This is a genomic window from Microcoleus sp. D2_18a_B4 (assembly GCF_036702475.1).
In the GTDB taxonomy this organism is placed as follows: Bacteria; Cyanobacteriota; Cyanobacteriia; order Cyanobacteriales; family Microcoleaceae; genus Microcoleus.
In genome coordinates this window covers 1-57,671 of record NZ_JAUBTL010000049.1, presented here as the reverse complement: position 1 = coordinate 57,671, position 57,671 = coordinate 1, and the positions used below count along the sequence as shown (strand labels likewise).

Below are 57,671 nucleotides of genomic sequence, written 5' to 3'. Positions count from 1 at the left end.
GGTGGCAACTGTGGCGAAGTCGGTTGCTCATTTAACTTGTCACGACAAAATGCGGGGCTCTTATTTGGGGCCGAGGTTTACTGACGCAGAAATTCTCGAATATTTGGATGCTGTCAAAGCCAGCTATCACCGATTGGACGATGCCGAATTAATGCCGCAGTTGGCGGAAATTTTGGAACAGGGAAATGTGGTGGGATGGTTCCAGGGGCGGATGGAATTTGGGCCGCGGGCTCTGGGCGGTCGATCGATCATTGGCGATCCCCGCAGTGCTAAAATGCAGTCCGTGATGAACCTGAAAATTAAATATCGGGAATCTTTTCGACCTTTTGCGCCGTCAATCTTAGCCGAGCGAGTTGCGGATTATTTCGAGATTGACCATTCTAGCCCTTATATGCTATTAGTAGCACCTGTCAAAGCCAGTCTCCGCATTCCCATGACTGCGGAACAAGAGCAGTTGTTTGGCATTGAAAAGCTCAACATTCCGCGTTCCGAGATTCCGGCTGTCACCCACGTCGATTACTCGGCTCGCATCCAAACTGTTCACAAAGAAACCAATCCTCGCTACTATGACTTAATCAGCCATTTTGAAAAGCGATCGGGCTGTTCTATTGTGGTAAATACTTCTTTCAACGTCCGAGGCGAACCCATTGTTTGCACTCCAGAGGATGCTTACCGCTGTTTCATGCGAACCGAAATGGACTATCTGGTTTTGGAAAATTACTTGCTTCCCAAGTCCGAACAAATTCCTTGGAAACAAGATGATGCTTGGAAAAATGAATTTGAATTGGATTAATTATTAGTCAGTTGGTAGTTGGCAGTTGGCATTTGTGAGTTGTTAGTTGGCAATTGTCATTCTTCCTTCTTCCCTCTTCCCTCTTCCTTCTTACCTCTTCCTTCTTCCTTCTTCCCTCTTCCTTCTTACCTCTTCCTTCTTCCTTCTTCCTTCTTCCCTCTTCCCTCTTCCTTCTTCCTTCTTCCTTCTTCCTTCTTCCTTCTTCCCCATGAGCGACGAAATTAAAAAACTCGACAAAAAAGGCTTGCGCGATTTCGGGCTGCTAATTGGCGGTTTGATTGCAGTGCTGTTCGGTTTAGCAGTACCTTTACTGCGGCGGCATTCTCTACCTTGGTGGCCTTGGGCAATCTGCGGAGTGATGGTGCTGCTAGCATTGGTTGCGCCGAAATCGCTGAATCCCGTTTATCACGCGTGGATGCGCTTTGGAATTATTCTTAACAAAATCGAAACGCCGATCGTCCTAGGGATAGTTTTTTACCTGATAGTTTGGCCGATGGGAGTGATCAAAAACATTTTCGGCGAAGATGCCATGCGGCGAAAACTCAATCCTAAAATGGATACTTACCGCGTCCCAAGTAAAGCAAGAACAAAAGTTAGTATGGAGCGTCCTTTCTAAGTGTTTGAAGCAACTTTAGATTTTCTCAAAGATTTGTGGGCGTTTATGAAAGAACGCCAAAAGTATTGGCTGTTGCCGCTCATTGTGACTTTAGTCTTTTTGGGAGCTTTGATTGTATTGAGTCAGGGTTCTGTGATTGCTCCATTTATTTACACGCTGTTTTGAAATAATGAGCAAGTTGAAAAATTTGGGTGTCAATTTGGGTTTGACACTCGGCGGTTTATTGATGGGGGTGGTAATTGGTGAAATTGGATTGCGAGTAGCGAGGATTGAAGGCTATCCCAAAATAGGAAATTTCGCAGAGTCGGCGCCAACTCGTTTTCACACTTCCGATCCGAATTTGGGCTGGAAGCTGAAACCTGGTGTGTCGGGCGAGTGGAATGAGGAAGGTGCGAGTTTTGTGCAGGTGAATAGCGAGGGTTTGCGCGATCGTGAACATACAAAAGCAAAACCTCCAAATACTTTGCGCGTTGCGGTTTTGGGCGATTCTTTCACCGAAGCAATTCAGGTACCTATCGAACAAACTTTCTGGTCAAAATTGGAACGAAAGTTAGGCAACTGCGAAGCTGTTAAGGGACGGAAAAATGTTGAGGTCATGAATTTCGGGGTGCAGGGCTACGGTACTGCTCAAGCATTGATAATGCTGAGAAAAAAAGTGTGGGATTACAATCCTGATATTGTAATTCTTGCTTTTTTTATTGGCAATGATGTGATTAACAATTCGCCGCAATTGGAATATGACCTTTACCGACCATTTTTTGCTTATGATGCTAGCGGCAAGTTAGTGCCGGATATGTCTTTTCGCAATCGGGCGCCGATCGATCGCAACGAAAGAGCAGTTTCCTTCGTAGACCGAATGCCCAGTTTGATCGTCAACAACTCGCGCATTTTGCAGGTTATTAAAAAAGTAGACTTAGAAAGGAAAAAGCGCGAGTTATCTGAGGATTTTACCGCTTTAAGTACCCAAAATCTCAAGGAACCTCAGAATGCAGCTTGGCAAGAGGCTTGGAGGGTGACAGAGGGTTTGATTGTGACGATGCGGAATGAAGTCGTGCAGAAAAAGGCTGATTTCTTGGTTGTGACGATCGGCGATCCGATGCAAGTTAGACCGGATGCCCCGATGCGAAAAGATTTTATGATAAAGAACAACATTCAGGATTTGTTTTATCCCGATAGGCGACTAAAAAAATTGGGCGCGCGCGAGGGTTTTCGGGTACTGAATTTATCCGAACAGATCCAAGGTTACACGGAAAAATATCAAGTCTGCGCCCACGGTTTTGAGAATTCTGTACCCTGTGGGGGTCACTGGAATGAACTCGGACACCGGCTGGCCAGTATCCTGATTAACCGAAATTTGTGCCAACAATTGAAGCAGTCTCAACTCCCCAAAAAACAACCGTAATCAGTCAAATTTCATGAAAGATGCAACTGCGCTCGAAAAAGGCAAAAATATATTAATTATAATCGCGGTTAATTTGGCGATCGCCTTTATTTGTCTGGAAGCTTTATCGCTAGCTTTTTATTTTGTCAACCAAAAGCAGTTTTTTTATACCAGAACTAAAACAAAAGAAAAAGTAGTAGAAGATATTGAAAGGATCGGCATTAGACTTGATGAATCTATCGTAGAAAGACTGCACCCACTGTTTGGCTATGTGCTAAAACAAGGTGCTTTCACCAATGAGAAATTAAAGTTAAAAGTCAACAAACACGGCTTTTTTTCACTCTACGAATATCCCTTTGTTAAAACCAATAAAAATCAAGTTATTATCGGAGTTTTTGGTGGTTCAGTGGCGAATAATTTTGCAGTTTCTGAATATGTAAATCGCAGATTGTCTAACAAATTGAAGACTTATCCAGAATTTGCCAACAAGGAAATTATTGTTTTAAATTTTGGCAATGGCGGCTACAAACAGCCCCAACAATTATTAATTTTAAATTACTTTCTGGCTTTGGGTCAAGAATTAGATTTAGTCATTAATATTGACGGTTTTAACGAAGTAGCACTGTCAAATTTAAACAACAAAGCCCAAGTTGAAATAGGAATGCCCAGCGTTCAGCACATACAGCCTCTGACTGGTTTAGCCAACAACAACTTGTCGCCGGAAGCTATGAGATCGATCGTGCAAATTAACGAAAACAAAAAACAATTGAAAGCAGGTATTGACAAATTGCAAACTTGTCAACTTGCTTTGTGTCACGCTGTTACCTCGCTACAGGTGAAACAATTAGTCAACAATTACCAGCAAGCAGTTGTCAAGTACGATCGACAAGTCAAACAATCCAACCCAGACACGGCAAATAGCGGTATAGTATATATTCCAAAATCTGACTTTGTTTTGCAGGATGCCGCTGCTTTTGAGAACATTGCATCGATGTGGTACGAATCGTCGATCGGGATGAATCAAATTTTATCAAGTAGAAAGATTAAGTATTTTCACTTTGTCCAGCCCAACCAGTATTATCCCACTAAGCGAGCGTTTACCGCCAAGGAAAACGAAATCGCGATCGACCAGAAGAGTCCTTACATTGAAGGGGTGAAAAAAGGTTATCCCGTATTGTTGTCCAAAGTCGATGATTTGCAAAAAGCTGGGGTTAATGTTTTTAACGCAGTGAATATTTTAGACAATACAAAAGAGACGGTTTACAAAGATGCCTGCTGCCACTATAATTCAGTGGGAGAGGAAGTATTGGCAAATTTTGTTTCCAGTTCTATTATTAAAGTAGTCAGGGAGTCGAAATAGAGGTTTATGAAAGATTTAAAATTCCTCAAAAACGGACAAGAAGTTCTCAAGATAACTTTGATTAACTTAGCGCTTTTACTGGTTTTCCTGGAACTCGGTTCCTTGGGATGGTATTTTGTCAAGCACAAGCAATTTTTCTATACTAGAGAAAAGGTGCAAGATAAGTCGGATTTAGGAATTAATTTAGAAGGAGTGCGGCTGAATCAGTCTATTGTTGAAAGGTTTCATCCTTTTTTCGGCTTTATTCAACAACCAGGTCCCGATTTTCGCCCTGGTTTTAAAATTAACAATTACGGATTTATCTCTCCTTACGATTACCCTCTCAAAAAAACTAAAAATAATCAGTTTTTTATCGGAGTTTTTGGCGGTTCTGTGGCTTCCGATTATGCCATATTTCAAGTTCAGAATCAAATTTTACCTAAATACCTCAAACAGTTGCCCGGTTTAAAAGATAAAGAATTTGTAATTTTGTCTTTTGCAACGGGAGGCTACAAACAGCCGCAGCAATTATTAATTTTAAACTACTTTTTGGCTTTAGGTCAAGAATTAGATATGGTCGTCAATATAGATGGTTTTAATGAAGTAGCACTTTCAAATTTAAACAATAAAAATAAAGTCGATTTGGCTATGCCAAGTATTCAGCATATTTTGCCGCTGGCTCACTTCGCGAATAATAGCCTTTCTACTAAGGCTATGGAAGCAACTCTCAGAATTCAAGAAAATAAAACTCGGATTAATCAGGGTTTGTCAAGTTTGCAAAACTGCTCTTTAGCTGCGTGCAATGCTTTCACTTCGGTTTACGTTCAAAATCTAGTTAATAACTATAAAACAGATGTAATTAAGTTTGAAGAAGAACGGACAAAACAACAAAAAGATGACAGGGGGAGCGTTATTTATATCAATACTAATAAGTCGGTTTTACCGGATTCAGTAGCTTTTGAAAAAATGGCATGGAATTGGGCAAAAAGTTCAATTTTTATGCACAAAGTGCTGTCAGCTAGCAAGGTGCCTTATTTTCATGTTCTTCAGCCTAATCAATATTATCAGACGAAAAGGGTGTTTGGTGAAGCCGAAAAGCAGATTGCTTTTAACAAGGAGACTCCTTATGCTAAATCTGTAGAAATTGGATATCCGGCTCTTTTCAAAAAGTTTCCTAATTTGGAAAAAAATAATATCAATCTAGTGAATGCTGTCAATGTTTTTGACAAGACTAAAGATGCGGTTTATGTAGATAGCTGCTGTCATTACAATCAAGCTGGGGCAGTAATTTTTAGTGATTATGTGGGCCGTTCTATTCTGGAAGCTTTGCGGAAAGATGAAAGAAAACAGAAGAAGCGCGTTCGACTAACCATCAACGACTCAAACAAACAATCTCAAAAACCCGCCCCCGCCCCACGGTAAATTTGAATTTACATTTCGATTTACCCTGGAGTGGGGGCGGGTTTATTTATATTTTGAATTATTGCCGAGATTATTGGTCAAACCCGCCCCAGAAGAAGGAAATGTACCTTTTATCAGGGATGATGAGAACAATTGACGCTGGCCAATGGTTTTTAGGTTTTTGGTTCGGTTTTAGGTCGATCGCCCGCTGAGTCGATCGGCATTACCAAGACTTTATCAACTCGGTTCCCGTCCATATCGACTACTTCCACGCGCAAACCGTTCCACTCAAAATGCTCGGCTGCTGTGGGAATTTTCCCCAAATTGGTAATTACAAAGCCGCCCATTGTGTGGTAACTTCCTTTGTGTTCTGCTGACTCTTCGATTCCAAACAGCTCAAAAAAATCTTCAACTGCTAGCATTCCGTCTAACAGCCAAGAACCGTCTTCGCGCTGCACGGCTTCCGGCTCGTCAGCATCTTCAATCGAGGGAAAGTCGCCAACGAGTTCGACTAAAATGTCGTTGACTGTAACCAATCCTTGAATGACGCCGTATTCGTCTACTACCAAGGCAATTTGATTGCTAGATTGTTTGAAAAGTTCTAATACTTTTAAACCCCGCGTGCTTTCCGGTACAAATAACGGTCGTCGTAAAGAAGCGCTTAAATCTAGGGGTTGACCAGTTAAAGTCCGAGACAGCATATCAGTAACGTGTACTAAACCTACAACGTTGTCGAGCCCTCCCTGACACACGGGAAACCGAGAATGACCGCTGCCGAGCATTTTTTGGCGGTTTTCTTCTACTGAGTCGTCGAGGTCAAGCCAGGTAAGATCGGGACGCGGGGTCATTAAGGCGCTGACTCGCCGATCGCCCAAACGAAAGACTCTTTCTACCATGTCTTGTTCGGCTTCTTCAAAGGTTCCGGCTTCGGTTCCTTGCTCGATTAAAACTTTAATTTCCTCTTCTGTAACTTGCGGTTCTGTCGAGGGCGATATCCTCATCAGCCGCATCACTAAGTCAGTGGAATGACTTAACAAATAAACCGCAGGAGCGCCAATTTTTGAGAGCATTCGCATGGGAATTGCTACGCTTGAGGCGATCGGCTCCGGGTTGTTGAGCGCTAGCCGCTTCGGCACGAGTTCGCCGATAATTAAAGTCAGATAAGTGATGGTTAAAACTGCTACTACTGAGGCGATCGTCTTAGAGTAGGGCGCGAGGGCAGGAATCAGCCGCAACAAAGGCTCTACCCTTCTAGAAATCGTCGTTTCTCCGAAAGCGCCCGACAGAATGGCCAGCATCGTAATCCCGATTTGAACTGTCGGCAAGAACTGATTGGGGGCATTAGCCAGATCCAAGGCTACGCGGGCATTGGCGGAACCTTGGTTGGCCATCTGTTGCAGTCTCACCTTCCGTACAGAGATGATGGCCATCTCTGACATCACAAACAAGCCATTGAGGAAAATTAGCAGGAGAACAATCAGAATATCGGTACTTGGGGACATTTCTAAAATTTTCGGTAGTAACGGCGAAGCGCTCTGCCCGGTTAGTCGATTTTAGATTTTAGATTTTAGATTTTAGATTGACGACGCCGCCAGTATCTGGGGGATTTCCCTAATGTCTAAAATTCTTCGATCTTCACAACTTGAGTACGTGGCAGGGTATCCGTCTTTGGGTGCAGTCACAGGAGAGGTCTGGAAGCTGCGAATCTCGATCGCAAAATCGAAATTTTTTCTAAACCTGTCACTAGATTAACGTCCCGCGCTCGATCGCGATCGCAGGATCGACATATTAAAGCAGAAATCTATCTCCAGTTAAGTTCCAAGGCGTCAACAGCCGATCGGCACAATCATCAGAAAAGTTGGGTGGGAAACCCCGTGCTTCTAGCACGGCTTTACAGGGAATATGTTACAATGTCAGGCATGACTCAGCGAGCCTACAAGTACCGATTTTACCCAACCACCGAACAAGAGTCACTCTTGAGGCGGACAGTGGGCTGCGTGCGGTTAGTTTACAACAAGGCTTTAGCTGCTCGCACCGATGCTTGGTATCAAACAAGCGAGCGCGTTGGATACGAACAGACTTCTTCTATGCTAACAAGTTGGAAAAAAGAGCAAGAGCTTGATTTTCTCAACGAGGTTAGTTGTGTACCCCTTCAACAGGGACTCAGACACCTACAAAAGGCATTTACTAACTTTTGGGCCGGTCGTGCCAAGTATCCCAACTTCAAGAAAAAGTGCAATGGTGGTACTGCTGAATTTACTAAATCTGCCTTTCGTTGGAAAGATGGCCAAGTATTTTTGGCTAAATGTACTGAAGCATTGCCCATTAGTTGGAGCAGACAGATTCCTGATGGTGGCAGTCCATCCACTATCACCGTTAAGCTCGATGCTAGAGGGCGATGGTATGTCTCCCTGTTGGTGGATGACCCCACCGTTAAACCCCTGCCCGAAGTCGATAAATCTATCGGCTTGGATCTGGGTGTTACCAGCCTGATTGCTACTAGCGATGGAACTAAAATTGCTAACCTCAAACACTTTAAGCGGTTGCACAATAAATTGAGACGGGTACAAAAAGCTCTGTCTCGGAAACAGAAAAGGAGCAATAACAGACAGAAAGCACGGCTGAAAGTAGCCAAAGTACACGGGCAGATCGCCGACGCCCGTAAAGATTTTTTGCATAAGCTGACAACTCAACTGGTACGTGAAAACCAAACGATCGTAGTTGAGGATTTGGCTATCAAAAATATGGTCAAGAACCACAAGTTGGCTAATGCTATTAGTGATGCCGCTTGGGGTGAATTAGTCCGACAACTGACTTACAAAGCAGCGTGGTACGGTCGAGAGCTGGTAAAAATTGACCGATGGTTTCCTAGCTCTAAAAGCTGTGCCAACTGCGGGCATATAGTAGATAAAATGCTGTTGAATGTGCGGGAGTGGGAATGTCAGGAATGCGGGACTAAACACGACCGAGATATCAACGCGGCAAATAACATTTTGGCGGCAGGACTTGCCGTATCAGTCTGTGGAGCGAACGTAAGACTTGACAACCATAGGGTTGAAGGGCAGTTGCGAAATCCCCGTCTCGGGAAAGAAGCAGAAACCTAAGTCGTGAGTCTTGGGAATCCTCGCCGTTCTACGGCGGGGAGGATGTCAAGGATGTTTGTCGTACAATCTCCTTAACAGGCCAAGGGAAAGAGCCTTCGCCGATCAGGGATTAAAATTAAAAGCGCATGACTTTCTCTTCAATAATTCGTACCCTGGGGCGATCGCCCCTAGCCACAGAACTCCTCAACAAGCTCAAGCGCCATCGCTGCTTGCAACTCAACGGCATCGCCCGGTTGCCCAAAGGTTTAGTAGCTTCCGCCCTCGCACAGCAAGAAGGGCGGAGTTTACTGGTAGTGACGGCCACTCTAGAAGAAGCCGGCCGCTGGGTGGCCGGGCTGGAGGCTATGGGCTGGCAGACTGTGCATTTTTACCCAACTTCGGAGGCTTCACCCTACGAGCTATCTTACTCCGACGAGAACGAAATGACTTGGGGACAAATGCAGGTGCTGGCGGATTTGGTCGAGAAACGAGAAACAAACGCTAATTCTAAGCCGATCGCAATTGTAGCTACCGAAAGAGCTCTCCAGTCTCACTTGCCACCACCTGCTGCTTTTGAACCCTACTGTCTGACGCTGAAGCGAGGTGCGGTTCAAGACTCGAAGATACTTGACCGCCAACTCGTGTCGATGGGGTACGATCGAGTGACTCTGGTAGAAATGGAGGGCCAGTGGAGTCGCCGGGGCGATATTGTCGATGTATTTCCGGTAGCGGCTGAGTTGCCAGTGCGGCTGGAATGGTTTGGGGATGATTTGGAGCAAATTCGGGAGTTTGACCCGTCTTCCCAGCGATCGCTCGATAAGGTCGATCGGTTGGTGTTAACTCCTACTAATTTTAACACAATTATTAAAGCAGTTTTATCTGAAAAAAAGGTTGACGAAATCAACCACATAGGCTCTGTTGACACAGAAAATGAACCCGAAAATGAAGCGGAAAAATTTGTCCGCAGGTTGTTGGGTTTAGCGTTCGAGCAACCTGCATCTTTGTTAGATTATTTGCCAGAAAATACTTTAGTTGTTATTGACGAACCCCAAGGGTGCGAAGCTCACAGCGACCGCTGGTATGAGAATGCACAGGAACAGTGGAATAATTGCAATCGGGAATCTGTTGTTGCGGATGCGGGAACAGAAAAGTTGCCAATTTGTCATTTGAAAGTTCCGAAAATTCACCGCACTTTTGCTGAATCTATGGCAGATGTCGCAGCTTTCGAGAGGCTAGAACTTTCAGAATTGGCCGAAGATTCTACGGCTAAAAAATTTCAAAGCTCTGCAGAGAGTGACCAGCTACCGTCTGCGATTAATTTGGCTTCTCGGCCTGTGCCGGTGATGCCTCACCAATTTGCGAAGCTGTCTCAAATGCTCAGGGAAGAGCGCGATCGGGGTTTTACCATTTTTCTAGTTTCTGCTCAACCGAGTCGTTCTGTTTCTTTGCTCTCGGAACACGACTGTCCGGCTCAGTTTGTGGTGAATCCGCGTGATTATTTGGCGATCGACAAGTTGCAATTGCAGCACATTCCGGTTGCTTTGAAGTACAGCGGGCTAGCAGAATTGGAAGGTTTTATTCTGCCGACTTTTCGGATTGTGTTAATTACCGATCGGGAATTTTACGGTCAGCATTCTTTAGCTACTTTTAGCTACGTCCGCAAGCGCCGCCGCGCTGCTTCTAAGCAAGTAGACCCGAATAAATTAAGCCCAGGTGATTATGTGGTTCACCGCCAGCACGGAGTCGGTAAATTTCTCAAGTTGGAACGCTTGACGATCGATCGGGAAACTCGCGAATATTTGCTGATACAATACGCGGACGGTACTCTGAGGGTGGCTGCTGATCAATTGGGCGCTTTGTCGAGGTTTCGGACTGTAGCCGATAAAGTACCGGATTTAAACAAGCTGACAGGTCAAACTTGGGAAAAAACTAAAACTAAGGTTCGCAAAGCTGTTAAGAAATTGGCAGTGGATTTGCTGAATCTTTATGCTAAAAGAGCTAAACAAACAGGTTACGCTTTTCCTGCCGATATGCCTTGGCAACAAGAATTAGAGGATTCTTTTCCTTACCAGCCAACGCCGGATCAGTTGAAGGCAACTCAGGATGTGAAACGCGACATGGAGGGCGATCGACCGATGGATCGCTTGGTCTGCGGCGATGTCGGTTTTGGTAAGACAGAAGTGGCTCTGAGAGCGATTTTTAAGGCGGTTACGGCGGGCAAGCAGGTGGCTTTGCTCGCTCCGACGACGATTTTGACCCAACAGCACTATCACACGCTCTCGGAGCGTTTTTCCCCTTATCCGATCGAAGTTGGTTTGCTCAATCGCTTTCGCACTGAAACCGAGCGCCGGGAGATTCACAAGCGTTTGGCGACTGGGGAATTAGATGTGATTGTTGGTACTCAAGCTGTTTTGAGCAAAGCCATTAAATTTCGGGATTTGGGCTTGTTGGTGGTGGATGAAGAACAGCGGTTTGGAGTTAAGCAAAAGGAAGCAATTAAATCTCTCAAAACAGAGGTAGATGTTCTGACTCTGACAGCAACGCCGATTCCCCGGACTTTGTATATGTCGCTGTCGGGGATTCGCGAGATGAGTTTGATTTCGACTCCGCCTCCTTCCAGGCGCCCGATTCAGACGCATTTGGCTCCCTATAACCCGGAAGTGGTGCGATCGGCAATTCGTCAAGAATTGGATAGGGGCGGTCAGGTTTTTTACGTGGTGCCACGGATTGAGGGGATTGATGAGTTGGCCGTTCAGTTGCAGGAGATGGTTCCGTCTGCCAGAATTGCGATCGCCCACGGTCAAATGGAGGCTTCGGAACTAGAATCCATCATGCTGACTTTCAGCGCGGCGGAGTTTGATATTTTGGTGTGTACGACGATTATTGAGTCGGGTTTGGATATTCCTCGTGTCAATACCATTTTAATTGAAGACGCGCAGAAGTTTGGTTTGGGTCAGCTTTACCAGTTGCGGGGACGGGTGGGACGCGCGGGGATTCAAGCTCATGCTTGGCTGTTTTATCCGAAGCAGAACCAACTGTCTGATGCTGCAAGGCAGAGGCTGCGGGCAATTCAAGAGTTCGCGCAGTTGGGTTCGGGCTATCAGTTGGCTGTCCGAGATATGGAAATTCGCGGTTCGGGTGATGTTTTGGGTACTGAACAATCTGGTCAAATGGAGGCCATCGGTTTTGATTTGTATGCTGAAATGTTAGAGGAGGCTATTCGCGAAATTAAGGGTCAGGAAATTCCGAAAGTGGAGGACGCGCAAATTGACCTCACTTTGACGGCGTTTATTCCTGCTGATTACATCGCAGATTTGGATCAAAAGATGAGCGCTTACCGGTCTGTGGCTTCTGCTAATAACTCAGAAGAGTTACAGCAGATTCAGGTTGATTGGTGCGATCGCTATGGGCCAATTCCTCTGCCAGCCCAGCAACTTATCCGTGTGGTCGAACTCAAACAAATCGCTAAAAAAATCGGTTTTTCTCGGATTAAGCCGGAGAATAAGCAGAACATAGTTTTGGAAACAGCTATGGAAGAGCCTGCTTGGAATTTACTCAAGGCTAATTTGCCGGAACATTTGCGCTCTCGTTTTGTCTACAGCAAGGGGAAGGTTACTATTCGGGGTATGGCGGTTTTGACGGCCCAAAAGCAATTGGATAATTTGATTGATTGGTTGGGTAAAATGCAGGGCGCTTTGCCAGAAGCAAATGTTTGATTTTAATATATAATCCCCAAATCTAGCGCACCGCCGAAACCACAGAATAATTCCGATGGAACCAGAAAAAATATTACTGCTGTTTTCATGATGGTTTTAGCGACAGAAAGGATTAAAATCGTGAAAAAGTTAGTGAGTATTTTTTTGGCGATCGCGCTAATGCAAGGAGTCCCAATGGCGGTTCAATCTCAACAAATAATTGACCCGATCGATCGGGTTGTGAGTGCTGGATTGATGAATAAAGATGCCAGTGGCAATTTTAATGCTGATGGCCTTGTCAGTCGCGCCGATTTGGCGGTGATTTTAGTGAAAACTTTTGGTTTGGAACGCCGAAAAACCGCTCAGAAACCGGATAGGGAATTGCCAGACGTACCGAAGAGTTACTGGGCTTACAGTGCGATTCAAACTGCTTTGAAAACGGGAACGATGAGTGGATATCGCGACGGAATGTTTTTCCCAAATCAAAGGGTGACTCGCGCTGAAGCTTTGGCGATTTTTGCTCAGGCTTACGGGGTTTTTCAGTTTCCAGATCCCAGCATTTCCGAAATTTTAGCTAAGTATCCAGATGCAGGCGAAATCCCTAATTGGGCTAGAAAGTCTCTGGCTACTGCACTTTATGAAGGGTTTGTTAATGTTGATATCGCAACTAATAAGATTAATCCTTTGAAGCCGATGACTCGCGGGGATATCGCTTACGCTTTGAGCAAGTATTTGGAGCGGCAGGTAAGGCCCAGTTCTTTGCCTGTCCCGGACGAGGAGCCTCCCGATCGCGGCGTGGGAAGGTGAATTATTTTGAATTTTGGATTTTAAATTTTGGATTTTGGATTTAAAAATTATAGCCGTAGGGTGCGTCGCCATCAGCCATCTACTGAGAAACCTAAAAAATCTGATAGCGACGCACCCTACTGTCAACTTGAACCTTCGACCTTGAGATTAAGAGTCACCTGCTCTAACCAACTGAGCTATACTCCCGCATCTAGGCTCATAACATAGCTGATTGATTTTGTCAATACTTTTTCAAATTTAGTGCGATCGCCCTGACTCACCCCAAAAGTCTCTCAACGGAAACGCGAATGTCGGGAAATGCCAGCGGTATCACCCTTCCGGCGTCGATCATGAGCTCTGTCTCAAGCAATCACAACCATTTGAAGGCTGAGAGAAAAATACTTATTCAGAAAAATCGGATGCGGGAGTGTAGGGAAAACTGATACATTGATAGACGTAACTTTAAATAAAAAAGCGGTGGCTGGATATGGTTTTAAGCTTTGGTCATAGATTTCCAACAGCTATCAAGCAGATTAAAAGATGTAACGTTTTGGTGATTGGCAGTACCGGGGCTGGGAAGAGTACACTAATTAGTTCAATGTTGAATTTTCCCATTAGCGACTCTGTTACAAACAGCATTTCAAACCCACCATATCAAAAGCCAGGACTACCAATAGCAATCTATGATACACCGGGACTTGAAAATAATAAAAAACAGCAGGATAGGGTCAAGGAGCAAATTGCTAAGTTCATCAAGCAACAGAAATACAAAGAACCAGAAGACCAAATCCATGCAATTTGGTACTGTGTAAACTCTCAAGTTACAAGAGAAACACTAATCGATCGGCGTTGGATTTCGTCAATTGCGAAAGAACTTCCAGTTATTGCTGTAATTACTCGCGCTTCAGGAGTGGAAAAAAGCTGGTTAGAACCTTTTCTCAGGGGCATTTCGGAAATTAAGAAAGTGAGCCCAGTCATGGCAGTGCGAGAAAAAACACCTCATTACGACATTAAACCTTACGGTTTAGACTCTTTACTATTTGGCACTGAACATTTACTAGAAGAGATTGCTAAAACAGCAATTTTGAATGCGATGAAATCCAAGGCAGATAAATCTTTTGGTTTGTGTATAGATGGATGCGCTAAGGTACTTACCGCTCGATTGTTGCCAGTTCCAATGATGCAAACACCGCTAGTAGCTACTCTACAATCTTGGATGCTTGCAGATATTTCCAAAACCTTTGGTTACAATTTTGATGGGAAACTTCTTTCAGAATTGTGTGCAGTAATTGGTACAACAGGTATTGAGGTTGAACTGGCTCAAATTCTCAACAACTTGCCAGGAGTTAATTATGACAATATCCAAACTGTTCATGACGTTTTATCTCAATTTGGTGTTATGCTTAACGGAATGACAGATGCACTACCCTTCAAAGATCAACTAATCGATTTGTTACCAGGGTTGGACAACTTCAATCCAGTAAGTGGATTCCCCATTTTCAGATGTATTGCTGCTGTTACTACTGCTCTCTGCACAGGTTTTCTAGCTCTTGCCTATATCGAGGCGATGAAAATATATAAGCAAGCTGAGTATGAAGGAGAACCACTGCCAGACATCAAAGAAACCTTGAAAGATCTGGTGCAACAGTGGATGGAAGCTATCAAAATTGGGTTTGGGATAGGCTCAATTCCCGCTTTTGCAAACTAAGCCATCGTCATCACGAGGCAATTACCTCAACAACTAAAGCGATAACAACTAAAGCGATCGCCCTGGAAAGGTTAATAATATAGGCGATCGCTATTTTTTGTTTTAGAAAGGGGGTAATAAAATTTTTTCTGAGCTGCATTGTAAACCACTCATTAAGGAATAGCTGATTTCACCTAAATTATCCTTCCGCCATATACAAATGGGAGTCCAAATCACTCTTGCGTAGTTATTAAACTGATCTCGAAAGTCTTTGGGTGAGACTCCAATCTCTCTAGCTGCTTTGACGATCATTCGGCCAAGCGAAAAAGCAATTTTGCGACTAGCCTCATCTTCGTCCTCTTCATCAGACTCCATAAATGCCTCCATATAAGAATCGAAAATGATCGAGAGTTCATTTTTAATGTTGGGGTCAAACAGAAAGAAATCTGCGGTATGCCAATAAGTCTCTTCACCTTGTACTCTTTTATAGCGTTCGAGATTTTCATGAGTTGGTTCAAGAACAAAATTATTCATTGCCTGCAATACACAAACTCTTATTTAACACTTAGAAGTTTAACTTAACTATCTCAGAATTGCCAATCTAAAAATACTTCTGATCGGCCACCTAACCTGGGATTCCCGACGAGGTTTGAACTCGCAATCTTCTGCTTGAGGGGCAGACGGCTTAAACCAATTTGCCTATGGGACTTTAAAACTCGTAACTCCCGGAAACGGAGACGAGGTTGACGGGTTTCGATCCCGCTACCTTCGCTGTGACAGAGCGACGCTCTCCCAATTGAGCTACAGCCTCACAAATTGCTGTTTGGACGGGGTGGCGCTTGACTTCGCGTACTACAACCCAAGGGGGCGATCGCACTTGCAGTCAAGCCTGTCCAAAAGTATGTGACATGACTAATTACCTATTCGGTAAACCCCTGATCAATCAAGATGTTTGGGAGCTAAACTGGTAGTGTCGCGGGTGGTGAATCCGATGCTGAAGTTGTACTACACTCCAATTTCTCTGAACGATCGCCGCCTGTGGGTGGCGCTGGAAAAGCAGATTGCTTTTGAGCCGATCGCCCTTAACCTAGATGGCGACCAATTTGGGCCGGAATTCTCCGCAATCAACCCTTTCCATCGCATTCCTGTATGAATAGATGAAGATTTGACTTTGGTTGAGTCGCTGGCAATTCTGGTTGATCTGGAGGCGAAATACCCCACACCTGCACTGCTACCAACTGAGGCGAAAGCGTTGGGAATTGTGCGGATGGTGGAAATGGTGGCGTTGATTGAACTGTTGCCGGCGATGTTTCCCTTAACAGGTCAAATTCTGGGTGTAGCCGGAGATACAGCGGAAAAATTTGAGGAGTTACTGGCGGATGATTCCCTTCGGGATAGCTCCGCTCGCGCGGACTGATTTTGCAGAGGAACACAATTCAAAATCCCGGAGCTTTGGTGACTGTAAAAGCAGCCATCAAACCCCCAGGATTTAAGTTTTTCCTCTTAAACGAGGCTCAAATTATCCCCAGTGAGCTTTAACTCAATCAGCAGTAGCCAATTCGGTACTGGCGCCACCGCGCTTCCGTGTCAGAGTATTGAAAAGCATCTGACCAACTGCTTTAATCAAATTGCCTTCTAACTCCATGAACATCTTCATGTTCATGCCAAAAGCTGCATTAGCTTCGTCAACAATTCGCTCTGCTGTTGCTTCGTCAATCGGCAGTTCATTCATTGCCTGACGGTAGTTAGCCTTGAATTCTTTTTCATCAGGAATATCCTGGAATTCATAGAAAGCAGTGCCTTCTCCCTCGGAAAGATTCATCCCGCGCTGGGCAATTCCCTTCAGGATTTGTCCGCCAGATAAATCGCCAAGGTAGCGAGTGTAAGAGTGAGCTACTAACAGTTCCGGTGCGGTCGCCGAAATCTCGCGAATTCGCTCCACATAAGCTTTAGCTGCTGCTGACGGAGCTACTTGTTCGCGCCAATTCGCACCGTAGTAGTAAAATAAATCTTGCTCTAAGCTGTGTTTGCGATTCAACTCAGAAAAGTAAATTTTTGAAACAACCGGATGCTGCTTTTGGCGTTCCATTTCCTCTTCCATTGCCGAGTAGACAAAGTAGAGGTTTCCTACTAACTTCCGGTAAGAAGTTTTTTCTACAACGCCTTTTAAAAAACACTTGACAAAACCGACGTTTTCTGCCATTGTGTGGGACTTTTTGGTTCCCTCACGCAATTTGGTCGCTAAATTGATGCTCATAAAAAAATTCGGTAAGTGGGAAACTCAGCGTCTTTAGACCTGAGATGGAAACGGCTCGGCGGTTGAAACCGCCGTGAATCTTTGCATTACACGAGGATTGCTAGATGGGAGTGTAATGAATGTAATGTAATTTCGATGGGACACTTCAGCTAGGGGAGCGTGCATCGAAATTACCCTCTCAAATTTGGCAACCCGCGATCGCATAATGTTTGCTCTTTCGAGCCTCCCTTTCGGGGTGATGTTAGCTTCGACAAAGTTAACGGCCGGTACTATATCTAGGACACTGATTTAACCCAATAAGTCTGTTTAATCCTAAATTTCTAGAGCAAGGAACTAGCTTCGCATTCCCTGGTAGGTCTTTAACTCTTACCGTTAACGTAGTACCAAGGTACTGAGTCTGGTCAACTGCGGTTTAAGTCTTAGGCTAGAAGCCCAATCTCTTTAGACCTGGGTCGTTGACGCTATACTGTCCAACCTTCTATTTTTGTGAGGGTCGATCAAGTCGCCAAAAATCTAAAATTTACCTAAGTGTTTACCTTAGATCGATTTGATGAGAGATTGTATTAATTTTTATAACAAAAGTTGGCAGTAGTCAGTCGTCAGTAGTCAGTTGGCAGTTGGCAGTTGGCAGTAGTCAGTAGTCATCAGTCATCAGCCACTAACTAATGACTAATGACTAATGACTCATCCTCGCCAGCAAACAACTGTCAACTGTCAACTGTCAACTAACTTAGATGTCCAAGTCGAGGAGGTTGAGTTTGGGGCCGTAGGTTTCAATGAATTCGCGGCGGGGGGCGACACGATCGCCCATTAAGATCGTAAAGATGCGATCTGCCTCAGCAGCGTCTTCAATCTCCACCCGTTTCAGCGTCCGAGTTTCTGGGTTCATCGTCGTATCCCACAACTGTGTCGGCATCATTTCACCCAAACCTTTGAACCGCTGAATGGTGTAGTTAGCATTCGCCGGAAATTCATTGCGGATGAGATTGTTCATTTCGCGATCGCTGTAACAGTAGTAATGATTGCGTCCCCGTTCCACTTTATAGAGAGGAGGACAAGCAATATAAATGTAACCTTGTTCTACAAGTGCCCGCTGATAGCGGTAGAAGAAAGTCAGCAACAGCGTGCGGATGTGGGCACCATCTACGTCAGCGTCAGTCATAATTACGATGTGGTGATACCGCAATTGACCAGGATCGAATTCTTCGCCTTTGATGCCCAAACCCAGGGCTGTAATTAACGATTGAATTTCGTTATTTTTGTAGATTTTGGCGTCGTCGGTTTTCTCAATGTTGAGAATTTTACCGCGCAAAGGCAGGATTGCTTGGAATTGGCGATCGCGCCCTTGTTTTGCACTGTTGTGCACGAAAATTCCCGCCCCTAATGCAAAGTTGTGACTGTTGGGCACTTCGATGTCGTAAACATCGTAGCGTTCCTCTACAGCTTCGATCTTGACAACGCGGTGGTTGTAATTCCGAACCGCTTGGCGAGCATATAGTGCATCACCATTAAAGTAGCGATCGCAAAAACTCTCATACTTCAACAAACACTTATCTTTTTTCGTGCGGCGGTAGCTATTGTAATAATCAACATCAATCCAGCCCATTTTCATCTCAACAGCCTTCAAAGCTTCAAGAGTTTTGCGGTAATAAGTTTCGTTCAAAGCTTCTTTACGTTTCTGGCGAAACTCCGGCGTCCACTGTTCCTTAGTTTTTTCGCGCCGCCACTCCAACAAATTCTCATCTTGCCACTGCTCTTTCGCAAATTGCGAATTAGTCTCCCGCGCTTCAGGATTGTTAGCAAAATGATTGCGAACCCGTTCCGACTGAGCCAAACGGTTTTCTTCGGAACTCCAATACTCTTGCTGGGCTTGGTTCAGCAGTTCATTATTCTGCTGGCGATAAGTTTCATCAGTATCGTAAAACTCCCGCCACTTGCTCATCATGTAAGCTTTATACTCTTCATCTTCCCACTGAGCTTTCGCCTGTTCCGAAAGAATTTGTCGCGTTTCCGGCTGCCGCATCCGCTCTTTCATCATCGCCCGAAATTCATCGGTCATGTGAGCTTGACGGCTTTTTTCAATGACATCGGGTCTGTGCAAGGTTTTCTCAAGGTTCGCGCGGTGAAGAGCCAAGTGATCCTCAGCCGACATTCGCTGAATATTTGTCGGATTGTTGTTGAGTTTGTTAAAGTCAACGTGATGGCGGTGATTGCCGTCAGATGCGAGATAAACGCCGTGTTTCAGGTTGTAGAAATCCGCTAAAAGATGGGTGTAAATCCACTTATCACTGTTGGGATTCCAAACCATTTCGTAACCGTTAAGTCCCTGACCCTGTTTGTTTTTTTCCGACAACTTGCTGTGGAACGGCATTAATGAATCTTCCGGTGTCAGCATGGCGGCTGCTTTGTAAGTGCCATCCCGCAACATGAATGGATGGTCGGGAGTGCAAGTTATTGTCTCCCCATTGTCTAATGTCAGTTTGACAACTTCAGCATTTGCTTTAGTCATCCGAGCATTAGTTATTCGCTCAAACCCGATGTTTCCACTCTCGCGAATGGTGTAGCAAAAGTGTTCTTTGCCTTCTGCTTGTTCGTCAACTATCTGTTTGATAGTTTTTGTCGTACCGTCAGCTAATTTTATTTCTTGAAATGAAAAAAAACAGCCGCCCGCGGAATCGCCTTCGACCAGGTATATCTCAGACAGGGCGGGGTCTCTGGAGCTACAGTCCGCTAATTTTCCAGGCAAAGGAGACGATTCTAAGACTGATTTGCGGCGGACTAAATCGCGGGCACGACGGGCTGCTTCAGCAGCCTTAAATGCCTGAATTGCTTTTTCCAAAATAGCGTCAGCTACTTGGGGGCGAAACTCTAAATATTCTGTCAATACTTCGCCTACCAAGGAATCCACAATTCCCCGAACTTCTGTATTGCCTAGCTTGGTTTTAGTTTGGCCTTCAAATTCCGGATCAGGGACTTTGACAGAAATCACTGCTGTCAAACCTTCGCGAACGTTTTCGCCGGCTAGGTTGGGTTCGTTTTCTTTGATTTTGTTGCGCTTGCGGGCGATCGAATTCATCGTCCGCGTCAAAACAGCCTTCAAACCTTCTAAGTGCGTGCCACCGTCGATCGTCCGAATGTTGTTAGCAAAACCTAGAACATTGTCGCTAAAAGCATCAACACACCACTGCAAGGCCACTTCTATCTGCACGTTGTTGCGTTCGCCTTGCACGTAAATCACTTCTTCGTGCAGAGGCTGCTTTTCGCGGTTCATGTAGGCGATATATTCCTTGATTCCGCCCTCATAACAGTATGTTTCGATGCGAGGTTCGCTACTTTTGAGCAGTTCCAAACGGTGGTCGCTAAACGTAATTCTCACGCCCGCATTCAAGTAACCCAATTCTCGCAAGCGCCCCGCGAGTGTAGTGTAATCAAATTCAATGCCAGTGCTAAATATTTGAGTATCTGGCAAGAAAGAAACTGAAGTGCCGGTGCGAGTGCCTTTGTTGGGCTTGGCAGTAAGTTCAGTAACTGGATTGCCTCTTTCGTAGCGCTGTAAATGTTCTTTTTGGTCGCGCCAAACTGTCACTTCTACCCACTCGGACAGCGCGTTAACAACAGAAATACCTACACCGTGCAATCCTCCAGAAACCTTGTAACCACCACCGCCAAATTTACCGCCGGCGTGAAGTACAGTCATTACTGTTTCTATTCCCGATTTGCCAGTCTTGGCAACGATGCCGGTCGGAATACCCCGGCCGTCGTCTGTCACGGTAACGGAACCGTCGGCGTTGATGTCAATCTCGATGTGAGTGCAGTGGCCAGCCAGCGCCTCATCTATGGAATTGTCCACAACCTCGTAAACTAGATGGTGGAGTCCTCGCGGCCCGGTGGTACCGATGTACATCCCCGGTCGTTTACGGACTGCTTCGAGACCTTCGAGAACTTGAATCTGGTCGGCGCTGTAGCTGCTGGTCATACAAAAATAGCTCCAATAATGAGGCCTAAAGCCCCGAAAGCTTCTAAAATGGGAAAACTCCTAAAATTATAGCACAAAACCGTTAAAGGCTATGCTAGGGCTTTCTGAAGGGAAATTTATCGGGGGGAGGGAGAGGAATAGTTTTGAGATTGCTGGAGGAATGCCCTGGCCGATCGCGGTGAATCAGTGTAGGAGAGAGGGGAAAGCATGGAGAGGAGAGGATTTGAGAGTTTTTATAGGGAAATGTGCGACAGCTTATGCCTAGATTAATTACGATTTGCGGGGCGACGGCGACGGGGAAGTCGGGAGTGGCTTTGGCTTTGGCGGGGCGACTGCAATCCTCGATCCTGAGTGCGGACTCCCGTCAAGTGTACCGCGAATTTGACATCGGAACCGCAAAACCGACGGCGGTCGATCGCACTTGTGTACCGCATCACTTAATTGACATCTGCGATCCGACAGAAACTCTGACACTAGCAGATTACCAGCAACAAGCTCAAAATTTAATTGCTGCTGTTGATTCTCCTCTGTTGTTGGTGGGAGGGACGGGCTTATATATTAAATCGATCGTGCGCGGTTTAAAAATTCCGAGGGTAGCACCGATGCCCGAATTGCGATCGCAACTTGCGGAACTCGGACAATCTCAATGTTACGCGATGTTGCAGCAGGTCGATCGCTCTGCGGCTGAGAAAATTCACCTCAATGACCCAGTAAGAACTTTAAGAGCACTGGAAGTATTTTATGCGACCGGTCGCCCTATTTCCGAACAGCAGGGCGAAAATCCTCCCAATTATCCTATTTTACAAATTGGGTTGGATTGCGCGATCGAAGTTTTGGTCGATCGTATCAAACAGCGCACCGAACAAATGCTAGAACGCGGTTGGATAGCTGAAGTAGAATATTTGTGTAAAAAATACGGCCGCGACTTGCCACTGTTGAACACGTTAGGCTATCAGGAAATGAAACAATATTTGGCCGGCGACATTAAGCTGGAAGAAGCCAAAGAATTAACCATTTTGCACACGCGACAATTTGCGAAGAGACAGCGAACTTGGTTTAGAGCTTATCCTGAAATTGAATGGTTTGATGTTAGCGAACCAGATTTATTGGAGCGAGTTGGGCAGAGAGTGCAGCAATTTCTTAAATGATTTTAGAGCCAAATTAAAGCTTTTTTAAACCGCCGATGAACGCTGATTAACGCTGACGTAAGTTAAATTAATTGGCTAGTTCTTCAACTAAACTAAGTCTGATTTTTGCGTTAACTTTGACTCGGTAAAATCTCTCTAATTCTTTGCCGAAACAAACGAACCGCCGCACGCTGTCCGATGGTTCGGCTTTGTTCGATGAAACCGGGAATTTCGGCAACGGGTAAAAAGGGAAAAGCTAAACTGCGATCGCACATTTCATATTTTCCATCTACAAGTTGATAAACTTGCAGAGATTCTCGGCGATACCTCCACAGTTCGGGAACACCAAGAGCAGCATATATGGAATCTTTATTAACTGAAGAATTCGTGTAATCCGATTCTATTGCTAAATCAGGCGGCAAATCCTCTGGGAGGTTGATATCTCTTTTACCTCTGACGCTGGCTTCATTTTGAATGTAGAAACAAGTATCAGGTTCGACAGCACGAGTTAAATCTTCCCGTTCCAGAGTCAGAGAACCAGCTTTCATCACTTCGATTTCTAGCTCGTCTGCTGTAGCTTCAATAAAGCTTTCTATCAGTCCTTTCGGAACTTCATGTTCGAGATGTGGCATCCTGATTTCTAATAATCCTCTCTCGTAAGCAATTCTCCAAGCTCTATCGTCCCCCACATCGGCCAGCAATGCTTTAAAAGTTGACCAACTGACACCTTTTAAAATAACTCTGTTTTCTGGGGTAGTTTGCTGCTCTACGGGAGTTGATGTTGTTGTTACCATTTAGCAATTCCTTGGTAGCTTCATCAATTTTTATTGTAGTCGATCGACTTCAAATTTAAGGTAAAATTTACAAACATATTAGGGACACGGCAGTGCCGTGTCCTGTATTTCATTTTTAGAGAGCGAACAAAAAAGATTTTTTTTATTAACCGCAGAGAACGCAGAGGGCGCAGAGAAAGAGAAAAGAGAGAAGTTAATAATTTGAGGAACAAGCGGAAAAGCCTGTTCCTTAAATTACATCTCGCGTACTTAATTAACTGTACAAACTCGCCACATATTCGCCGTAACCGTTGTAGGGCAAAGTTGGGCGAGTTTCCCACGACCAACTGTTACCGGGACCGACTATCCGTTCGCTGGCCTGCGACCATCTGGGGTGTGGTTTGTCGGGTTCGACATTTGCTTCAAAAGCGTATTCGTTGGCGCCGATTGTATTCCAAAAAGTGGCGGGCTGTTGTTCGACAAATTCAATTTTGACGATCGACTTTGCGCCCTTAAAACCGTACTTCCAAGGAATCACTTGGCGCAGCGGCGCACCATTTTGTTTTGGTAGCCTTCTGCCATACAAGCCTGTGGCAAAAAATGCTAAATCGTTTGCCATTTCTTCAATTCGCAGACCTTCGGTATAAGGCCAAGGATAAAATTGCGACATCAAACCGGGGCCGGGAGTTATTTCCCGATCGTAAAATGAGGTGAAGCGAACGAATTTAGCCTTCGATTGCGGTTCGACATCAGCCATCAGTAATTTCATGGGAAATCCGACCCAAGGAACTACCATCGCCCAGGCTTCTACACAGCGAAATCGATAAACTCGTTCTTCGATAGGAAATTTTTTGTAGAGGTCGTCAATATCATAAGTGCGGGGATTTTTTACTAAACCGCCTACTTCTACTTTCCAGTTTTCTGTTGGCAAAGCTTGAGCGGCTTGCCAAATAGATTTTGTGCCGCCGTATTCGTAAAAATTGTTGTATTTTGTAGCTAAGGCTTCGTCGGTAATCGCTCGATCGACTTTCGCAAAGTCGGGATTCCGGCTCAATTCCGAATATGCTTGGGTTGAGCTTTGATCCAGAGCAGTTTTTGAGCTAGCATTGCTTTGGCAGCCGGTCAGCGGCAGCAGCGAAGCTGTCACGCCGGCGCCGATTAAATTTGTCATGAACCGGCGGCGGTTGAGAAAGGCTGTTTCTGGGGTAATTTGGGGTTCGAGAATTTCCCAAGGTTTGGGAACGCGAATTAACGGCATAAGTAATAGTTAAAAGTTAGTAGTTAGTTGGGAAAAATTGCCTAAGTTTTAATCGGTTAGTCGATTTGACATGGGAAATTTGAACTTTTAGATTCACTCCATAGAACAAAGAATCGCGGATATTTGGCAAGCTCTCGCGATTGATTTGGTGCGATCGCAATGCAAGTATTCGCAATGACAGTATAGCTTAATTCGGTAACAAGTGAGATATTGCACCATCCTAAAGAACAAGCTTTCCGGCCTGTTCCACAAAGAATGATTTTCTTGTGGGGAGTAGGGGTTGGGCAGGAGATCCCGCCCGTATGCTCGACCTATTAAACCTCGCTCGCAGGAAACTCAGCAATAATTTACGCGCGATCGACGGCAGCAATTGTGGCGAAAATCTGGGAAACAATTATGATCAAGCAAAGATTCCAATTAATTATTTAATTTGTCCACAGGAAGCGGCACGCACCGCCCCGCTTTCCTCCCCCATCAGCAATAATGTCGGACGGGGGTCTCCAGCGGAAAGACAAATGAGTTACTGCATCAATCCCCATTGCCAGAAGCCCCAAAATCTCGATCGCGCGACAGTCTGCAAAAGTTGCGAGTCGAACTTGCTGCTAAAAGGCCGCTACCGAGTCTTTCACACCCTCGGTCAAAGTCTCACTTGCCGCACCTTCTTAGCCGTCGATGAAGACCAACCTTCGCAGCCCCGTTGCGTCATTCAACAGTTCTGCGCGCCCGCAGGCACAGCGGACGGTCAAAACCCCCTAAACCGGACATTTCGCGGCTCAGCCTCAGTTCTCGACGAGTTGGGGAAACATCCGCAAATACCGAAACTGCTGGCATCTTTTGAACTCGAAGGCTGCCAGTATTTAGTGCAAGAATACATCGAAGGCCGCAATTTAGCCGATCGGCTTTCAGAAAAAGGTGTTGTTAAAGAAATTCAAATTTGGTATCTGCTGAGCGAATTGTTGCCAGTCCTGCAATTTGTTCACGAAAATCAACTGATTCACGCAGATATCAAACCGTCGAATATTATTCACCGGAAAACTCGCCAAGCATCCCCAGCTTTGGCAGGGAAAGAGGATCTACATTCCGTGTCTCAGGAAAGTGCCTCGGGGCTAGTTTTAGTCGATTTCGGCGCGGCAATTCCGGCTAATAGCGGGCCGCTCAAAACCGAAACGGTGACAGGTTCTGCGGAATACGCGGCCCCGGAACAAATTAAAGGCAAAGCGATTAAGAGCAGCGATATCTACAGTTTGGGTGTCACTTGCATTCACTTGTTAACGGGAATGTCGCCCTTTGATTTGTTTGACATCAAAGCGGAAAGTTGGACTTGGAGACATTATTTGAAAGTACCAGTTTCGGCGCGACTCGGCCGCATTCTGGATAAAATGGTGCAGCGAGAACCATCAAAACGCTATCGATCGACCGAGGCAATTCTCACAGACATGAAATACGGCCCGGCACCGGTAGACGTGATTCTCAGCAAACCCAAGTGGACTTTGGCAATGTGGGGAGCAACTACGGTTGCCCTGCTTTCCGTAGTGCTGGGTGTTCGCTTGCCATCTCCTGCACCGCAGGCTTTCACTTCTGGTGAGCCTGCTTCTAGTATTCCCGAAATTCGGTTCAATCCGCCCCCGATGCAGAATTTCAGGGGTGAGGCATCGCCGTCAGGGCCTGCTGTACGGACTCTGGCGGATCAACACAAAAACCCGGTTTGGGCGGTAGCAGTTGCTCCCCAGGGCCGCGTGATTGTCAGCGGGAATAACGACGGCACAATTCACCTGCTGCACAAGCGTCACGGCAAGCTGCTAAAGGTTTTAGCAGGGCATTTGGGGCCGGTGTGGTCGGTGGCAGTCAGTCCCGACGGCAGGACGATCGCCAGCGGTGGCGTTGACGGTACGATTAAATTGTGGAGTTTCTATTCGGGCAAGTTAATTCGGACTTTGGACGGACACACAGACGGCGTGTTCTCGGTGGTTTTCAGTCCCGATAGCCAGGCCGTGGCCAGTGTGGGTAAGGACAAAACTTTGAAGTTGTGGCAAGTCGAAGGCGGGGCCGAGTTGGAAACTCTCAACGGGGTTTTTGACGAGGTGCAGTCGGTGGCTTTCAGTCCCGATCGAGAAACTTTGGCGATCGGCAGCAGCGACGGTAAAATCAACCTGTGGAACTGGCAGACTGGGGAATTTAAAGAAACTCTTTGGGGTCATTCCGAGGCGGTTTGGTCTCTGGCCATCAGCCCGGACGGTCAAACTCTCGCCAGCGGCAGTTGGGACAAGACTGTGAAGCTGTGGGATATCAGCCCCAATCATCACTCCGGGCAGCCCAACGGTTTTTTGCTGCAGACTTTGATCGGCCATTCCGACAAGGTTAAGTCCTTGGCTTTCACTCCCGACGGAGACAAACTCGCCAGCGCCGATTTGAGCGGCACTATCAAGCTGTGGCGCATGAGTTCCGGCGAAATCGCGGGCACGCTGAAGGGTCATTCTACCTGGGTGGATTTGGCTTTTAATCCTCAAGACAAAACTCTGATCAGTGGCAGTTTTGACGACACGATTAAGGTGTGGCGACTGTCTCCTTAATTTTTTCGATCGCCCGTTCGATCAATTTTTGAACAGCTAGGGCGATCGAACATTCAGTTAATTGATATATAGCCTTTCTCAGAAAGATGAGGTACTCATGGGCATAGGGCATAGGGCATGGGGCATGGGGCATAGGGCATAGGGCATAGGGCATACCTCACTTTTTTGAGAACCGCTATATCAACACTTCGGACAGTTTCAAGGCCCACGCATCGGGTGGCGAGAAACCCAGTTTCTATGAGTTTTGCTAACAGGAACGAGAAATATAGTCAGCAACCGGGTTTCAGATCGTCAAGAGTGCGTCCAGGACTTTGCTGGCTTTTATCTTGCTTTAATAGGGGTTCCCTGAAACCCCTATTCTACGGTTGGTAATCAAAAACTGTCCGAACTGTTGGTACAAAAACAAATTTCAAATCTCAAATAATCAGAATATGCCTAGAAAACGCGGTTGCTAACTAACACTTGTGGTAAAGTAGTTTCGGCTGTTAAAATAAAATCTATGACCGCAAATTCCGAGTTAGCACAGCAGTATTTGTCAGCGGGCGATAGCCTTCAGAAATCAGGAAAGCTTGAGGAGGCGATCGCTCAATATCAAAAATTACTAGCCATTCAAGCGGATAGTCCGATCGCACTCAACAAGATCGCTGAAGTTTACTATGCTCAACAAAAATTTGCAGAGGCGATCGCCTCCTGTTACCAAGCACTTCGCCAGCAACCCAATTTCGCCGCCGCCTACAAAACTCTAGGCAATATCCTGCAAGCCCAAGGCAAAATAGACGCGGCGATTCGTGCATACTCCAAGGCGATCGAATTCGACCCTAAATTTGTCGAAGCATATGTTAATTTGGGCAGTATGTTTTACAAACAAGGTCAGCTCGATGACGCCATAACTTATTATCAAAAATCTATTGCTCTTCAACCAGATTTAGCCGTCGCTTATTGGAATTTAGGCAAAAGTTTGGAAGAGCAAGGTCGAATCAATGAAGGTTTATTTTATCAAAAAAAAGCTCTAAATTTACAGCCGGAGTTAGAAGCGAGAAGCAATTCAGTAAAAAATAACACTTACTGAAGAGGAATGTTATAGTCGGAATAATTCAATCATTCACGATGCAAGCTGGATCGACATGGAAATTAACCCGAATCCGCTGGAATTGCTAACGGCTAAAGTACGAGAAACTGTTGCAGATATCCAAAACTTAGGCAACCAAATTGATGCAAAATTTGATGAAAGTGCAACTGTATTAACGGCGTGGGTACAATCAGCGCCAAGTTCAATGGTTAGTGCCGGGGCGATCGCGACTCAAGAAGCTTTTAAAATAGCACATAACATCCGTTTTGAGAACCTGCCAAGAAATCGGCAATTGAAATTTGCTAGGGCTGGGGTGCGTGACGGAATGCGAGATATTCAAGAAGCAGCAAAAGTATTTGAATCCATACCCGCCCAAATTCGTGCCCAAGGCCCAGAAGCAATTCGCAACTTCTGTCAAGATAAAGATTGGAGTCACATCCAAGCGCACGTCAATGGAGGCGGAAGCGAAGCTGCTAACGGGATTTTTGAATATTTTTGGGTGAATCGTGCTCGCGGTGGTACAGACATGACTGCTGCCGAATTAGCAGTCGCTAAGCAAGTTTTAGCGGATGCAGCGTTTAAAGCAGCAGTTGCGGAAATCGTTGGGGCTGCAATGAAAGGGGCGATCGCCGCAGCAGTAATTGAGTTAATATTTTCTATCTTAGAAAACTCGCTATTGTGCGTTGAAGGCAAAATTACGCAGTCAGAGTTAGTGGAACAAGTCGCCACTGCCACCGCCAAAGCTGGCATTGCTGGTGGTGTTATTACTGGCATTCTGTTAACACTGTGCATGATATTTCCCCCCATTGCCGCGCTTTTAGGTGCCGCAGCGATGCCCTTGGCGGTTGCAGGTATTGGTTTTATGGGAATTCGCGCCTGGGAAATCTTTTGTCACGGCGATCGACTATTTGGTATTGTAAAACTTCATTAACTTTGTAAGCACTTATAAACAATAATAGTATTATCTTATCATGGTGGCCGAGTGAAATACACGTAATTAAAGGATGAAACCCTTAAATGCAACTAACAGAAAGGCACATCATTAAATCTACTGAACACCGTTTCGTTGAGATTGATGAACTAGCCTTTAAGTCCAAAAATCTGTACAATGCTGCCAATTACATCATTCGTCAGAGTTTTAGTTATGGATGGGGCTATATCAATTACAACGAGATGAACCGTTTAATGAAGTCTCAGGACGCATACAAGGCTTTACCTGCTAAGGTTAGTCAACAGATATTGATGATATTGGACAAGAACTGGAAATCATTTTTTGAAGCGGTTAAGGCTTACAAAGCTGATCCCTCTAAATTTACTGGTCGCCCAAAATTGCCAAAGTACAAAGATAAGGCTAAAGGGCGAAACATTCTTGTCTACACGATTCAGGCGATTAGCCGCAAGCAGTTGAAGAAAGGAATCATCAAGCTTTCGGGTACGGGGCTTGCGATCCAAACTAAAGTAAATCCAGATCAAATTTGCCAAGTTAGATTAGTACCTAAATGTGATTCGTATGTGATTGAGGTGATTTATGATGAGCCGGAGTCCACCTTCAGTAGCGACAAGTCTGTAGCTAGTATTGATTTAGGACTGGATAATTTAGTGGCGCTAACTTCAAATCAACCGGGTTTTACTCCACTGTTGATTAACGGGCGACCATTGAAATCGATCAACCAGTTATACAACAAGCGCAAAGCCGAGTTGCAATCCCAGTTGAAAGGGAGCCGCAAAACTTCGCCCCGGATTCAGCGCTTAACTCGTTGTCGCAACCAAAAAGTTGATAATTACTTACATCATACCAGTCGCGTGATTGTTGACCATTTGACTGCCAAGCGAATTGGGACGCTAGTAATTGGCAAAAATGCACAATGGAAAACCGAGATTGATTTAGGAACACAAACCAATCAAAACTTTGTCAGCATTCCTCACGCTCGACTAATTGAGATGTTGGAATACAAAGCTCGACTGGTTGGGATTAAGGTAATTGTGCAAGAAGAATCCTATACTTCACGAGCCAATTTTCTGGGTTTAGATCCAATCCCTGTTTACGGAAAAACCGATAAAGACCCTGTGTTCACTGGTAAGCGAATCAAGAGAGGTTTGTACAAAACATCGGTTGGTCAATTAATTAACTCTGATGTTAACGCTGCGTACAACATCCTCAGAAAAGCAATCCCAAATGCGTTCAGCAATGGGATAGAGAGCTGCGTAGTTCAGCCGAGGCGGGTCAATCCGCTCAAAGTGAAAGTGAAAGGGGAGGGACTTGACGCCTCCCATGTCATGTAAGAAATGACTATGCTTTTACCAGCTATTACTGAACAAACACAAAAATTTCTGGGGATGACTGAAGCGACAACTTAAACAGTTGACAGTTGACAGTTATGATACCCGAATCAAACGGTTTATGAAGCGCGGATTTAAGACTCTATTCATTAGGTTATTATGTCCACGCTTTTGGGTGGCGGTTGCTTGTAGCAACATTTTCATATGATTGGGAAACATAAAATAGTATGGATTCAGTAGAAAAAACTCAAGATCAGCAGCATCCGCAATACAAGCGCGATCGAGCCAGTGTCAATACTTTATTAGCAGGAGAAGCAACCGAATACAATTTATCGGAATTAGCAAGATTAATAATTCGCTACCGAGGCTTTCCCGGCGCTAGAGATATCCAATCAGACTTAAAAAAAGTCCTGCAAAAATGGAATCATACCGAAGAAACTCTTTATGAACAAACCCGTAAAATTCACGCCACAGGTGAGGTTTATCGGCGACAAAAAAGCGATCAAGAAGATTGGCTTTAATCTCAAATATACCTTAAATACCTCCTTTATCTCTTACGTGAGAAAGGCTATCTTACCCAAGCTTAGAAGTGAACTAGCGGTGGAAATTAATGAGTAATTTTAGGCCTCGGAGCCGGTGCACCTCGCAGCATTCCTTCTGTACTGAGGTCTTCATCAATTTCTTCCCAGTGAATGCCATAGCCTCCTCCACATACTTCCCATTTTTCCCTTTGATCGGGCGTTGCATGAAACAATCTTGGATACCAAATTAAAGGCACGGTAATGATTCGTCCATCCATCAAATCAACACTAATGGTTTCTTCTGTAAAATGAATGTGCTTAACTCTCTCGTCCGCTCGAATCGCCAAAATACCCATACCAAGCCTCCAATAGCGTTTGTTTATTTTCTTGTACTACCGACTGTATTTTACGAAGTTCTTTAGCACTAAAACCAAGGTTGTTTCCTAAACTGACTGGCTCCAACCAAAATTTAACCGATGATTTGTCTCTGTCAATATGAACATGAGGTGGTTCATTTGGTTCATGGCTGTAAAAGTAAAGTCGGTAAGGGCCTATTCGTAAAATAGTTGGCATAATTCCCGGTTATACAATATTTCAATGCAAATATCTGTATTTGGTCTTCTTATATTCTTCTTCCATGACACGGGTGGTGTAAAATCAACTTCCAGGAAGAGCCTGGAAGCAACAGTCAACTGTCAACTGTTAACTGTTAACAGTTAACAGTCAACTGTCAACTGTCAACTGTTAACTATCTTCAAACCATCTCTGGCGAAACTTGCATTGCCGGCTGCGGCTGGAACTGGAACAGCGAATAAACCACATTGCGGCGGATATCCGTCATCATGTCCAAGAACAGCTCGTAACCTTCAGTTTTGTACTCAATTAACGGGTCTTTCTGGCCGTAACCACGCAGGCCTACAGACTCGCGCAAAGCATCCATTTGTTGCAAGTGTTCCCGCCACAAAGTATCAATTTGCTGCAAAATAAAGAACCGTTCCGCATCTCGCATCAATTCAGCTCGGATTGCATTAACTTCCGCTTCTTTCATGTCGTAAGCGTTGCGGACTTGTTCGTGCAGGAATGTTTTAATTTCCTCAACGGACAAATCTTCTAGCTGATCCGGTGTCATGTCAGCGAGCAGATAAACAAATTCCTTCACCTTGCTCACAAGTTTGTCTAGTTCCCATTCTTCCGAAGGTAAATCGGGATTGATGTATGCTCCCACGATGTCATCCATCGTCTGTTCGGCATATCTAATTACCTGTTCTTTGGAGTCCAAACCTTCCAATACTCGGCGACGTTCCGCATAGATTGCTCGACGCTGATTGTTCATCACTTCGTCGTATTCAAATACCTGCTTGCGGATATCGTAATAGTAGGTTTCGACTTTTTTCTGAGCGCCTTCGAGGGAACGAGTCAGCATTCCAGATTCGATCGGCATATCTTCCTCAACACCGAAAGCTTTCATCAAACCGGCCACCCGTTCGCCGCCGAAAATCCTGAGCAAATTGTCTTCCAAACTCAAGAAAAACCGCGTTGAACCGGGGTCTCCTTGGCGTCCCGCCCGGCCCCGCAACTGATTGTCGATCCGGCGCGATTCGTGGCGTTCGGTACCGATGACGTGCAAGCCTCCCAACTGCACGACTTCATCGTGTTCGGTGCTGGTAAAAGCATCGTATTCCTTGCGAGTTAAATTGTAAGCTTCCCGCAATTTTTGAATTACCGGGTCTTTTGTCGGCGCTTTTTCCGAAGCTATAGCCACGATATCATCGGCTTGCAATTCCGTGAGCGATCGCGCCCCGTACTCTTTCACCGCCAATTCCACCGCCGCCACGAGCATTTGTTCGGCATTTTTCGATAGCTGCGTCGGGAAAATCTGCGCCGAAGCTTTCCAAGACTTTACCTTTTTCTTAGTCGGATCAAAACCTTGAGGTGCGGGGCGGCCACCAATACCAGGCACTTGCACCAACGAAAACCCCTCGTCATCTTCGGGTTGCACGATCCGGGGCATAAAATACTCCCGCAACTTGAGGCGCGCCATGTACTCAGAATTACCGCCCAAAATAATATCAGTACCGCGTCCCGCCATGTTTGTGGCGATCGTCACAGCGCCTTTGCGTCCGGCTTGAGCGATAATTTCTGATTCCCGCTCCACATTTTCCGGTTTAGCATTAAGCAAATTGTGAGGAATTTTCCTCTCCAGCAGCAGCCGCGACAGCAACTCCGACTTTTCTACGCTTGTCGTGCCCACCAGCACCGGCCGACCCACCTCGTGCATTTCCGCGCATTCTTGGGCGATGGCATTCCACTTCCCAGCCTCCGCCTTGTAAACCATATCCGAAAGGTCTGTGCGGCTGGTAATCCGGTTAGTGGGAATCAGCGTCACTTCCAGTTTGTAAATCTTCTCAAACTCGGTCTCTTCAGTTTTTGCCGTCCCAGTCATCCCCGACAGCTTCGGATAAAGCAAAAAGAAATTCTGATAAGTAATTGTCGCCAGCGTCTGAGTTTCCGGCTGAATTTCCGCCCGTTCCTTGGCTTCGATCGCCTGGTGCAAACCGTCACTCCAGCGCCGTCCCGGCATCACCCGCCCGGTAAACTCATCCACAATCACGACTTCGCGATCGGGAGTGACGATGTAGTTAATATCCTTAATAAACAATTCCTTGGCCTTAATCGCATTAAAAATGTAATGCGCCCAAGGGTCAGCCGGGTCGTACAAATCCGTAACACCCAACAACCGCTCAGCTTCACCAAAGCCTTCATCGGTCAATAGCACATTCCGAGCCTTTTCGTCAACCTCGTAATGTTCTTCATTTTCCTTTCTCAGAGCAGCAGCTACCTCAGCCGCCCGTATATACTTCTCACTGGGGCGTTCCACCTGGCCGGAAATAATTAAAGGCGTCCGTGCTTCATCAATCAGCACCGAGTCAACCTCGTCAATCACGCAGAAATTAAAAGGACGCTGCACTACATCTTCCATGACAGTAGCCATGTTGTCGCGCAAATAATCAAAGCCGACTTCGCTGTTAGTGGCGTAGGTAATATCGCAGCTATAATTTTTCTTTCGTTCCACCTGATCCATGCCCTGCTGAATCAGTCCCACAGTCAATCCCAGGAAGCGGTGCACCTGTCCCATCCATTCCGCGTCCCGTCTGGCGAGATAATCGTTGACGGTGATGATGTGTACGCCTTTACCGTTGAGGGCGTTGAGGTAAGCCGGCAGCGTCGCCACCAGAGTTTTGCCTTCACCGGTTTTCATTTCGGCAATTTGGCCTTTGTGCAGGATAATGCCGCCGAGGAGTTGGACATCAAAGTGGCGCATTCCTAAAACCCGTTGTCCCGCTTCCCGCACCACTGCAAAAGCCTCCGGCAAGATTTCGTCTAGGATCTCTTTCTCTTCGTTGAGAGATTTAGCTTTTGCCAGACGTTCTTGAAACTCCGCCGTTTTGCCTCTGAGGCCGTCGTCTGAGAGTGCGCGGAAGTCTTCTTCCAAAATATTGATATCAGCTACCCAAGGCTGAAATTTTCTCAGTTTGCGCGCGTTGGGATCGCCTAGCAGATTTTTAAACATGGCAGGAGAGGCAGATTTTTAATAATTTAGCTATTAGCTTTCAGGGTTACGGGCTGTAGTGTTAGCCACAACATATACCCTCCCCGATTGTAGCAACCATTGACCCTCCTGGGTCGTCGCTGGGGTCGATCGCTCGATTTGGGATTTTAGATTTTAGATTTTAGATTGAAGTTTGTGAAGGTGGGTAGCGATCGCCACTCAGGTATCGGCGCTTATTGACAATTGCAGGGCGTAACAGGCCCGAAAGCCTGTTCCCCAAGAGATTAATGTTTTTGTTACATTAATTTCAGCAACAGGCTTTCGGGCCTGTTCCACAAGAAATCAATGTTTTTGTTGGATTAATTTTAGCAACAGGCTTTCCGGCCTGTTCCACAAGAGATTAATGTTTTTGTGGGGTGGGCATCTTGCCCGCCCCGATCGCCCTTATTGAAAATGCTCTCACATCTGAGCCCAGATTAATCCTAGTTTTAAACAGGCCTGGGCACTTCGTAAGTCAAAAAGTCGTAAGCCATTTTCGTATTCGGAAAAATTGCCTGCGCTTCCTTGAGCAAATCATCCAGGACGATCGCATTCCCCGGAGCGTAACGCGGGCTAAAATGCGTCATAATTAGCTGTTTCGCCCCAGCGATCAAAGCAACTTGAGCCGCCATTGTCGAAGTTGAATGCAGGCGATCGAAGGCCATTTGAGCATCTTGATGGGCAAAAGTAGCTTCATGCACCAACAAATCAGCATCCTTCGCCAATTCCACCGCCCCGTCACAAAAAACCGTGTCTGTACAATAAACAAACTTGCGCCCGATTTGATCCGGGCCACAAAAATCAGTACCTTTAAACTGTCGCCCGTCCTCTAACTTTACCGTCTTTCCTTGTTTTAACTCGCCGTAAATTGGCCCCGAAGGAATGCCCGCAGCCTTCGCTTTTTCTACATCAAAATGTCCCGCACGATCTTTCTCAGTTACTCGATAACCAAAAGCAGTAACTCGGTGCTTCAAAGGGCCGCAGCTAACAATATATTCGTCATCTTCATAGATGACTCCCTCGTGAATTTTGTGTACCTTAACCGGGTAAGAAAAATGAGTTTGAGAATAGCGAACACCAGCTTGCAAATATTCTTCAAGTCCCGGAGGCCCGTAAAGATCGATGCGCTTGACATTCCCGGCCAAACCGCAGCTAGCCAGCAAACCCATTAAGCCGAAAATATGGTCGCCGTGCAGGTGAGTGATGAAAATGCGGCTCAGTTGGCTGACTTTGAGATCGCTGCGGAGAAACTGGTGCTGAGTTCCTTCGCCACAGTCAAACAGCCAGAGTTCCGCTCGCTGGGGCAACCGGAGGGCGATGCTGGAAACGTTGCGCGATCGCGTGGGTACGCCGGAGCTAGTTCCGAGAAATGTAATCTGCAAGAGTCAAATCACCTCAATTAAGTCTTAAAAAATATGTTACATATATCCAGAGTGCGGCTGATCCGACATACAGGAAATAGTCGCAGCCAGGAACCGGGATAAATCGCTGTTCCTGCGAACATCTAGTTGCTAAAATCATTTTCGACAAGCGCACAGAGCGATCAACCCAATTCTAACGTTTTCTTTCTTCCGTTCCCCTTCCTTTTTCCCTTGCCTTGCCTTCCCTTAAAAATTCTTAAACTCGTACAGCACAGGAGGAAAATTTTCAAATGCAGTCAGGAGTATTTTTTGGTTCCGTTTTTTCGACATTAAAAAAACGCTACTTTTGGATTTCGCTGTTGTTTTGGCTGGTAATGGTAGCCCCAGCACAGGCCGCGCTGATATTGCGAGTTGCGGTACAAGACGGGGCAAGTCAGATAAAAATCGGCAGTTCTACAAAGGCTGCAATCCGCGACGGTAGCGGGCGCAATTTGGGCGAACTGCCGGCAAACAGTTCTCAGTCAGCTCAATTTCGATCGGGAACAGTGGCGATCGGTCGCTGGGCCGCCAACCAAGTTTGGATCGAGCCGACGGGGAACGGTTATGTCTGGATTGGCGATCGTTGGTATCGGGGACGCACGCTTCTAGTTCCCCAAAAAGGAGGCTTGACTGCCATCAACTACGTCGATATCGAACAATATCTCTACAGCGTTCTCGGCGCCGAGATGAGTGGCAATTGGCCTCAAGAGGCTTTGAAAGCCCAAGCAGTCGCCGCCCGTTCCTACGCTATCCACCAGCGCCTCAAAAGCGAAACCGACCTTTACGACGTGGACAGCACTCAGTATTCCCAAGTTTACAAAGGACTGCAAACAGAATCTTCTGGCACTTATTCCGCAGTCGATGCAACCGCCGGTCAAGTTCTGGCCTACAACGGTCAGATTATTTTAGCCGCTTTCCACTCTGCCTCTGGGGGACATACTGAAAATGTCGAGGATGTTTGGACGGAACCTCTGCCTTACCTGCGTGCTGTTCCTGACTTCGACCAAGGGGCCCCGGTTTACCAATGGAAAGAAAATTTTTCCCGGGCTCAAATCAGCAATAGGATTTCTGGCGTGGGTAATGTGATCTCGATGAAGCCAGAACGCACTACCGCTCACGGCAGCGTTTTGAAGATGAAAGTAATCGGAGATGGCGGTTCTAGGGTCATGACTGGCGCAGATTTACGCCGGGTTTTAAATTTGAGGAGTACGCGGTTTACCGTGATTCCTCAGTACGGAGGCGGTGGGAACCCAAGGAACAGCGGCCAAGCTCCTACCGGTTTTCAAGTTGCTGGCAAAGGTTTCGGCCATGCTGTAGGAATGAGTCAGTGGGGGGCCTACAATTTGGCCAGGCAGGGATACGGCTATCAGCAGATTTTGCTGCACTATTACCGGGGTGCTACTTTGGCTAGAATTGCAGTCCAGTAACTGCTGGGAATGGGGAAGGAAGAAGTTCGGCAACGGATTCTGTAACGGATGTAACGGATATAACGGATGTCAGGGGGAAGGAAGAAGGGAAAAACAGCTATTCCTGTATTCGTGACTTCCGTGTCCTGAATACAGGGAATTGCGAATTGGAAATGGGGAACTTGTACGGCCCTTCGACTACGCTCATGAACCGCGTAGTGGCAGGTCAGGAACCGCGTAGCCGAAGTATTGGAAATTGGGAATTGGGAATGACGAATGACTAATGACTAATAACTAATGACTAATGACTAATGACTAACTACATTAAGGATTGCTATGAAAAAGTGGGAGTATTTATTTGTGGATGCGAATATGTATCCTTTTGGAAACAAGCTGATTAGTTTATATGTAAACGGTGAAGAACAGCGAGATTGGAAACAAGGCTCGCTGCATCAATTTGTCAATCATTTGGGGGAGGAGGGATGGGAACTTGTGGCTCTGGATCACGACTCGAAGTATGACCAAAATTGTTTGATTTTTAAACGCCCTAAGCTTATTTAATAAAACTCGGATTAAAAAAACTTCTGACATCCATAAAGATTGATATTTTCCACAATTCTTAGCAACGAGCTAAAAGCCCGTTCCCCAACAAAGATATTTTATTGTGGAACAGGCCCCCTGCCTATTCTTGAAAAGAGTACCAGATTTCAGTTCAACCTAACGGGAGCATCTCATATTTGTAAAAACACTTCTTCTGGCTCCTTCCTTCTTCCTCTTTCCTCCTGCCTCGCAGCAAGAGGGCCTCAAAACTCCAATTTCTAGCTTTGCTGCTTTCATTGAGATGCTCACAACCTAACTTAACAACAAACCACAGTTTTTTTCATTAGTATTACAACTTGTCCGAGCGATCGAGCCTGCGCTGCCATTCGGCATCTATTTTGGCTGACTGTTCTAGTTCTTGTTGGGTTAATTCTGTTTCTGTTGTATAAGCTAAGTCTTCTCCAGTCAGAACGTTTTCTGCTGCAAATTCCTGGGCGTAGGCCAGTTTTTTGAGCAAGTTGGCATCTGGTTCGTTTAATAACATGGCTCGCTGCTGACGCTCTTGATTGCGGGCTTCTATCCGGCTATTTTTCCACTGAATCCAGAAGTAGCGAATTAAAGGAATTGCGAGAAATCCGACGCCGTAAATTAGGAGCATGGGATAAACAGCGCTGACGAAACCGATAAATCCACCGACGATTAAATTATTAGTTAATAGATTCCCCAAAACTAACGCACCGACAAGATTGACGGCTCCTAACCCTGCTGCGAGCATGATTTGGCCGGAACTGGCGTTGCTGAAACGCCACAGCATTTCTCGCAAATAAGCTGCTACTGGTTCAGAATTTCTCTCGGTGGCTGTGGTTTGCAATTGCGGAAAATGGTAGACTATTTGCCCTTCGGGACTGACTTCCGGGCGGCCGTCAAAACGGGCGAGAGCCGGTAGCATATATTCTTCGTATTCTCGGGTGTATCCTTGTCCGAGATTGTCTAGATATGGAGCAATTTGTTCGGCGGCGACGGCGCCTCGGTTGTTGCGAATTGCGGCGGCAATATCGCTCCACTTGCGCTCTTCTAGATTGTGATTGGGATTGCCGTCTCCAAAGAGAAAGGAGAAAACTGCTTCCAGAAAACTCATCTCGGGTTTTTGGCCAGTTAAGCGCGATCGCTGCTGGTAGTATGGTTGGTCATGGTTCCAGTAAAATATCCATACTAAATCGTTCCAGAAGTATGGAAAAAAGGAAAAGCTGCCGCCTCTGCCGCCCCCGCCGCCACCGTCTCCTCCTCCCCCGTTATTGCTGTCGCTGCTGGAGAGTAAACTGGAGATTAAAATAGTGATAGCAACAAAAATTAAGAGGATGGAAGCTACCAGCACTATGCCAAAAGATATCCGAATCAGGTAAAATAAAACCCGCCAGATTTTTTGCCACCATTCCTGCAACTGCAAGCGCAAGAATTTGTTTCGCAAAATATCTCGAAAGTTTTTGGGAAATAGGTAGGCAATGTCGCCGGATTCTGCTACTTGCAGGTTGCCACCTGCTTCGGAGGCGAGGGTTAACAGTTCTCGCTGGGCAAAATTGACATCTAATCCAGCTTTTGCCGCCACGTCTCCAACCGTAACGCGGTAGCCAAGTTGTTCGACGGCTTGCATAATGGTGGGATTCGGAGCCATAGGTTTCTCTCTGTGAAAATTACCCGGTTATTTTTATTATATATTGCGGGAATTCGAGCTGGTTTTGGCGATCGGGTTTCTGATTTTTTTTGATGCTGCCCTTGACTTTGGGGCAAAATATTGCTAGTGTTTTGCCGAATAACTTTTAAGTATGGGCTGAACTCGGATAGCTTAATAAAACTTTGTGATTGACTTTCTCCTCGGCATTTGCTTTTGCTTGTTTGCTCTGAGAGTCAAGGATGAGGGATTATGGGTACAGTTAGTAGGGTACGGTGCGCGATCGCCCGTTGGCGTTAGCAAAGCAATCCGAAGGAAAGCCATCGAAGAGGAGAGGATTGCCCCAGCAGAACTTTTCCCTTCGGCGCGGGTTTTTGTAAGTTTTGTGTAGAGTGCCAGAGATATGTTAAAGAAATCTAGTTTTTTTGCAAGTCTTGCAAGACTTCTATAAAATAGATAGAGCTTGCGCGGGTGTTAAACCCAAGGGCGTGTTTTAAGGTTCGCAGGTGCGATCGACTAAACTTTTTAGCGCCCTCAACACAACGGCCCACTACAACAGTGGCGCAATTATTAATAGCAAAACTTTACAGGCTAATTTTTCTGATTAGCCACTAACCAAAGAATCGCATATGCCAAGAACTCAACGCAACGATAACTTTATTGACAAAAGTTTCACGGTAATGGCTGATATCATCCTCAAGATTATGCCAGCCAAAAAGCAGGCGAAGGAAGCTTTTGCTTATTACCGGGATGGTATGTCAGCTCAAGCTGATGGCGAATACGCTGAAGCGCTGGACAATTATCATGAAGCGCTGAAGCTGGAGGAAGATCCTTACGATCGCAGTTATGTCTTGTACAATATGGGGCTGATCCATACTAGCAACGGCGAACACGATAAAGCTTTGGAATATTACAGCGAGGCTTTGGATCTCAATCCGAGAATGCCACAAGCACTGAATAATATTGCTGTAATTTACCACTATCAAGGGGAAAAGGAAAAGGAAGCTGGCAATATTGAAGGCGCGGAAGGGCTGTTTGATAAAGCTGCAGATTATTGGAAGGAGGCTATTCGCTTGGCCCCAAACAATTACATTGAGGTACAAAATTGGCTGAAGACGACAGGCCGATCGCAAATTGATGTGTATTTTTAACTAGGATGGGCATGGGGCACCGGGCATGGGGCATAGTTAGTAGTTAATAGTTGGTAGTTAAGCTGTCGCGCATTTAAACTGTATATTCAGGGCGGGCGGGACGCCCAACCCCTACTCCCCACAAGACTTTAAATTTTTTTGACATACAATTTAAAGGCAGAACAGCTTAGTGGTTTCTCTAATAACAAATAACCAATTCCCTATGTCCAATGCCCAATGCCCAATGCCCAATGCCCATTTCCCAATTCCCCATTCCCGATTTTTATGATTGACAGAGAAGAAGTTCGGAAAGTAGCGAATTTAGCGAGATTGGAATTAACGCCGGAAGAAGAAGAGCAGTTTACTGGTCAACTTAACGGTATTTTGGATTATTTCGAGCAGTTGAGCGAACTGGATACGAGTAAGGTACAGCCGACAACGCGGGCGATCGATGTTAGTAATGTAATGCGATCTGACGATTTGCAACCTTTTGCTAAGGGAGAAAGTATTTTGGAGGGAGCTCCCGATCGCGATGGGGAGTTTTTTAAAGTGCCTAAGATTATGTAGGGTTCCCGCTACGTACCTAACTGAGGGAAATCTATGCAGGGGCGGGCTAGCAATGCCTACCCCAAAAGCAGATTAAATTAACTGGCGAACAAGTAATAAGTAAGCCCGGTAAAAGCCACCCCACAAGCCGATTAAACTGATAGAAACCAAAAATAATCTCACTCATAGGGATAAATGTGTAAAGTTCATTCTTGGGGTGACAAATAGTCATGTACGTATTAATTGGTGGAGCAGGAATGATGGGGCTGGGTTTAGCCCAGCAGCTATTAACACTCGGTCATACGGTTGCAATCCTCGATGCCGACCCGCTTGCTTGTCGCTTTGCTCGTGAAAAAATCGGAGTGATGGCATTTGAAGGCAGTGCGGTGAGAATGGTTGCCTCAGTTGCAACAGATTTTGCTAAAGCGGCGATCGCATTCTCTGCCTTTGACTCTTGAACGAAACCAATGGTGGCATTCGTCAAAGCAACCCCCAAAATTACCCCTGAATCAATCCACTCTTTCAGAAATGCGGTCACTATGCCAGAGGCTAACAAAATGTAGATTAGCGGCTGATTCAGTTGCTTAAGAAATCGCAACCAGGCACTTTGTGGCTTCTGAGGCGTTAGTTGATTGGGGCCGAGGATCTCGCGCCGCTCCGCTGACACGTCGGAAGATAGACCTATTTCCAGGTCAGTCTCTAAAAGCCGAGCTACTTTCTCGACAGAGAGGTGATGCCAAGAGTGTTCTACTAATTTTTCTACATTCGTTGCAGTCATAACGTTTGTTGTCAAGCCAAGTGCTTCTCTGTTGTTTCGTCTTGTTTCTAGCGTCATTGATGAATGTGAGGGAAAAGTGATAGACTGATTTCTGTTACTCACATTTGGATCACATTTGCTTCCTATACTTAGGAAAAGAACCGACTGAGATAGCTTATAGACTTGCAAACCTTAGTTCACTGGATTTGATTTATGGTTGACTGTTGACTGTTGACTGTTGACTGTAGAAGGAGGGGTCAAAAAAATGAAAATTGCGCGAATTATTTGTTGGCAGCTTGATTCGACTTTCCGCCAGACTTGCGAAGCGCGGATTTGATATCATTCCGGCGCAGCCCGAATTGATATAAAAAGCATTCCTTTTGATGGATGAACTATGGTACATTTACTTGTTGAGTTCAAATGCTCAAAGACTTCATGCTGAGGTTTATCGGCAAAATTGCGTTTCCCAACAAAAAAAACAAACAAAGAATATGCAATTATTAAAGCTATTTGTGCAAGGAATCAGCGTCAGCACAGTTGCAATTTTGGGTTTAGGTGCTTGCACCCCCCCCAATACTTCACAGACAACTGTTCCATCTCCTTCTGCTCCCACAACTGCCACTGGAAATACGACTGTTCCCACCACTCCTGCGCCTGCAACCACCGCACAGACGCCTCAGAATCAAGACATTGACGATATTGCCGATCGCGTAGAAGAGGCCTTAGACTCCGATGGCACCCTCAAGCAATTCGATTTGGAAGCAGACGATCGGGATAATTCGATTGTGTTAACAGGGCGCGTTCAAACGGCAGAACAAAAAGCATTGGCAGAACAAATTGCTCGGCAAACTGCAGCGAATGTTTCAATCAATAACGAAATCGTCACTCAGTAGTTATTAATCCTCAAGTGGCAAGAGTATTGGACGCTTCTTGCCGCTTGAGGAATTGCTCTATCCCAGCCAGGAAACCTATGGATTTGGCAACCTTATTTGACTGGATGCGATCGCAAAAATAAATAGGACGGGCTCTCCGGCCCATCCCACAAAAAAAATAACTCTTGTGGGATGGGCCGGAGAGCCCGTCCCATCATCAATTGATGAAAAGGATTTTTGCAAGAGGTCTACTGGATGCGATCGCAATATTGAAAGAATAAACTTATTCAACAATCTCGTAACGGACTAACTGGCGAACATTTTGACGTGATAACTGGAGCTCTTGCGCGATCGCTTCCTCTATCTGGGTTGCGTCAGTCATTGGCAATTCTAATTCCAATCGCTTCAAAATCGGTTCTGCTGTTTCTACCGCAACCTGGGTGCTTCCTTGTTTTCGGTTAATCACCGCGTTGATCAGCAATATATTGACAGACACCGTTGCTTTAAGCTGGGTATCTGCCTGAAGTTTATTCTTTACGATCTGAGGTTGTTGTAATTCTTGAGCCATTAGGAAACTGGAACCAACCCAAAACGCGATCGCCACAAACGGCAATGGCAACCAAAACTCTGCACCTGATGCTTTTAGCCAACGTCTAATCATCCGCTATTCTTTTCCATCCATTCTGAGCCTAATACTATCTATTGGCACTTTAATACAACTTAATATCTCCTAAAATCTAGCTTAAAGAAGATGCGCGAATCACCTCAAACTCTAATAATTATGAAAACTGCAAGCTGCGAAGGAGGCGAGCCGAGATATGAGAGTTTTGCTGGTGGAGGACGACCCAAAGCAACTGATGCCGCTTCAAACAGTGCTGTCTCAAGCAGGGCATAGCGTGGATGGGGTAAAAGATGGAGAGACGGCCCAGTGGCTGTTATCAGAAAAAGAATATGATTTGTTGATTTTGGACTGGATGTTGCCACATATCAGTGGGGTAAATCTCTGTCGTCAATATCGATCGGCAGGGAAAACAGCGCCGATTTTGATGATCACGGCAAGAGACACCACGCCGGAAAAAGTAACCGGGTTAGACGCAGGTGCAGATGATTACCTGGTGAAACCGATCGACTTGGTTGAATTCATGGCACGAGTGCGGGCATTAAGACGGCGATCGCCCCTTTGGCAAGGAGCAATTGCTAGGATGATATTTTCCTAGACTTGTAGGTAATACTCACGACAATTGGTGTAGACTGAAGTAGCCTGCATAAAACCATCAGTAATGATGACTTGGACTTTCTCTCACTTCTCTCAAGCTTTGGCTTGAGAGCATCTCTGTAATCCTTGCGGTTCGAGGTTGGTCAAAACCAGTGAAGAATACACCTCCAAAATTTGTGCAAAATACGGTGAGAGCCATAAAAGTTAGGTGGCTCTAAAATTTTTCAAGCCCCCAACTGTGGTTAGAAAACACCCAGTTTGAGTAGCGCTTTAGGGATTTTCCTTAAAGCTTTGTGGGATACCACCATACTCTCAGACGTATCTGATGAGTGTGCTATATTCAGATTTTTGCCGATTGTCGGGGATTGTCTGAATTAAAAGTATCAGATACGCTCAGCCTTGAGGATCTGCACCTCCACCTCGATACTCTTACTGTTGAGCGACAAGGTGCAACCGTTTCCCTCTCCAGTCGAGAGTTTCAGTTGTTGGAATATTTTATGCGCCATCCCCGACAGGTTTTGACTCGCAGTCAAATTGAACAAGGCGTGTGGGAATGGGGGACTGAACCAGAGAGCAATGCGATCACTGTTCTAGTTCGCAAACTCCGCCAACGCTTGCAGGCTGTAGGATCGGCAGACTGGATTGAGAGCATTTACGCTATGGGTTATCGCCTCGCTTCCCCTGAAAAGTCACGATCGTAAAGGCAAGCCGTGTTCAATGAAAGTCGTCGCAATCTGGCTCGTTGGTTCACCCTCTCAATGGGAAGCATTCTCGTGCTGTTTGCTGGGGCGATTTATCAGATTGAGGTAAAAGATAAACTAGAGGCGCTCGATCGACTGCTGTATGACAAAACTAGAGTCATGGCTGCCAGCGTGCATTATGAAGTTCGCCAAAACCCGAACCAGGTCGATCTGAGTCATGTTTCCTTGTTAGGCAGTGGTTCGCATCCCCTTGCTGAAGATCTGATTTACGTGCGCTGGTATAACGCACAAGGGCGGCTAGTTCGTTTTTTTGGGAATTCTCCTCCCGATCGGTTAAATACGCCTTTTGATTATCTCACAGTTCGATCGACCGATCCACTTTTGGGAAAAGGAATCTGGCTGCGTCAGGTGACATTACCCGTTGAAGGTAGAACAGGGGTACTCGGTTATCTTCAGGTTGCAACTCCCCTGACCGAAACTCAAAACAGCCTCACTCAGCTTCAGATTGTGCTCACTCTCGCTGTCCCGCTGACACTGGGCTTAATTGCCCTCACAGGTTGGTTTCTCAGCGGGCTGGCGATGCAACCGATTCGGCAAGCCTATCAGCAGCTTCAGCGCTTTACAGCCGATGCCTCTCACGAGTTGCGATCGCCCCTGTCTGCCATTCTCACTAATGCCCAGCTTGGGTTGCTCATCGCGGCTGATGATTCACGTTACCATCCTCCCTTAGAAAACATTGTAGATACCGCAAAATCAATGGGAGCGCTCGTGAATAATTTACTGCTGTTGGCTCGTCATCAGGGGCGACTTGCACCGGAATCGCTCAGGTTAATCAATCTCAACGAGCTCCTCAGCAATTTAGCAACCCAGTTTCTCGCACTTGCAGAAGCCCAAAATATCAAACTTACCTGCGAATCACCGGAACAACGGATTGAATTATTGGCTGACCCTGATTTGCTACGGCAAGTAGTCGAAAACTTGCTTTACAACGCCTGTAAATATACTCCCATTGGCGGAACTGTAAAGATACGCCTAGTTCTTCATTCCAATTTGGCAGTTATTCAGATAATCGATACGGGAATCGGTATTTCAGAAGCGGACTTACCCTATATTTTTGATCGCTTCTATCGAGTAGACACCGAGCGATAGCTCGATAGTGGTGGATTTGGACTAGGGTTAGCGATCGTCCAACAAATTGTCAAGGCACACAGCGGACAAATACAGGTGACGAGTGCAGTGGGCCTGGGCTCAACGTTCCAGGTTGAACTGCCGCTCAAACCTTATCACTAAGCCGCCTCAAACGAGAGAGAAGGTACACTCTGCTTTATACGTAACTGTAATGTATAGCGGTTCTCAATAAAATGAGGTACACACCGCTCGCAACTGATGCCCTATGCCCTATGCCCTATGCCCTATGCCCTATACCCGCGAGAGCACCTCATGTTACTGAGAAAGGCTATATGTGGTGTATTTGGATGAATGCCGATGAAGCTGAAACATGATTTCTGGGTTGGTTTGGCGATCGCCGCGATCGTCCTGAGCTCTTGTTGGGACCCAACTACCTCACAAAGACAACCACCAGATATAAAACGTGAAATTTCACTGAAAGCAGTCCCGTTAGATAAAACAAAAGTTGTGATGGGACAAACCGTATATGTCCCTATTTACTCACATATTTATCACTACAATAGCCAGGATCAAGTCATGAATTTGTCAGCCACGCTCAGTATCCGCAATACGGATCTGACAAATTCGATTATTATTACTTCGGTGCGTTACTACGATAGTGATGGGAAATTGATTAGGCACGACATTAAGAGTCCAGTAGAACTCAAGCCCCTTGCTTCCACAGACTTTTTTATTGCAGCAGATGATACAAGTGGAGGCTCAGGTGCAAACTTTATTGTGGAGTGGGTTGCAGAAAAAACGGTTTATGAGCCTGTCATTGAAGCTGTCATGATTAGTACCTCTTCTTCTCAGGGCATTTCATTTATCAGTCCCGCTAAAATTCTCAAGCAACACAAGATGCAAAACTGATTTTACCGAATTAAATTATTGCTTTACAAGGTAGTTTGGGACGAGGGTAGAATGGATTGAGGGATTGCTAGCAAAAGGTTGTATTTTGCCAATAAAATGTCCATAGGTCAATAGAGTTCACATAAGACACTCATGGAGACAAAACCCTGTGAAAAACAGATCCTGCGTTGGCGACTCCTGCCCGAAGGGCTTATGTATCGCGCAAAGCTCTCTTCGGACAAAAAAACATTAACTGAACCGTATTGGTCTAGAGACAATGTGCTGTTTGTTATACTGATTTTTGGGAATATTATTCAGAACTGCTACCTTTTAAAAGACATCGACCTGTAGGTAAAAAATCGGGGAAAACCACTTATAGTGAAACACTTAATAATACTTTACGCCCGTGAATTTCTCGTTTGGTTGGTAAAACCTTGTCTTTCTCAAAAAAACTGTCAAACCATATTGGGGCAATTTTTAACTTTGTACCTCACTATAATTTTTGCATAAAAAAACGATATCATTACTGTGCATGACTACCCAACTTTTTTCTGTTAAGATTAGAGAGCTTGAGGGTGAATACTAAAAATATAAATGAGGACTTAGGGTATGCAAAAGCGACAATTGGGAACATCACAAATTCAGATTACCCCGATAATTATGGGGACTTGGCAAGCTGGGAAGCGGATGTGGGTGGGAATTGAGGATGCTGAAACTGTCAAAGCAATGCGCGCGGCTTTTGAGGCAGGTATTACCACCTTTGATACGGCTGAGGTTTACGGAGAAGGGCATTCGGAACAAATTATCGGTCAAGCACTTTCAGATGTGCGATCGCAAGTAGTTTATGCTAGCAAAGTTTTCGCCAACCACCTGAAACCTGAGTTGGTAATCGAAGCCTGCGATCAATCGCTAAAAAACCTCAACACCGATTATATCGACCTTTACCAAATCCACTGGCCCGCTGGCAGTTGGAATTCCGAGTTAGTGCCAATTGCAGAAACAATGGACGCCCTGAACAAGTTAAAAGAACAGGGAAAAATTCGGGCGATCGGCGTTTCCAACTTCTCCCGTGCCCAAATAGAAGAAGCCGCCCAATACGGACGCATCGACAGCCTGCAACCGCCCTATTCTCTGTTTTGGCGCTGGGTAGAAAAAGATGCTATGTCCTATTGTGTGGACAATCATATCTCAATCATTGCCTATTCATCTCTAGCTCAAGGAATATTGACAGGTAAATTCGGGCCAGAACACAAGTTTGAAGAAGGCGACCACCGCGCCAAAAATAAGCTGTTCATCAAAGAAAATTACGACCGAGTGCAAACAGCATTAAATCAACTCAGACCAATTGCCGATCGCCACCAGACAAGCTTGGGCAACTTAGCTTTAGCTTGGTTGATTTCCCAGCCACAAACAAATGCAATTGTCGGCGCGCGCGACGAAAAACAAGCCGCAGAAAATGCTAAAGCTGCTGAGGTAAAATTGAGTGAAGAGGAATTAAAAGAAATTGACGCGATCGGGCGAACAGTCACCGATCATTTAGACGATAATCCGGTAATGTGGAACTTCTAAAACAGAACTGACGCAACTGGCATATATAGTAAGGTACCCCGGAACTCACGCCCAGAGCACCATTCTCGCTTAACGCGCTAGAAGCCCGTTCCACCAAGAGTGAATTTCTTGTGGAATGGGCTTCTAGCCCGTTCCTAAAAAGCTAATGAGGTATAATATCTACTGCGCTGTGGAAATATTCAAAAAGTTAAAATCAAAAATCAAAAATCCGAAATCTAAAATCGAATGAGTTACTGCCTAAACCCTAACTGTTCCAAGCCGCAAAATCCCCCCGCAGTCAAATTATGCAAACATTGCCGTTCAAAACTGCTGCTGCGCGATCGCTACCGGGCTATAAAGGCGATCGGACAAGGCGGTTTTGGTAGAACATTCCTCGCCGTTGACGAAGACAAACCCTCAAAACCTCGCTGCGTCATCAAACAATTTTTACCTGCAGAAACCCCACTCATCCCATCAGCAAGCAATCGCAACAGCAAAAAAGCAGCCGAACTTTTTGAACAAGAAGCCATGCGATTAGACGAATTGGGCAAACACCCTCAAATTCCCGAACTATTAGCCTATTCCATCCAAGAGGGCCGACAATATGTAGTCCAAGAATTTATCGACGGGCAAAATTTAGCACAAATTGTAGAAACAGAAGGCAGATTTACCGAAAATCAAATTCAAGACTTACTCAATAGCTTATTACCCGTCCTTCACTTCATCCATTCCCACAACGTTATTCACCGAGACATCAAACCCGGAAACATCATCCGCCGCGCCGACCAACAATTAGTTTTAGTAGACTTTGGCGCAGCAAAAATTGCCACAGGTACAGCTTTACTCAAAACAGGAACCAGCATCGGCAGCCCCGAATACATCGCCCCCGAACAAGCTAGAGGCAAAGCATTTTTTACCAGCGATTTGTACAGTTTAGGGGTAAGTTGTTTGTATTTGCTAACTCAAGTTTCCCCTTTTGACCTGTTCGATCCTGGTGAAGATGCCTGGATATGGCGACAGTATTTGGCTAACAACCCCGTGAGTGAACAACTAGGGAAAATTTTAGACAAAATGATTGCCAATGCTACCAACCGCCGCTATCAAACGGCTGTTGAAGTATTAAAAGAAGTTAATCCCCAAGTTGCGATCTATCTAGCCATTCCCCAAACAATTACCAAGCCAGTCAAACCCGCCCCAACACCTGCCCAGTCCCAACAGCAAACCTATAACTGGCAATGTATTCACACCCTCACAGGTCATAAAAACTTAATTTACTCTGTGGCTTTTAGCCCCAACGGAGAAGTTGTAGCCAGCGGCAGCGATGACAAAACAATCAAGCTGTGGGGAGTTGAAGACGGGCAAGAAATTGTCACCCTCACAGGACACACTAACTCTGTTTATACAGTAGCTTTCAGCCCGGACGGAAAGATGCTAGCCAGTAGCAGCCACGACAAAACTGTCAAACTTTGGCGGATGAAAGATGGAGAAGAATTCCGCACCCTGATCGGTCACAGTAACTCAGTTTACGGCGCAGCTTTCAGTCCCGATGGCGAAATTATTGCTAGCAGCAGTTGGGACAAAACAATCAAGATTTGGCGAGTCAAAGACGGGCAAGAAATTCGCACGCTTGCGGGTCACATCAATTTAGTTTATTTTGTTGCTTTTAGCCCTGATGGAGAAACTCTTGCTAGCTGCGGTTGGGACAAAACAGTCAAAATTTGGCGAGTTAAAGATGGGAAGCTAATTCGCACACTTACAGGTCATACAGACTCCGTTCGCTGCGTAGCTTTCAGTCCCAATGAAGAGTTTTTGGCTAGCGGCAGCCATGACAATACTATTAAAATTTGGTGGGTCAAAGATTGGCAAGAAGTTTTAACTATCACAGGACATTCTTGGTATGTTGATTCTATTACTTTTAGTCCCGATGGCGAGATTTTGGCTAGCAGCAGCAATCAAATTATCAAGATTTGGCGGGTTAAAGACGGTGAAGAAATTTGTAATATTGCGGGTCATACTAACTCGGTTTATTCCGTTAATTTTAGCCCGGAAGGAGAGTTTATGGCTAGCGGCAGTAGTGACAAAAGTATTAAGATTTGGCAGAATACCATGTTTGTTTAATTGCCCGCAATCAAAGTTGTTTGTAATCGTTGGGCGGGGGCAGGTTTATGATGTTTGTGGGTTTTAGGCAATTATGGTTGGTGAACCTGCCCCTACAGGAATTACGATAAATTCACCGGACACGATATGATTCAACCGTTCTCCCTTTCAATTTTTCGCCGCAACTCCCGACTGACTGTACTTGTAGGGCGATCGCGCGACATTTGCCAGCATTCCTCCACAACTTTTGATACATTAAAATTGGGAAAATAACGGCTAACTGAACTTTCTACATATCGATCGTTTTGCAAGTCGTAAATTCTGAGCTTATTTTTCTTAAACAGCCACACTTCCGGCACTTTATAAGGCAAGTAATCATCTAAATCCGTGTAGCTAGTTACGTCTACTTCGATTACTAGATCGGGCGGCGGTTCAACACCCCAAGCAATCCCATCTTTACCAATAATTGTCGCACAACTATCGATATAAAAACAATAATCTGGTTCAATTCCTCTTACCTCCGGCAAATCCATCGTAATTGGTGTAAACGCTTCATAATCTCGCCCCAAGTAATCTAGGAAAACCATTGCCACCATTGCAATAATATGAGATTGTTTTCCGTGTACTGGTAAAGGGGACATTAACAAAATCTCTCCCGGTCGATATTTGATGCGTGGAATCGGACGATCGCCCAATTGTGCTACAAGTGCTTGGTAATCCTGCCAGTTTCCGGAGAATTTTATAAATGTTCCTGGGGGCAAATGAATTTTTTCTGGCGTAACAACTGCAAACATAAAACTTATACCTCCTGACTGAGGATGTGTGTTTTAAACAACTCAAAGCTATTATCAATCTATCTGCTTCACCACCTCCCAGGCTAACCCTAGCACCTCTGCAATTTGCTCATCCTTTAATCCCAACTGTCGTAATTTAGCAACCATTTCAATTTTAACTTGATTCGTGCCATCCTGGTAGTCGGGAGTCGGAGGCTGACTTTTATCTGGGGTAGGAGTGGGTAGTTCTGAGCAACCATTGATATAGTTAATTGTGTTGCTATCACCCTCAATATTATTACTATTATTTAAAGCAATCTTTATAGTTGATTGCCTTTTTAGGACAGATTTAAGATTACGTTTATCAACTGATTCGCCGAAAACATCAGATAACATATGCAAAAGCTTGTAACCTACATCCTTAGCATGACCCGCCGTACAGCCATAAGTATATGCAATATCAGAATACTTTTGTCGCTTCAGTATTCCCTCGATAATTCCGCGCTGCAAGTCATTGAGATGTTTGCCAGTCTTCGCGCAGACCACTTCATCTACAAATTGCAAGATATGGGCAGTGTCCATCAGTAGGGGTGTCGGAGAACTATAGTTAGTATACCCGACTTTATCCGTCTTTATCCGTCTTTATCCGCCTTGCATAGCGATTTTAGAAAGACCCGTCTTTTTCCGTCTTTTTTCGCTTTGCAGTTTTGAGCGATCGGTCTATGATACGGAAGAGGTAAAAAGCATCTTCGCTAGAGCAAGTCGCTGCGAACTTAATTCCGCTTCTCAACCGAGAGCGATCGGGAGAAAAATTATGTCGGTGTTCGATCAGCGCAGTCAGAAAGTAAACTACCAATACAATGATGCTGGAGATATCAATTTTGCAACAGTTCAAAATCAAGCACACCTTGTTAACGAGCTAGAGAATCTCAATTCTGAGATAACAAAAGCTGGAAATGCTCAAGTTATTGATGCGGAGATTGTTACAGATGTTCAATATCAAATTCAGAAAGCTGTTGACCAGTCTAAAAAGCCTGAGCCAAACAAGAATACAATTGTAGAACATCTCATTCAGGCTAAAGATTTTCTAAAAAATATCGCTGAAGTAGGTGGAATTGTTGCTGGTATTGTAAAGGCTATTGAATTAGTTCAGCAATTGTTTTAGAATCTGAAAGCTTGCACGGTGGATCAATGTGTACAAACTAGGGACAACTCTATAACAGCTAGTTGTTGCAAATTCATGACAAACTTTAATCAGCAAGACCAAAATATAAATCATCAAATTAACCAAGTAATTACTCGACAAATCGTCACTAATAACTTTAATGTTAACGATGAGTTAGTCGAAAATTTTGTAGAGATCATTGCTGGCATCCTCCCTCTTAATGCTGATCCACAAGTTAAGAAATCTTTGATACTTCAAGTAGTTATTGAATGTGAAAAGAGCGGACTTTTGCCACTTTCTTCTGCCGAGTTATTGTTAATATTTAATAAACTAAGTACACTAAGCTTACAAGAATTTAATAGGCTACTATCTTCTGATAACAAGTATAAGAAACTGAAAAATCGTCTCGGCTGGTTTATTCTTGGTGGAACTGGTGTTGCTGGTGCTACTGGGGTTGGGGTCACAGCAGTGCACTACCAGAAAGTCATTGAGGATCTGAAATCCAATGACGAGTTATATAAACCAGGTCGAGAACCTGATCCACCTAGTTACCTAACTGAGCCAGATGACCCAGAACGATTGCCAATAAATCGAGAACCCTATCTACCTAGTTTCGATCCCACTAAGTCAAATAACTTAGGACAATCTCTCAGAATAATTTCTAGACTTGGTAATGATTTCCTTTCTACACCATCTCCTCCTCCTCCTAGTGGTGGAGGTGGCGATAGTAGTCTCCCAAGTCAGTCTCACGATCAAGTAGTTGACAATATAATTGAAGGAAATCTTGAGGCAAGGGTTAGTGATGCCGTGGACTTGGGTAGCTCTTTTAGCGGAGGAATACCAGAACCTCAAACAAGTGGTTCAGATGGAGTTGCTGATTGTGGTGACATTCCTGACTGCGGCGATTGTGGTGACATTCCTGACTGCGGCGATTGTGGAGGCTGTGAACCTAGTTGCGGTTGCTTCATTGCTACTGCTGTTTATGGCAGCTATGATGCACCACAGGTAGTTAGTTTAAGGCGTTTTAGAGACGAAAAACTGATGTCATACTCAATAGGGCGATTGTTTATTGCAGCATATTATCAACTATCCCCGCCTTTAGCTCAATGGCTTAAAAATTCTCCACATTTTGCGAAACCTGTACGTCAAATTCTGGATCGATTAATATTTATTTTAGATAACAAATGATAAGTTTTCTATGTTTATTAAATTTACTATACCGAAACTTTTTATCAGCGAAACTCTATAATCTATCTCAAAAGCAGAGTTCTGCTAACACAAAGGCAAAGCGTAAAGGTATTATCACAAGATTTCTGTGGTTAGTTGCGCCACTGGTGCGCCTCATAGACAAATTAGGCTTGCGATTCTTGCTTGATTACGTTTCTATTCAAGCCATTCAGAGCTATCAAAAACATCTATCGCCTCACAAAGGCTTTTCCTGTGCACACAGCAGACTTCACGGTGCTGAGTCTTGCTCAGAATACTTCCGGAAAACTGTCGGAACTTATGGCTTATCAAAAGCAATTCCCCTATTTGAGCAACGACTGATAGATTGTAAACTTGCTAACGCAACGTTAAAGGCGAAACGTCTGAGTAAAAACACACCAATAAAGTCGGAGCGTTAAGAGAGCGGGTATGGCATAACCACTAATAGTCTAACACATTGTTTTTCTAACATTTTGACAAACAAACACGAGAAAATAGAATAACTCACTACGATCAAAATAACGAAAGTGTTAACCGCGATCGCCCTTCCTCCACCTCTTCAACAACTCCGGCGTCACCAAACCTTGCGGAAAAAATATCGTCCCCAAAACAATCAGCAACCCAAAAATAATTAAACGTCCATCCCGCAGAAATTGCGCCAACCAAATCGGCAATCCCTGAATAGTCGCCATCCCCCTCAAAACCTCCGGCAAAGCAGTAAACACCATCCCACCCAAAACTGCTCCCAGAAACGTTCTACTACCACCAATCAACACAGAAGTCAAGTAAATAATACTAGCATCAAAAGTCCCTTGACGGGCGTTCCAAGTATTCAAAAAATGAGCGCTAACTGCACCCACAACACCAGCTAAAACAGCGCCTAACGTGAAAGCCAAAACCTTATAAAAAGTTGGGTTAATGCCGATCGCATCAGCCGCCAACTCATCAGCCCGAATCGCCGCAAAAGCCCGCCCCACCCGAATCCGTTCCAGCCGATAGACAATCGCCATACTTACCAACAGTAAAGGTAGTACAATCCACAAATACTCGATCGGCGTTCCAAACGGTTGCGGAATCCCAAAAATGCCCACAGCCCCGCCAGTGATATCCAGATTCAGCGATAAAACCCGCAAAATTTCCACAAAAGCAATAGTTGCGATCGCCAAATAAATCCCACTCAACCGCAGCGCCGGAATTCCCACCAAAATCCCCAGCAACCCCGAAACAACCCCTGCAATTATCATCTCCACCAACAGCAATGGTAGAGGAAACAAACCCCCTGTCGGCTTAAACACCGTCGTAGACAAAATCGCCGCAATATACCCACCCAACGCATAAAAACCAGGGCTAGCGAGAGACAACTGACCAGTCATTAGAGGCAAATACAGCGACATTCCCAACATTGCACCCAGCAACATCGAGACAATCAGAAACCCATAAGTAGTAAAAAATGTAGCCATGATTTTATTTTAAATAATAAACATACTTAAATACCAACTTCATCTCAAATCCAGTCCCATCATAATCATTCATTTCTCTCTTCTCTTTCTCTGCGTTCTCTGCGTCCTCTGCGGTTAAATCATTCCGATATAATTAGTTTCTGTAGGGGCAATCCCCCCGTGGTTGCCCCAATTTGAATCACCTAATTATCTATCTATTTTACACCTTTTGAATCAAACGCCGTCCAAACAAACCCTGCGGTCTAACCAATAGCATAATAAACAATATGGCAAAAGCAACAGCATCCTTATAAGCCGAAAAATCTCCAGGTACAAAAGCCTCCACCAAACCAATGATAAACCCACCCAACACCGCCCCAGGAATACTCCCTAATCCACCAAGTACAATCACCGCCAAACCCTTCAAACCAAAAGCAATACCAAAATACGGCCCAGCAATACTCACACTCGAACCCACCAAACTTCCCGCCAAACCAGCCAGAAAACTGCTCACAAAAAACGTCAAAACAATGTATCTATCAGTATCAATACCCAACAGACTAGAAGTAGTAGCATCTTCAGCCACAGCCTGCATTGCTTTGCCAAATTTAGTGAAATTTATTAAGTAAGTTAAGACAGCTACAATCGCTACAGATACCGCAAAAATTACTATTTGAACAGTACGAATCGGAATAGGTTTATCTAGTGTTCCGAAATTAATTGCAGCAGGTAAATAGCCGTAAGTGTTAGCAGGAAAAGTGTAAATTTCCGCACCGACAAGATATTGGATAATATTGGCGATCGCAACTGCCACACCCAAACTAGAAACCACCGTCAGCAGAGGATCAGAGAGTCGGCGGCGCAAAGGTAAAAAAGCAATTCGTTCAACAATTACTCCTACCAAACCAGCCATGACACTTCCCAAAATTAACGCCACAGCAAAAGGCAACTGCAGGGGAATTCGAGCATTAGCCCACAACCCATTAAAACCGAAAGTACCTCCCATCAGCGCATAGGTGAAATAAGCACCCAAAGTAAATACTGCACCGTGAGCAAAATTAATAATTCCCAGAATAGAAAACACCAGCGTGTATCCCAGGGCAAAAATAGCATACACGCTGCCGATCGACAAACCATTCAAAAATTGTTGCAAAAACAGAGTTAAGTCCATCACCAGTTAGAGATTCGGCATCAACATTAAATCATTCAAAAACAAACAGCATACAATTTTTACTCTGATTTCTGACTTCCCCCCAAAGGGGCAGCGGGGTTGACATCAGACTCACACTCAATAACTCATCCGTGTATCCGTGTCAGAATCCGTGTCGTGCCTTCATTTCAAAAATTCAAACTTACCATTATTTCCATCAGCATCCATTTTTATCTGTGCCACATAAAAGTCTTTCTGATTAATCTCACCTTCAGGCGTAAAAGAAATTTGCCCCAAAGGCGTATCGTACTTGCCCACCAGCAACTGCTGATTCAAATTTGTACGCAACTCGGCCAATGGCTTTTCGCTAACCTTAGACTTAGCATTAATTGCCTTTAATGACTCCACAAAAACTTGTACGCCCGTAAAAGCCTGAGCGCTAAACTGAGGCGGTTCTTTCTTGAATTGAGCGCGATAAGCCTCGCGAAAAGCCTTATTAACTTCATTTTCGTATTCCGGGCTGTAGGCTTGGGCAATCAAAACCCCATCGCAAAGAGCCTTGCAAACAGGAAATACATTAGAAGTATTCAGACCGTTGCCCCCAATGATAACGCCTTTGTAACCCAACTCCCGCAATTGCTTAATTAAATTGCCTCCATCGGCGGCCAACCCAGAAATAATGATTAAATCCGGCTTGACATTTATCCCATTAGTGGCTTGAGATTGGAAATCTGTATCAGTAGTCAAGAATTTTTGGACTGTTGCCAATTCCAGTCCCATATCTTTAACCGTTGTCTGAAAAGTTTCAGTCTCAGATTTGCTAAAAGCATCGTTTTGAGCAAAAAACACTGCTACTTTCTTAATATTGGGGTTTTGCTTCAGTGCAGCTTTAACTGCATTAGGTGCTACCACGGCCACAGGCGCGGAGACTCTGGCCACATAATCGCCAATCTGGGGAATGCCTTTAGCGGTGTTGGAGGGGCCGAGTACGGGAACTTTTGCTCGATCGGCGATCGGATTTGCACTAAAAGCTTGTTGCGAGAGGGTCGGCCCCACAATACCTACCACCTTATCCTGATTGATCAGAGTGTTGAAGGCATTGATCGTCCCTTGTTCATCTCCACCGGTATCTTGGAACACCAGTCTAATCGGCGTCCCATCCACACCGCCCTTATCGTTGAAATACTTCTCAGCAATTTTCGCGCCAGCCACCTGTTCCTGACCCAGTAAAGCCACATTGCTAGTTTGCGCCACCCCAACCCCAACGGGAATAGCGGTAGAGTTCCCCGCAGCCGAACCCTGTGGCGAAGTTGCCGGAGATGGCGAAGTACCTGGAGATACTGTAGTCGATGTCTGGGGAGTGTTCGTCTGAGTGCAAGCGATCAGCAGTGAAGCGCAGGTAATGAATAAGGCACTAGGGCGAGCGGCAGGTTTTTTCATAAGCGGGCGATCGAACACATATATATAGACCATCTCTATATAGAACATCTATATGTGCAAATATTCTACCGATTCGCGGGAGAGACCCGGACCCAAAAACCTATTTCCGGGGCAAAAAGACCCCATAGCCATCAAGAGGAGTCAGCCAGCGGAGGTCGGAGAGCAACGTAAGAGCCGAAACCCTTGGTGTGTATAGGTTCAAAAAAAAATCAAAAATATTTTCACAAAACGCTTGACAACTCTGGGGAGAGTTGATACATTAATAAAGCGCCAGAAGGGAAGCGGTTCAAACAACCGCGAACTAAAGGTCAAAAGAAAGGCAAAAAACTGAACCTAGAAAAAAGAATAGTTTGAAAGCTTAAAGCACTATTAACCTCGTCAAAAAAATCAAGATTGAGA

Annotated in this window: 50 protein-coding genes, 2 tRNA genes and 4 pseudogenes (1 of these 56 running past the window's edge); 35 read left to right on the top strand and 21 right to left on the bottom strand. The window is 45.2% G+C overall.

Annotation, left to right across the window (positions count from 1 at the left end; translation table 11 throughout):
• From QUB04_RS24095 to QUB04_RS24070, 6 genes are all read left to right on the top strand, one after another.
• Positions 1-793 carry the 3' portion of a carbamoyltransferase gene (locus QUB04_RS24095; RefSeq protein WP_333288231.1) on the top strand. It extends 1,184 nt beyond the left edge of the window, so 793 of the gene's 1,977 nt are visible here — the last part of the coding sequence; its start codon lies off the left edge, out of view; it ends in the stop codon at positions 791-793.
• A 208-nt stretch (positions 794-1,001) separates the two neighbouring features.
• Positions 1,002-1,409 carry an SxtJ family membrane protein gene (locus QUB04_RS24090; RefSeq protein WP_333154419.1) on the top strand — a complete coding sequence of 136 codons (408 nt, stop codon included), beginning with the start codon at positions 1,002-1,004 and terminating at the stop codon, positions 1,407-1,409.
• Positions 1,410-1,574, top strand: coding sequence for a DUF5989 family protein (locus tag QUB04_RS24085; RefSeq protein ID WP_190657062.1), 165 nt, complete (start codon positions 1,410-1,412; stop codon positions 1,572-1,574).
• A 4-nt stretch (positions 1,575-1,578) separates the two neighbouring features.
• Positions 1,579-2,811, top strand: coding sequence for an SGNH/GDSL hydrolase family protein (locus QUB04_RS24080; protein ID WP_333288229.1), 1,233 nt, complete (start codon positions 1,579-1,581; stop codon positions 2,809-2,811).
• A gap of 13 nt (positions 2,812-2,824) precedes the next feature.
• Positions 2,825-4,150, top strand: a complete 1,326-nt coding sequence (locus QUB04_RS24075; protein ID WP_333288227.1) for a hypothetical protein — start codon at positions 2,825-2,827, stop codon at positions 4,148-4,150.
• 6 nt (positions 4,151-4,156) lie between these two features.
• Positions 4,157-5,551, top strand: coding sequence for a hypothetical protein (locus QUB04_RS24070; RefSeq protein WP_333288226.1), 1,395 nt, complete (start codon positions 4,157-4,159; stop codon positions 5,549-5,551).
• A 152-nt stretch (positions 5,552-5,703) separates the two neighbouring features.
• On the opposite strand, the gene QUB04_RS24065 is transcribed toward QUB04_RS24070, so the two are convergent.
• Positions 5,704-7,032, bottom strand: a complete 1,329-nt coding sequence (locus tag QUB04_RS24065) for a hemolysin family protein (protein WP_333288223.1) — start codon at positions 7,030-7,032, stop codon at positions 5,704-5,706.
• 408 nt (positions 7,033-7,440) lie between these two features.
• Between QUB04_RS24065 and QUB04_RS24060 the strand changes: the two genes are divergently transcribed.
• From QUB04_RS24060 to QUB04_RS24045, 4 genes are all read left to right on the top strand, one after another.
• Entirely contained in the window at positions 7,441-8,634 is a 1,194-nt protein-coding gene (locus QUB04_RS24060; RefSeq protein WP_445301092.1) for an RNA-guided endonuclease InsQ/TnpB family protein, read from the top strand.
• 125 nt (positions 8,635-8,759) lie between these two features.
• Positions 8,760-12,329, top strand: coding sequence for a transcription-repair coupling factor (gene mfd, locus QUB04_RS24055; RefSeq protein WP_333288221.1), 3,570 nt, complete (start codon positions 8,760-8,762; stop codon positions 12,327-12,329).
• A 132-nt stretch (positions 12,330-12,461) separates the two neighbouring features.
• Positions 12,462-13,115 (top strand): S-layer homology domain-containing protein, encoded by a 654-nt coding sequence (locus QUB04_RS24050; protein WP_333288219.1) that lies wholly within the window; start codon positions 12,462-12,464, stop codon positions 13,113-13,115.
• A gap of 466 nt (positions 13,116-13,581) precedes the next feature.
• Positions 13,582-14,802, top strand: coding sequence for a GTPase domain-containing protein (locus tag QUB04_RS24045; RefSeq protein ID WP_333288217.1), 1,221 nt, complete (start codon positions 13,582-13,584; stop codon positions 14,800-14,802).
• Positions 14,803-14,904: 102 nt separating this feature from the next.
• Here the strand turns inward: QUB04_RS24045 and QUB04_RS24040 are convergent, their stop codons facing one another.
• From QUB04_RS24040 to QUB04_RS24030, 3 genes are all read right to left on the bottom strand, one after another.
• Positions 14,905-15,315 (bottom strand): hypothetical protein, encoded by a 411-nt coding sequence (locus QUB04_RS24040; RefSeq protein ID WP_333288215.1) that lies wholly within the window; start codon positions 15,313-15,315, stop codon positions 14,905-14,907.
• A gap of 97 nt (positions 15,316-15,412) precedes the next feature.
• Positions 15,413-15,490: transfer RNA gene (locus QUB04_RS24035), tRNA-Glu, on the bottom strand.
• Between the two features lie 29 nt (positions 15,491-15,519).
• Positions 15,520-15,592: transfer RNA gene (locus QUB04_RS24030), tRNA-Asp, on the bottom strand.
• Between the two features lie 141 nt (positions 15,593-15,733).
• Here QUB04_RS24030 and QUB04_RS24025 point away from each other — a divergent pair.
• Together QUB04_RS24025 and QUB04_RS24020 are read left to right on the top strand one after the other, a co-directional pair.
• Positions 15,734-15,934 carry a glutathione S-transferase family protein gene (locus QUB04_RS24025; protein ID WP_333145486.1) on the top strand — a complete coding sequence of 67 codons (201 nt, stop codon included), beginning with the start codon at positions 15,734-15,736 and terminating at the stop codon, positions 15,932-15,934.
• A gap of 12 nt (positions 15,935-15,946) precedes the next feature.
• The gene (locus QUB04_RS24020; protein ID WP_333252520.1) at positions 15,947-16,198 is read left to right on the top strand and encodes a hypothetical protein; all 252 of its coding nucleotides are present in this window, start codon (positions 15,947-15,949) and stop codon (positions 16,196-16,198) included.
• Positions 16,199-16,321: 123 nt separating this feature from the next.
• On the opposite strand, the gene QUB04_RS24015 is transcribed toward QUB04_RS24020, so the two are convergent.
• Together QUB04_RS24015 and gyrB are read right to left on the bottom strand one after the other, a co-directional pair.
• Positions 16,322-17,038, bottom strand: coding sequence for a heme oxygenase (biliverdin-producing) (locus QUB04_RS24015; RefSeq protein WP_333209133.1), 717 nt, complete (start codon positions 17,036-17,038; stop codon positions 16,322-16,324).
• A gap of 730 nt (positions 17,039-17,768) precedes the next feature.
• Positions 17,769-21,014 carry a DNA topoisomerase (ATP-hydrolyzing) subunit B gene (gene gyrB / locus QUB04_RS24010; RefSeq protein ID WP_333288213.1) on the bottom strand — a complete coding sequence of 1,082 codons (3,246 nt, stop codon included), beginning with the start codon at positions 21,012-21,014 and terminating at the stop codon, positions 17,769-17,771.
• A gap of 257 nt (positions 21,015-21,271) precedes the next feature.
• On the opposite strand from gyrB, the gene miaA reads away from it, so the two are divergent.
• A complete protein-coding gene (gene miaA / locus QUB04_RS24005; RefSeq protein ID WP_333288211.1) occupies positions 21,272-22,162 on the top strand; it encodes a tRNA (adenosine(37)-N6)-dimethylallyltransferase MiaA in 891 nt (296 codons plus the stop codon).
• A 110-nt stretch (positions 22,163-22,272) separates the two neighbouring features.
• Here the strand turns inward: miaA and QUB04_RS24000 are convergent, their stop codons facing one another.
• Complete coding sequence (locus tag QUB04_RS24000) at positions 22,273-22,935, bottom strand: Uma2 family endonuclease (RefSeq protein ID WP_333288210.1); 663 nt, start codon at positions 22,933-22,935, stop codon at positions 22,273-22,275.
• A gap of 253 nt (positions 22,936-23,188) precedes the next feature.
• Positions 23,189-24,172 carry a protein-methionine-sulfoxide reductase catalytic subunit MsrP gene (gene msrP / locus QUB04_RS23995; RefSeq protein WP_333288209.1) on the bottom strand — a complete coding sequence of 328 codons (984 nt, stop codon included), beginning with the start codon at positions 24,170-24,172 and terminating at the stop codon, positions 23,189-23,191.
• Between the two features lie 302 nt (positions 24,173-24,474).
• Here msrP and QUB04_RS23990 point away from each other — a divergent pair, with 302 nt between their 5' ends.
• Positions 24,475-26,742 carry a serine/threonine-protein kinase gene (locus QUB04_RS23990; RefSeq protein WP_333288207.1) on the top strand — a complete coding sequence of 756 codons (2,268 nt, stop codon included), beginning with the start codon at positions 24,475-24,477 and terminating at the stop codon, positions 26,740-26,742.
• Here QUB04_RS23990 and QUB04_RS23985 read toward each other — a convergent pair.
• Complete coding sequence (locus tag QUB04_RS23985) at positions 26,717-26,896, bottom strand: hypothetical protein (RefSeq protein WP_333288205.1); 180 nt, start codon at positions 26,894-26,896, stop codon at positions 26,717-26,719. The genes QUB04_RS23990 and QUB04_RS23985 overlap by 26 nt on opposite strands.
• Before the next feature lie 345 nt (positions 26,897-27,241).
• Between QUB04_RS23985 and QUB04_RS23980 the strand changes: the two genes are divergently transcribed.
• The 4 genes from QUB04_RS23980 to QUB04_RS23965 all read left to right on the top strand — a co-directional run bounded on the left by QUB04_RS23980 (position 27,242) and on the right by QUB04_RS23965 (position 30,612).
• Positions 27,242-27,811: a tetratricopeptide repeat protein gene (locus QUB04_RS23980; RefSeq protein WP_333288204.1), complete on the top strand. Its 570-nt coding sequence runs from the start codon at positions 27,242-27,244 to the stop codon at positions 27,809-27,811.
• Positions 27,812-27,866: 55 nt separating this feature from the next.
• On the top strand, positions 27,867-28,742 hold the full coding sequence (locus QUB04_RS23975) for a hypothetical protein (protein ID WP_333288202.1): 876 nt from the start codon (positions 27,867-27,869) through the stop codon (positions 28,740-28,742).
• A gap of 86 nt (positions 28,743-28,828) precedes the next feature.
• Positions 28,829-30,094, top strand: a complete 1,266-nt coding sequence (locus QUB04_RS23970; protein WP_333288200.1) for a transposase — start codon at positions 28,829-28,831, stop codon at positions 30,092-30,094.
• Between the two features lie 224 nt (positions 30,095-30,318).
• Complete coding sequence (locus QUB04_RS23965; protein ID WP_333288198.1) at positions 30,319-30,612, top strand: DUF3288 family protein; 294 nt, start codon at positions 30,319-30,321, stop codon at positions 30,610-30,612.
• An 86-nt stretch (positions 30,613-30,698) separates the two neighbouring features.
• Here the strand turns inward: QUB04_RS23965 and QUB04_RS23960 are convergent, their stop codons facing one another.
• The 4 genes from QUB04_RS23960 to QUB04_RS23945 all read right to left on the bottom strand — a co-directional run bounded on the left by QUB04_RS23960 (position 30,699) and on the right by QUB04_RS23945 (position 35,583).
• A complete protein-coding gene (locus QUB04_RS23960; protein WP_333108088.1) occupies positions 30,699-30,968 on the bottom strand; it encodes a DUF2442 domain-containing protein in 270 nt (89 codons plus the stop codon).
• Entirely contained in the window at positions 30,931-31,185 is a 255-nt protein-coding gene (locus tag QUB04_RS23955) for a DUF4160 domain-containing protein (RefSeq protein ID WP_333288196.1), read from the bottom strand. Before QUB04_RS23955 ends, QUB04_RS23960 begins: the two co-directional genes overlap by 38 nt.
• Before the next feature lie 181 nt (positions 31,186-31,366).
• Positions 31,367-34,183, bottom strand: coding sequence for a preprotein translocase subunit SecA (secA, locus tag QUB04_RS23950; RefSeq protein WP_333288194.1), 2,817 nt, complete (start codon positions 34,181-34,183; stop codon positions 31,367-31,369).
• Between the two features lie 467 nt (positions 34,184-34,650).
• Positions 34,651-35,583: a ribonuclease Z gene (locus QUB04_RS23945; protein WP_333288192.1), complete on the bottom strand. Its 933-nt coding sequence runs from the start codon at positions 35,581-35,583 to the stop codon at positions 34,651-34,653.
• A gap of 269 nt (positions 35,584-35,852) precedes the next feature.
• On the opposite strand from QUB04_RS23945, the gene QUB04_RS23940 reads away from it, so the two are divergent.
• Both QUB04_RS23940 and QUB04_RS23935 read left to right on the top strand, forming a co-directional pair.
• Complete coding sequence (locus QUB04_RS23940) at positions 35,853-37,028, top strand: SpoIID/LytB domain-containing protein (RefSeq protein WP_333288190.1); 1,176 nt, start codon at positions 35,853-35,855, stop codon at positions 37,026-37,028.
• Positions 37,029-37,343: 315 nt separating this feature from the next.
• Positions 37,344-37,568: a hypothetical protein gene (locus QUB04_RS23935; RefSeq protein ID WP_333288188.1), complete on the top strand. Its 225-nt coding sequence runs from the start codon at positions 37,344-37,346 to the stop codon at positions 37,566-37,568.
• A gap of 328 nt (positions 37,569-37,896) precedes the next feature.
• Here QUB04_RS23935 and QUB04_RS23930 read toward each other — a convergent pair whose 3' ends face one another.
• Entirely contained in the window at positions 37,897-39,219 is a 1,323-nt protein-coding gene (locus QUB04_RS23930; protein ID WP_333288186.1) for a hypothetical protein, read from the bottom strand.
• A 184-nt stretch (positions 39,220-39,403) separates the two neighbouring features.
• On the opposite strand from QUB04_RS23930, the gene QUB04_RS23925 reads away from it, so the two are divergent.
• From QUB04_RS23925 to QUB04_RS23910, 4 genes are all read left to right on the top strand, one after another.
• Positions 39,404-39,607, top strand: coding sequence for a hypothetical protein (locus QUB04_RS23925; RefSeq protein ID WP_333288185.1), 204 nt, complete (start codon positions 39,404-39,406; stop codon positions 39,605-39,607).
• A gap of 238 nt (positions 39,608-39,845) precedes the next feature.
• Entirely contained in the window at positions 39,846-40,367 is a 522-nt protein-coding gene (locus QUB04_RS23920) for a photosystem I assembly protein Ycf3 (protein ID WP_333039118.1), read from the top strand.
• A gap of 264 nt (positions 40,368-40,631) precedes the next feature.
• Complete coding sequence (gene gatC, locus QUB04_RS23915; protein WP_006635952.1) at positions 40,632-40,913, top strand: Asp-tRNA(Asn)/Glu-tRNA(Gln) amidotransferase subunit GatC; 282 nt, start codon at positions 40,632-40,634, stop codon at positions 40,911-40,913.
• Positions 40,914-41,122: 209 nt separating this feature from the next.
• Positions 41,123-41,350 (top strand): NAD-binding protein, encoded by a 228-nt coding sequence (locus tag QUB04_RS23910; protein WP_445301091.1) that lies wholly within the window; start codon positions 41,123-41,125, stop codon positions 41,348-41,350.
• 89 nt (positions 41,351-41,439) lie between these two features.
• On the opposite strand, the pseudogene QUB04_RS23905 reads toward QUB04_RS23910, so the two are convergent.
• A pseudogene (locus tag QUB04_RS23905) lies at positions 41,440-41,670 on the bottom strand (cation-transporting P-type ATPase); the annotation flags it as partial.
• Between the two features lie 362 nt (positions 41,671-42,032).
• Here QUB04_RS23905 and QUB04_RS23900 point away from each other — a divergent pair.
• The gene (locus QUB04_RS23900; RefSeq protein WP_333288183.1) at positions 42,033-42,542 is read left to right on the top strand and encodes a BON domain-containing protein; all 510 of its coding nucleotides are present in this window, start codon (positions 42,033-42,035) and stop codon (positions 42,540-42,542) included.
• Positions 42,543-42,804: 262 nt separating this feature from the next.
• Here QUB04_RS23900 and QUB04_RS23895 read toward each other — a convergent pair whose 3' ends face one another.
• Complete coding sequence (locus QUB04_RS23895; protein WP_333288180.1) at positions 42,805-43,182, bottom strand: hypothetical protein; 378 nt, start codon at positions 43,180-43,182, stop codon at positions 42,805-42,807.
• Between the two features lie 157 nt (positions 43,183-43,339).
• On the opposite strand from QUB04_RS23895, the pseudogene QUB04_RS23890 reads away from it, so the two are divergent.
• The 7 genes and pseudogenes from QUB04_RS23890 to QUB04_RS23860 form a co-directional block, all read left to right on the top strand.
• A pseudogene (locus QUB04_RS23890) lies at positions 43,340-43,717 on the top strand (response regulator transcription factor); the annotation flags it as partial.
• 385 nt (positions 43,718-44,102) lie between these two features.
• Positions 44,103-44,438 (top strand): response regulator transcription factor, encoded by a 336-nt coding sequence (locus QUB04_RS23885; protein ID WP_333288178.1) that lies wholly within the window; start codon positions 44,103-44,105, stop codon positions 44,436-44,438.
• A gap of 57 nt (positions 44,439-44,495) precedes the next feature.
• Positions 44,496-45,728 (top strand): annotated as a pseudogene (locus tag QUB04_RS23880) (sensor histidine kinase).
• Between the two features lie 195 nt (positions 45,729-45,923).
• On the top strand, positions 45,924-46,475 hold the full coding sequence (locus QUB04_RS23875; RefSeq protein WP_333288176.1) for a DUF3124 domain-containing protein: 552 nt from the start codon (positions 45,924-45,926) through the stop codon (positions 46,473-46,475).
• Between the two features lie 251 nt (positions 46,476-46,726).
• Positions 46,727-46,990, top strand: a pseudogene (locus QUB04_RS23870) (IS1 family transposase); the annotation flags it as partial.
• 73 nt (positions 46,991-47,063) lie between these two features.
• Positions 47,064-48,023: an aldo/keto reductase gene (locus QUB04_RS23865; RefSeq protein WP_333288174.1), complete on the top strand. Its 960-nt coding sequence runs from the start codon at positions 47,064-47,066 to the stop codon at positions 48,021-48,023.
• Positions 48,024-48,248: 225 nt separating this feature from the next.
• Positions 48,249-50,120, top strand: a complete 1,872-nt coding sequence (locus tag QUB04_RS23860; RefSeq protein WP_333288171.1) for a serine/threonine-protein kinase — start codon at positions 48,249-48,251, stop codon at positions 50,118-50,120.
• Between the two features lie 131 nt (positions 50,121-50,251).
• On the opposite strand, the gene QUB04_RS23855 is transcribed toward QUB04_RS23860, so the two are convergent.
• Together QUB04_RS23855 and QUB04_RS23850 are read right to left on the bottom strand one after the other, a co-directional pair.
• Positions 50,252-50,893 (bottom strand): Uma2 family endonuclease, encoded by a 642-nt coding sequence (locus QUB04_RS23855; RefSeq protein WP_333288168.1) that lies wholly within the window; start codon positions 50,891-50,893, stop codon positions 50,252-50,254.
• A gap of 54 nt (positions 50,894-50,947) precedes the next feature.
• Positions 50,948-51,454, bottom strand: a complete 507-nt coding sequence (locus QUB04_RS23850) for a hypothetical protein (RefSeq protein WP_333288166.1) — start codon at positions 51,452-51,454, stop codon at positions 50,948-50,950.
• A 232-nt stretch (positions 51,455-51,686) separates the two neighbouring features.
• Between QUB04_RS23850 and QUB04_RS23845 the strand changes: the two genes are divergently transcribed.
• The 3 genes from QUB04_RS23845 (at position 51,687) to yidD (ending at position 53,662) form a co-directional block, all read left to right on the top strand.
• Positions 51,687-52,037 (top strand): hypothetical protein, encoded by a 351-nt coding sequence (locus QUB04_RS23845; RefSeq protein WP_333288164.1) that lies wholly within the window; start codon positions 51,687-51,689, stop codon positions 52,035-52,037.
• Between the two features lie 75 nt (positions 52,038-52,112).
• Positions 52,113-53,225, top strand: a complete 1,113-nt coding sequence (locus QUB04_RS23840; protein WP_333288162.1) for a CFI-box-CTERM domain-containing protein — start codon at positions 52,113-52,115, stop codon at positions 53,223-53,225.
• Positions 53,222-53,662 (top strand): membrane protein insertion efficiency factor YidD, encoded by a 441-nt coding sequence (yidD, locus tag QUB04_RS23835; RefSeq protein ID WP_333288160.1) that lies wholly within the window; start codon positions 53,222-53,224, stop codon positions 53,660-53,662. The genes QUB04_RS23840 and yidD overlap by 4 nt, the downstream gene beginning before the upstream one ends.
• 111 nt (positions 53,663-53,773) lie before the next feature.
• On the opposite strand, the gene QUB04_RS23830 is transcribed toward yidD, so the two are convergent.
• From QUB04_RS23830 to QUB04_RS23820, 3 genes are all read right to left on the bottom strand, one after another.
• Entirely contained in the window at positions 53,774-54,703 is a 930-nt protein-coding gene (locus QUB04_RS23830; RefSeq protein ID WP_333288158.1) for a branched-chain amino acid ABC transporter permease, read from the bottom strand.
• Between the two features lie 199 nt (positions 54,704-54,902).
• The gene (locus QUB04_RS23825) at positions 54,903-55,853 is read right to left on the bottom strand and encodes a branched-chain amino acid ABC transporter permease (protein WP_333288235.1); all 951 of its coding nucleotides are present in this window, start codon (positions 55,851-55,853) and stop codon (positions 54,903-54,905) included.
• 162 nt (positions 55,854-56,015) lie between these two features.
• Positions 56,016-57,272 (bottom strand): ABC transporter substrate-binding protein, encoded by a 1,257-nt coding sequence (locus QUB04_RS23820; RefSeq protein WP_333288156.1) that lies wholly within the window; start codon positions 57,270-57,272, stop codon positions 56,016-56,018.
• Positions 57,273-57,671 lie beyond the last annotated feature (399 nt).

Excerpts from the sequence above, each read along its gene's own strand:
- QUB04_RS24090 (WP_333154419.1), top strand. The coding sequence starts at position 1,002 with ATGAGCGACGAAATTAAAAAACTCGACAAAAAAGGCTTGCGCGATTTC.
- QUB04_RS24080 (WP_333288229.1), top strand. The coding sequence starts at position 1,579 with ATGAGCAAGTTGAAAAATTTGGGTGTCAATTTGGGTTTGACACTCGGC.
- QUB04_RS24075 (WP_333288227.1), top strand. The coding sequence starts at position 2,825 with ATGAAAGATGCAACTGCGCTCGAAAAAGGCAAAAATATATTAATTATA.
- QUB04_RS24070 (WP_333288226.1), top strand. The coding sequence starts at position 4,157 with ATGAAAGATTTAAAATTCCTCAAAAACGGACAAGAAGTTCTCAAGATA.
- QUB04_RS24065 (WP_333288223.1), bottom strand. The coding sequence starts at position 7,032 with ATGTCCCCAAGTACCGATATTCTGATTGTTCTCCTGCTAATTTTCCTC.
- QUB04_RS24060 (WP_445301092.1), top strand. The coding sequence starts at position 7,441 with ATGTCAGGCATGACTCAGCGAGCCTACAAGTACCGATTTTACCCAACC.
- mfd (WP_333288221.1), top strand. The coding sequence starts at position 8,760 with ATGACTTTCTCTTCAATAATTCGTACCCTGGGGCGATCGCCCCTAGCC.
- QUB04_RS24045 (WP_333288217.1), top strand. The coding sequence starts at position 13,582 with ATGGTTTTAAGCTTTGGTCATAGATTTCCAACAGCTATCAAGCAGATT.
- QUB04_RS24040 (WP_333288215.1), bottom strand. The coding sequence starts at position 15,315 with ATGAATAATTTTGTTCTTGAACCAACTCATGAAAATCTCGAACGCTAT.
- QUB04_RS24015 (WP_333209133.1), bottom strand. The coding sequence starts at position 17,038 with ATGAGCATCAATTTAGCGACCAAATTGCGTGAGGGAACCAAAAAGTCC.
- gyrB (WP_333288213.1), bottom strand. The coding sequence starts at position 21,014 with ATGACCAGCAGCTACAGCGCCGACCAGATTCAAGTTCTCGAAGGTCTC.
- miaA (WP_333288211.1), top strand. The coding sequence starts at position 21,272 with ATGCCTAGATTAATTACGATTTGCGGGGCGACGGCGACGGGGAAGTCG.
- QUB04_RS24000 (WP_333288210.1), bottom strand. The coding sequence starts at position 22,935 with ATGGTAACAACAACATCAACTCCCGTAGAGCAGCAAACTACCCCAGAA.
- msrP (WP_333288209.1), bottom strand. The coding sequence starts at position 24,172 with ATGCCGTTAATTCGCGTTCCCAAACCTTGGGAAATTCTCGAACCCCAA.
- QUB04_RS23990 (WP_333288207.1), top strand. The coding sequence starts at position 24,475 with ATGCTCGACCTATTAAACCTCGCTCGCAGGAAACTCAGCAATAATTTA.
- QUB04_RS23985 (WP_333288205.1), bottom strand. The coding sequence starts at position 26,896 with ATGCCCTATGCCCTATGCCCTATGCCCCATGCCCCATGCCCTATGCCC.
- QUB04_RS23980 (WP_333288204.1), top strand. The coding sequence starts at position 27,242 with ATGACCGCAAATTCCGAGTTAGCACAGCAGTATTTGTCAGCGGGCGAT.
- QUB04_RS23975 (WP_333288202.1), top strand. The coding sequence starts at position 27,867 with ATGGAAATTAACCCGAATCCGCTGGAATTGCTAACGGCTAAAGTACGA.
- QUB04_RS23970 (WP_333288200.1), top strand. The coding sequence starts at position 28,829 with ATGCAACTAACAGAAAGGCACATCATTAAATCTACTGAACACCGTTTC.
- QUB04_RS23965 (WP_333288198.1), top strand. The coding sequence starts at position 30,319 with ATGGATTCAGTAGAAAAAACTCAAGATCAGCAGCATCCGCAATACAAG.
- QUB04_RS23960 (WP_333108088.1), bottom strand. The coding sequence starts at position 30,968 with ATGGGTATTTTGGCGATTCGAGCGGACGAGAGAGTTAAGCACATTCAT.
- QUB04_RS23955 (WP_333288196.1), bottom strand. The coding sequence starts at position 31,185 with ATGCCAACTATTTTACGAATAGGCCCTTACCGACTTTACTTTTACAGC.
- secA (WP_333288194.1), bottom strand. The coding sequence starts at position 34,183 with ATGTTTAAAAATCTGCTAGGCGATCCCAACGCGCGCAAACTGAGAAAA.
- QUB04_RS23940 (WP_333288190.1), top strand. The coding sequence starts at position 35,853 with ATGCAGTCAGGAGTATTTTTTGGTTCCGTTTTTTCGACATTAAAAAAA.
- QUB04_RS23935 (WP_333288188.1), top strand. The coding sequence starts at position 37,344 with ATGAAAAAGTGGGAGTATTTATTTGTGGATGCGAATATGTATCCTTTT.
- QUB04_RS23930 (WP_333288186.1), bottom strand. The coding sequence starts at position 39,219 with ATGGCTCCGAATCCCACCATTATGCAAGCCGTCGAACAACTTGGCTAC.
- QUB04_RS23920 (WP_333039118.1), top strand. The coding sequence starts at position 39,846 with ATGCCAAGAACTCAACGCAACGATAACTTTATTGACAAAAGTTTCACG.
- gatC (WP_006635952.1), top strand. The coding sequence starts at position 40,632 with ATGATTGACAGAGAAGAAGTTCGGAAAGTAGCGAATTTAGCGAGATTG.
- QUB04_RS23910 (WP_445301091.1), top strand. The coding sequence starts at position 41,123 with ATGTACGTATTAATTGGTGGAGCAGGAATGATGGGGCTGGGTTTAGCC.
- QUB04_RS23900 (WP_333288183.1), top strand. The coding sequence starts at position 42,033 with ATGGATGAACTATGGTACATTTACTTGTTGAGTTCAAATGCTCAAAGA.
- QUB04_RS23895 (WP_333288180.1), bottom strand. The coding sequence starts at position 43,182 with ATGATTAGACGTTGGCTAAAAGCATCAGGTGCAGAGTTTTGGTTGCCA.
- QUB04_RS23875 (WP_333288176.1), top strand. The coding sequence starts at position 45,924 with ATGAAGCTGAAACATGATTTCTGGGTTGGTTTGGCGATCGCCGCGATC.
- QUB04_RS23865 (WP_333288174.1), top strand. The coding sequence starts at position 47,064 with ATGCAAAAGCGACAATTGGGAACATCACAAATTCAGATTACCCCGATA.
- QUB04_RS23860 (WP_333288171.1), top strand. The coding sequence starts at position 48,249 with ATGAGTTACTGCCTAAACCCTAACTGTTCCAAGCCGCAAAATCCCCCC.
- QUB04_RS23855 (WP_333288168.1), bottom strand. The coding sequence starts at position 50,893 with ATGTTTGCAGTTGTTACGCCAGAAAAAATTCATTTGCCCCCAGGAACA.
- QUB04_RS23850 (WP_333288166.1), bottom strand. The coding sequence starts at position 51,454 with ATGGACACTGCCCATATCTTGCAATTTGTAGATGAAGTGGTCTGCGCG.
- QUB04_RS23845 (WP_333288164.1), top strand. The coding sequence starts at position 51,687 with ATGTCGGTGTTCGATCAGCGCAGTCAGAAAGTAAACTACCAATACAAT.
- QUB04_RS23840 (WP_333288162.1), top strand. The coding sequence starts at position 52,113 with ATGACAAACTTTAATCAGCAAGACCAAAATATAAATCATCAAATTAAC.
- yidD (WP_333288160.1), top strand. The coding sequence starts at position 53,222 with ATGATAAGTTTTCTATGTTTATTAAATTTACTATACCGAAACTTTTTA.
- QUB04_RS23830 (WP_333288158.1), bottom strand. The coding sequence starts at position 54,703 with ATGGCTACATTTTTTACTACTTATGGGTTTCTGATTGTCTCGATGTTG.
- QUB04_RS23825 (WP_333288235.1), bottom strand. The coding sequence starts at position 55,853 with ATGGACTTAACTCTGTTTTTGCAACAATTTTTGAATGGTTTGTCGATC.
- QUB04_RS23820 (WP_333288156.1), bottom strand. The coding sequence starts at position 57,272 with ATGAAAAAACCTGCCGCTCGCCCTAGTGCCTTATTCATTACCTGCGCT.